The sequence below is a fragment of the Saccharopolyspora sp. NPDC045839 genome (genome assembly GCF_056431645.1).
The window spans coordinates 1-55,587 of record NZ_JBWKKH010000043.1; the positions used below are offsets into that span (position 1 = coordinate 1).

A 55,587-nucleotide genomic window follows, 5' to 3' on the forward strand; every position below is an offset into this window, starting at 1 on the left:
CGGCACCCTCGCCCAAGCCATCCTCACCCTCGAACACGAAGCAGGATGAAAAAGGCTCATTGAAATCGAAGGTTCGATTTCAATGGAAATTGCGGGCGACGAACGGCCCCTCCTCGGGATGGAGGGGCCGTTCGCGCTGGTGGGGTCAGTTGTTGTCGAGGTCCGAGGCGACCAGCTGGGCGAGGTGCTCCAGCGCAGCTTCCGCGCCGTCGCCCTCGGCCGCGAGCACGACCTCGTCGCCGTGGCCCGCGCCCAGCGTCATCAGGCCCAGGATGCTGCCCGCCTCCACCGGCTCCGTGTCGTCCTTGCGGATCGTGATCTTCACGGGCTGCGCTGCGGCGGCCTTGGCCACTAGTGCCGCCGGCCGCGCGTGCAGCCCCACCTTGCTTGCCACGGTGACCCGTCGCTCGAACATGGCTCTCCGTTCGTCGGGGAAATGGGGAAGCGTTGGCCGGGGATCAGCTCTTGTCGGGGCCCGACTTGGCTTCCTCACCAGCATTATCCGTGCTCGCCTCGGTGGTTTCCGTGTCGTCCTCCTCACGGCCCGGGGTGCGCAGGTTCCACTTCGTGATCACGAACCGGAACACGAAGTAGTAGATGACCGCGTAGCCCAGGCCGATCGGGATCAGCCACAGCGAGTTCTGCGAGATGCCGAAGTTGAGCAGGTAGTCGATGGCGCCTGCGGAGAACCCGAACCCGGAGTGGATGTCCAGGGCGTTGACCAGCGCCATCGAGGTGCCGGTGAGCACCGCGTGGACCAGCAGCAGCGGCCAGGCCACGAAGATGAACGCGAACTCCAGCGGCTCGGTGATGCCGGTGAGGAACGAGGTCAGCGCGACCGAGATCATGATGCCGCCGACGACCTTGCGCTGCGACGGCTTCGCGGTCTGCCAGATGGCCAGCGCCGCGGCGGGCAGGGCGAACATGAAGATCGGGAAGAAGCCGGTCATGAAGGTGCCCGCGGTCGGGTCACCGGCGAAGAAGCGGGCGATGTCGCCCTTCTCACCGTGGTAGTCGCCGAAGAGGAACCAGACCACGTTGTTCGGGATGTGGTGCAGGCCGAACGGCAGCAGCAGCCGGTTGATCACGCCGTAGATGCCGCCGCCGATCACCGCGTTCTGGGTGACCGCGTCGCTGAAAGCGGTCAGCGCGGTGTCGAAGATCGGGAACAGCAGGCCCATGATCACGCCGGCGATCACCATGGCGAACGCCGTGATGATGGGCACGAACCGCCGCCCGCCGAAGAAGCCAAGGTAAGCGGGCAGCTTGATGCGGTGGTAGCGCTGCCACAGCCAGGCCGCGGTCAACCCGGCGACGATGCCGCCGAGCACCCCGTACGGGCCCTTGTTGAAGGCCTTGTCCGCCTCGGTGCCGGTGATCTCCCAGAGCACGCCCGAGAGCACCAGGTAGCCGACCGCGCCCGCCAGCGCCGTGGAGCCGTCGGCCTTCTTCGCGAAGCCGATCGCCACACCGATCGCGAACAGCAGCGGCAGGTAGTTGAACAGCGAGTTGCCCGCCGCGCCGATCACGCCGGCCACGGGCTGCATCCAGGGCAGCAGAGCCCCGAGGCCCTCCTTGCCGAGCAGGTCGTCCTGGCCGAGGCGGTTCAGCAGAGCGGCGGCGGGCAGGACCGCGATCGGCAGCATCAGGCTCCGGCCGAGCCGTTGCAGCAGGGCGAAACCCTTTCTGTCGCCCTTCGCCGCGGTGGCGTTGGCACTCATCGGTTACCTCCTGTGTCGTGGACACCGGGTCGTCTGGCGGGATGTTCGCGTCCGGTCGGCCCGGTCGGCCGCCTGGACGGGCGGTGGTGGCCGGAGCCGCTCGGGATGCGGTTCAGCTGCATCGTCACCTGGTACAGGTCGCCGCGGTACCAGGAAGTCATGTCCTCGACCGGGCGGCCCTGGGCCGTGGAGATCCGGCGGAACACCAGGACCGGGCTGCCGGTGCGGACGCCGAGCAGCCGCGCGGTCTCGGCGTCGGCGCCCTCGGCGAGCACGGTCTGCGTGCCGCTTTCCAGCTGCACCTCGTAGTTGCGGGCCAGCAGGGTGTAGAGCGAGTCGGACAGGTCGTGGTCGAGCAGGCCGGGCAGCAGCCCGGCGTGGTACCAGCCGCGTTCCACCGCCATCGGCGCACCGTCGGCCTTGCGCAGCCGGTACAGCCAGTACGCGGGCTGGTCGGGCCGGAGTCCGAGCGCTTCGGCGGTGGTCGGCGGCGGGATCGCCTCGGTCGCGTCGAGCAGCACCGTCTCCGGCTGCATGCCGCGGCGGCGCATGTCCTCGGTGAACGAGGCGAGGTGCAGTTGGGAATCCACCCGGGGCCGGGTGGTGAAGGTGCCCTTGCCTCGGACCCGTACCAGCAGACCCTCGGCGACCAGCTGCCCGACCGCCTCGCGGACGGTGAGCCGGGAGACGCCGTAGCGCACCGCGAGGTCGCGTTCCGACGGCACCGGCGAACCGGGCAGCAGTTCTTCGCTCGCCAGCTCGCGCAGGATTTCCCGCAGCTGGGCGTGCTTCGGCGTCGGGCCGTCGCGCAGCACGTCAGTCACGCCCTCGGGGCGGGGACTGCCGTCCGCGGTTCGCCGTGCGGCCACGCTGCCTCCATCGGACTTGCTTCCGGTGCCCGGGGGCACCGGCGCCGGTCGATCTCGAACGGATCGGATCCGGTGCTGTTCACCGGTCCCGCCGAGTTGGTACTGTCCGGTCTAAACCAGTCGGTTGCGAACAATGCGCTTTCATCCGATCGAGTGTCAAGACGGCTCGCGATTCGTTGCCGCATCGACACCGAGTGGCGCAAGATCGTCGCGACGCGGTGCGCAACGCCCGCGTCGTCGGAGGACGAAGGGAGCACGGGGTGGCTCAGGACAAGGCCGCGGCAATCCTCGCCGCACTTGGTGGCGGGGGCAACGTGGTGGAGATCGAGCCGTGCATCACGCGGCTCCGCTGCGAGGTCGAAGACGGTTCGAAGATCGACGAGGCGGCGCTGAGGGCCGCCGGGGCGCACGGCGTGATGGTGCAGGGCTCCGTCGTGCAGGTCGTCGTCGGCCCGGAGGCGGACACGCTGGCCGAGGACATCGAGGACCTGCGGTGAGCACGGAGGTCGGCAGCCCGGTGGCGGGCCTGGCCACCGCCCTCAGCGAGGTGCCCGACCCGGTCTTCTCGCAGGCCATGGTGGGCCCCGGGGTGGCGGTGCAGCCGTCCGGCGGGCGGGCCGACGCGGTCGCGCCGGTGGCCGGCACGATCGCGACGCTGCACCCGCACGCCTTCGTGGTCGCCTCGCCCGGTGGCACCGCGGTGCTGGTGCACCTGGGCATCGACACGGTGAAGCTGAAGGGCGAGGGCTTCGAGTTGCACGTCGCCAAGGGCGACGTCGTCGAGGCCGGCCAGCGCATCGTCACCTGGGACCCGTCCGAGGTGGAGTCGCACGGCTACTCGTCGATCTGCCCGGTCATCGCGCTGGACATCGCGCCGGAGGCCCTGGTCGACGTCCGCGAGGACGGCCAGGTCGTCACGGGCGACACCCTGTTCACGGTGGACGCCTGAGCCTCGCGCGGGGCGCGTCAGGTTTTTGAAGCGAACGGACTGTTCGCCTCGCTAGGTGAGGTGAACAGGCCGTTCGCTCGTTCCCAGCGGGGTTCCCGACACGCGGGGTTTCGCCGATCGGGTGCGCGGAGTTCCGGGGCGGCGCGTCGATGCTGGTGCGATGGTCTTGTTGATCGGGATCGCCGGTGGTGCAGCGGGTTTCGGCGCGGGCCGGCTCGGGCGGCTCTTGTTGTGCTCGGCGCGCAGGGGTGTCCGGCCGCCTCGGATGTGGTGCGAGGTGGCGGTGGGTCTGCTGTGGACGGTGGTGGCCGTGCGCGCGGCGACCGGGATGCCGTTGTGGTGGGTGGCGGTGCCGCTGTTGCTCGGCTGGCTCGCGGTGCTGCTGACGGCGTGCGATGTGCTCGCCTCGCGGCTGCCCGATGTGCTGACCCTGCCCGCGTATCCGGTCGCCGCGGTGCTGCTGGCCGTCGTGGCGGTGTTCCGGCCGGATGTGCTGCTCGGCGGCGCCGCCGGTGCGGTGGTGTTCGCCGGGACGTACCTGCTGGTGCGCGTGGTGTCGCCGGGGGCGATGGGCCCGGGCGACGTGAAGCTGGCGGGCAGCCTCGGCGCCGTGGTGGGCGCGGTCTCGTTGCCGGCGGTGCTGTTCGTGATGGCGGCCGCGGCGGCGTTGACGCTGGTGGCGGCGCTCTGGGCGAGGATCGGCGGCGTCCCCCACAGCCCAGCGATGCTCGCCCCGGCCTGGCTCGTCACCACCTTCGCCCCGTGGCCGTGAGCAGGCGGAATGCATGCACCGGTTGCGGCTGGTCGCGCCAGCCCGAACGCCGGTCCCGAGGTTGCCGTGGCCGTGTGTTCGGGCGAAAGCGCAGTGCAGGACCCCGGGCGGGTTCAAGCTGGACTGAACGTGGCAGGATCTATGTGTGCTGCGTTGGATGACCGCTGGAGAATCGCATGGCCCCGCCCTGGTTGCGGTGCTGGAAGGCATGGTGGCCGGAGTCGAGGTGACTTCCGCCGACATCGCGACCCAGTTGGAGCGGCGCAAACTCGGTTTCGGCCGCAGCCCCCGGATGAACTTCGAGGCCGATGAGCTGGAGCTGATCGGCGGCATCCGGCACGGGCGGACCCAGGGCGGCCCGGTCGCGATCCGCATCGGCAACACCGAGTGGCCCAAGTGGGAGCAGGTGATGGCCGCCGACCCGGTCGACGAGGACGTGCTGTCGTCGCTGGCCCGCAACGCGCCGCTGACCCGCCCCCGGCCCGGGCACGCCGACATCGCCGGGATGCAGAAGTACGGCTTCGAAGAGGCCCGGCCGGTGCTGGAGCGCGCGAGCGCCCGCGAGACCGCCGCCCGCGTCGCCGTCGGTACCGTCGCCCGGCAGTTCCTGCGGCAGCTGCTCGGCGTGGAGATCGTCAGCCACGTCATCAGCCTCGGCGGCGTCGACGCCACGCACGACGTGCTGCCCGGCCCGGACGACCTGGACGCCATCGACCACAACCCGGTGCGCGCCTTCGGCGACGCCGCCACCGAGAAGATGATGGCCGAGGTCGACGCGGCGAAGAAGGACGGCGACACCCTCGGCGGCGTCGTCGAGGTCATCGCCTACGGGCTGCCCCCGGGCATCGGTTCCCACGTGCACTGGGACCGCAAGCTCGACGCGCGGCTGGCCGGTGCGCTGATGAGCATCCAGGCGATCAAGGGCGTCGAGATCGGCGAGGGCTTCGCCAACGCGCACCGGCGCGGCAGCGCGGCGCACGACGAGATCTACCCGGACCAGGGCGCGAAGTGGGTCCGGCGGGACAGCAACCGGGCCGGCGGCCTGGAGGGCGGCATCACCAACGGCGAGCCGCTGATCGTCCGCGCCGCCAAGAAGCCGATCTCCAGCCTGCCGCGGGCACTGGCCACTGTGGACATGGTGACCGGCGAGCCGGCGCAGGCGATGCACCAGCGCTCCGACATCACGGCGGTGCCGCGCGCCGCGGTCGTCGCCGAGACCATGGTCGCGCTGGTCCTCGCGGAGGCCGTGCTGGAGAAGTTCGGCGGCGACTCCCTGCCGGAGACCCGCCGCAACGTCGAGGGCTACCTGGCCTCGCTGCGCGAGCGCGCCGAGAAGCGGCAGGTGCGGTGATGGCCCCGCGCGCCGTCGTGATCGGCCCGCCGGGCGCGGGCAAGACGACGATCGGTCGGCTGCTGGCGCAGCGCCTGGACGTGCCGTTCCGGGACACCGACGACGACATCGTGCGGACCGCGGGCCGGCCCATCTCCGACATCTTCGCCAACGACGGCGAGCCCGCTTTCCGGGCCATGGAAGAGGAAGCGGTCGCCGCGGCGCTGCGCGAGCACGACGGCGTGCTGGCGCTCGGCGGCGGCTCTGTGCTGTCCGAGCTCACCCGCGAGCGGCTGGCCGGGCACCCGGTCGTCTTCCTGTCCGTGGGCCTGGCCGAGGGCGCCAAGCGCGTCGGGCTGTCCACCGCGCGGCCGCTGCTGGCCGGGGTGAACCCGCGCGCCACCTTCAAGGCGCTGCTGGACGCGCGGCTGCCCATCTACCGCTCGGTGGCGTCCGTCGAGGTCGCCACCGACCACGTGACGACCGGCGAGGTCGTGGAGCAGGTCGTCGCCGCGCTCGCCGCGAGCAGCACACCGTCCAACTGATCAGAACTGAAGCCCGAAGGGACGATGATGACCGAGCCGGTGCGGATCAGGGTGGCCAGCCAGCAGCCCTACGACGTCGTGGTCGGCCGGGGACTGCTCGACGAGCTCGTCGACTTCCTGCGCGACGCATCGGTGGTGGCGCTGGTGCACCAGCCCACCATCACCACCACTGTGGAAGCCGTGCGCGACGAGCTGGCCGCGGCCGGTGTGGACGCGCACCGGGTGGAGATCCCGGACGCCGAGGACGGCAAGAGCCTGCAGGTGGCCGGGTTCTGCTGGGAGGTCCTCGGCAAGGTCGGCATGGACCGCAACGGCGTCGTCGTGTCCTTCGGCGGCGGTGCGGTGACCGACCTCGCCGGGTTCGTCGCCGGGACCTGGATGCGCGGCGTGCGCGTGGTGCACGTGCCGACGACGTTGCTGGGCATGGTGGACGCCGCGGTGGGCGGCAAGGCCGGCATCAACACCGACGCGGGCAAGAACCTCGTTGGGCTGTTCCACGAGCCGAGCCTGGTGCTGGCCGATCTGGCGACGCTGGAGGGGCTGCCGCGCAACGAGCTCGTCGCCGGCATGGCCGAGATCGTCAAGGCGGGTTTCATCGCCGACCCGGAGATCCTGCGCCTCATCGAGGCCGACCCGGCGGCGGCGACCGACCCGGCCGGTGACGTGCTGGGCGAGCTGGTGCGCCGGTCGGTCCAGGTCAAGGCCGACGTGGTCGCCGCGGATCTGCGGGAATCGCACCTGCGCGAGGTGCTCAACTACGGCCACACCCTGGCCCACGCCATCGAGCGCCGGGAGCGCTACCGCTGGCGGCACGGCGCGGCGGTCAGCGTCGGGCTGGTGTTCGCCGCGGAGCTGGCCCGGCTCGCCGGGCGGCTGGACGACGAGACCGCCGACCGGCACAAGCGGGTCCTCGACCTGCTCGGCCTGCCCACCAGCTACGACCCGGACGCGCTCGGCCAGCTGCTGGAGGCGATGCGGGTGGACAAGAAGACCCGGTCCGGGGTGCTGCGGTTCGTCGTCCTGGACGGCCTCGCCAAGCCCGGCCGCCTGGAGGGCCCGGACCCGTCGCTGATCGCCGCCGCGTACTCGGCGGTCACCGGTGGCGAGGCCAAGTCGGGCTCGGAGGTGCTGCTGTGAAGGTGCTCGTCCTCAACGGGCCGAACCTCGGCCGGCTGGGCAGGCGGGAGCCGTCGGTCTACGGCAGCACGACCTACGCCGACCTGGTCGGGATGTGCGAGCGCGCGGGCGCGGAGCTGGGCGTCGAGGTGGAGGTCCGGCAGACCGACCACGAGGGCGAGATGGTCCAGTGGCTGCACGAGGCCGCCGACGAGCAGTGGCCGGTGGTGCTCAACGCGGGCGCGTGGACGCACTACTCGATCGCGGTGCGCGACGCGGCGGCGCAGCTCGCCGCCGACCTGATCGAGCTGCACATCTCCAACGTGCACAAGCGCGAGGAGTTCCGGCACGTCAGCTACCTGTCGGCGGTGTCCACCGCCGTCATCGCCGGGCTCGGCGTCGAGGGCTACCCGCTGGCCATCCGCTGGCTGGCCGACAAGGCCCGCAGCTAGTTCACCCGGTCCGGGGTCGTGAGTGTTTGGGTTGCTATAGAGGCTGTTTTGGATGTCGGGGTGCGAGGTGTGGTAGGGCGGGGTTTGTCTTTGAAGCGGCGCAGCCGCTTAGCCCACCTACGGAGCTTGCACCGCTGCGGGTTCTCAGGTGTTTTCTCGCGAGGACAGCCCCGACATCATGAATTGGTCATTCATGATGTCGGGGATCCCACAGCGAGAAGGCGCCTGAGGTCCCGCTACCTGCACCGCCACGCAGGATGAGTTTGGAAACAGGGCTCTATAGCGACCCAAAACACTCACGAACCGGACGTGCCTTGGTCCGTTCGGGATCTAAGTTGGGTGCAGGTGCCCTTCACCTCGGTGTTGGCGCGGGTCTGGGGGGAGCATCGGTGCGGGATCGGATCGGGCTGCGCTGGTCGGCCGCGCTGGCCGCCGTCGCGTTGCTGTCGGGTTGTACGCAGGTCGAGGGCGCGCCCGGCCCGCCGCCGCAGGCGGAGAAGCGGGTCGAGCCGCCGAAGGACCCGGTCGAGTTGGATGTCGGCGGCGAGCGCGGCAGCGCCGAGGTGGTGGCGGCGGGCGGGATGCCCGCGCCGTACAACTACGGACCGACCGTGCTCGTGGAGGGCGGGAAGTACCGCACCTGGTGGTGCAGCCAGCTGCCCGGGGTCGGCCCGCCGGGTGACGACATCCTGACGGCCGAGTCGGGCAGCCCCGGCGGCCCGTTCCTCGCCGCCGGTGGCGCGCCCGCGGTGCCGGTCTTCACCGGCCAGCCCGGCGCATTCGACGGCATGCACACCTGCGATCCGTCGGTGCTGCGGGTCGACGGCCGCTACTACCTCTACTACACCGGCGCGGCGGGGGATCACGCGCACGGCAACGCCATAGGGGTGGCCAGCAGCGAGGACGGCCTGGCCTGGCGGCGGGAGGCCGGCGGCAGGCCGATCGTCCTGGCTTCCCGCGAGGTGAACCGGGAGAACGTCTACGGCGCGGGCCAGCCGTCCGCGCTGTACCTGGACGGCTGGTTCTACCTGATGTTCACCGACACCACGGCGTCCGGCGCGGGCTGGAACGGGGCGGGCCAGTTCGTGCTCCGCGCGCGCAATCCCGAGTTCACCGACCAGTTGCAGTCGTTGACGGAGCGGGGTTTCCAGCCGGCGGGCGCGCAGCGTTCGCGTTCGGTGGTGGACGCCTTCAGCGCGGACTGGATGTGGGTTCCGGCGCTGGACGCGTTCGCGATCGCCCACCAGACCTCGGCGGGCACCACGATCACCTTCTGGGACCGGGACTTCACCCGCCACCCCTACGAGCCGGTGGTCGTGCCCGGCCCCTGGCGGGAGGGCCCGGGCCTGGTCCGCGGCCCCGACGGGCACGCCCCGGAGTCCACATCGGACCCGTGTGGCACGGTTCCGGTGGACGTTCTCCGCGCCACTGCGGCGTTTCCGTCGCCGACCGAGATCCGCCACTTCGGCATCGACGTCGCCGGCGCCGACGGGTGCCGGACGACCGCGCAGGCAGCGGCGGTCCTCGACGGGTTCGCGGTGCCGTCCCCGGCCCGCACCGTGGACGTGGTGCGGGACGGCCGGCGGGTCCGCGTCGAGCGCCGCTCCGTCGCCGAGCAGCTGGTCACGAGGGTTCTCGACGAGCGGGTGCCCGCGCTGGACGAGCTCCCGGTCGCCGGCACGATCCGCTCCGCCGCGCCCGCCCTGCGGTCCCCGCAGGGCGCGGTCGGCCTGCTCGACGACAAGGGTCGGCTGTGGACGGTGACCGCGGAGGTGGCGGCCGCGAACGGTTCGCCGGTCACCGACGTCTCCCAGCCGGAGTGGGACGCGCACGCCCCGGCCGGCGATCTTCGCCGCTGATCAGCGCCCGGCGACCAGGTCCGCGACCCGCAGGTCGGTCAGGAACATGTAGCCGGGCGCGTGCGTGATCGCCAGTTCCGGGCGCACCTCGGCGAGCACCGCCTGCGGGGTGACGCCGCACGCCCAGAACACCGGAACCTCGTCGGCTTCGAGCGGCATCGGGTCGCCCCAGTCCGGTGTGGACGGATCGGCGATGCCGATCTCCGCCGGGTCGCCGACGTGCAGCGGCGCGCCGTGCGCGAACGGCAGCTCGGCCGTCACGGCGACGGCCCGCTCCACCTCGGATCGCCTGATCGCCCGCATGGACACCACGACACTGTTGTCCAGTCCCTCAAGGTGGAGAAGAAGCGCGTCAAATCCGCACTCGACGCCACCGCTCAAACGCTGGGATGCCTGCTGCTCAATGCATTGGCGCTAGAATTGGTGTATCCCAAACGCAGCCGACGAAATACGAATCCGATCACAACCGGGTTTCCTTTCCAGCGCGGTGAACCGACGATTCTAGTTCTTCTTTCGAAGTCGCCTGGGCCTGGAAGTAGGCGATGGCGGGGGTCAGCGCCACCACGGGCAGGTAGATGTCGAAGTAGTCGACGAAGAATCCGAAGCAGGCGCCCTTCACGGCGCGCTTCGCCGGTGGCTCCGCCGCTGCTGCTCGGGGTCGTTCGTGCGGTCGGAGAGGTCAGTGGGCATGGGGGAGCGCTCCTTGGCTCGGGCGAGCGAGGCGTGGCGCTTGCGCCGGTGTCGCGGACCGCACTGGACTGGTCCGATGTGGACAGTCGACGCTCCGGTGTGCTCGCGGCGGCCGCGAGTGGCCCGACCTTAAGAGTTCGTCAGACGATAATCAAGGCGTGCCGCGTCATCGGCTCGCCGTTCGTCAGTCGACGAAGTGTTTCTGCAGCGCCTCTTCGGCGTCGACGAGGTAGGCGTCCAGCAGGGTCGCCGCGCCCTCCACGTCGCCGGAGCGCAGCGCGTCGGCGATCTCCTCGTCGCGCTCGAGGAACGCCGAGTGGAACACCTGGGTGTCCTTCATGTGCGCGTAGGCCAGCCGGAACTCGGCGAGGACCTCGCCGACCACCGCGTCCAGCCGCGCGCTGCCGGCCAGCGCGACGAGCGCTTCGTGGAACCTGATGCTGGCCGCCGCTACGTCGTCCCAGCGGCCCTTCTCGGCGGCCTCGCGGCCGTCGGAGATCGCGGCGGAAAGCCGGCGCAGCCCGGCCGGTTCGAGGCTGCTGATGTGCCGCAGGGCAGCGCATTCGATGACCCGGCGCACCTCGTAGAGGTCGGTGACGTCCTGCCGGGAGAGCTGCCGGACGAAGACGCCGCGGCTGAGCTCGTGGACCAGCAGCCGCTCCCGGATCAGCAGCCGGAACGCCTCGCGCAGCGTGCTGCGGGAGACGCCGTGCGCCTGCTTGACGCGTTCTTCGGACAGCCGCATGCCGGGCACGAGCTCGCCGGCGGCGATCTCGGCGCGCAGCGCGTCGGCCACCCGGCTCGCGGCGCCGCTCGTGTCGGTCACGTGGGTCCCCTTCGTCCGGCCGCGGCGGGCGCGCGCGGTTCATGCAGTTTACCCGGCGGGCTCCGTGGTTCCCGGGCAGATCGTCTGACGATCCGTTGCGAGATCGTCTGACGATCCGTACTGTCCCGGGTTGCGCGCTCCCCGTCGAACCGGAGGGTTCCCATGGCAGATTCACGTGCGCTGCGGGTCGGGGTGGACATCGGCGGCACCTTCACCGACCTGGCGGTCCTCGACGACAGCGGGATCGTCGCCGTGGGCAAGGCGCTGACCACCCACCACGAGCCCGCCGCGGCGGTCGAAGCGGTGCTGCGGCAGGCAATAGCGGATCACGGGCTCGACCCGGCCGGCATCGCGACCGTCGTGCACGGCACGACCCTGGTGACCAACGCGCTGATCGAGCGCCGCGGCGCCCGCACCGCGCTGCTCACCACCGAAGGCTTCCGCGACGTGGTCGAGATGGGCCGCGAACACCGGTACGAGCTCTACGACCTCGGGCTCGAACTGCCGCGCCCGCTCGTGCCCCGGCACCTGCGGTTCGGCGTGCGGGAACGGGTTCGCGCCGACGGCGCGGTGGTGACGCCGCTGGACGCGGCCGCCGTCAAGCAGCTCGGCGTCGAACTCGCCGCCGCCGGGGTCGAAGCCGTCGCCGTCTGCTTCCTGCACAGCCACACCAACGGCGAGCACGAGCGGCAGGCCAGGGAGATCCTCGAAGCCGCCGCGCCGGAGCTGCGGGTGGCGCTGTCCAGCGAGGTGAACCCGGAGATCCGGGAGTACGAGCGGAGTTCCACCACCCTCGCGAACGTCTACGTGCAGCAGCTCGTCGAGGACTACCTCGCGGACCTGCGCGCCCGGCTCGGCGGGCTCGGGGTGCGCACCGATCCGCTGATCATGCTGTCCAACGGCGGCGTCGCGGCGATCGAGGTGGCGCGGCGGTTCCCCATCCGGATGCTGGAGTCGGGGCCGGCGGGCGGTGCGCTGGGCGCCGTCGCGTTCGGCCGGACCGCGCGGCGGCCGGACCAGCTGGCCTTCGACATGGGCGGCACCACCGCGAAGCTCTGCATGATCGAGCAGGACCGCCCGCTGATCACCCACACCTTCGAGGTGGACCGGGTGTACCGGCTGCGCGCCGGTTCCGGGCTGCCGGTGCGGGCGCCGGTGATCGACATGATCGAGATCGGCACCGGCGGCGGCTCGATCGCCCGCGTCGACCCGCTCGGCCTGATCACCGTCGGCCCCGATTCGGCGGGCTCGGAGCCCGGTCCGGTGAGCTACGGGCGCGGCGGCACGCGGTGCACCGTCACCGATGCGGACGTCGTGCTCGGCTACCTCGACCCGGCCCGGTTCCTGGGCGGCGACATGCCGCTGGACGCGGCGGCCGCCGCGGCGGCGATCCGGGAGCAGGTGGCGGACCGGCTGGGCGTGTCCGTCCCGGAGGCGGCGTGGGGAATCCACACCACGGCGAACGAGAGCATGGCCAACGCCGCCCGGGTGCACGCCATCGAGCGCGGCCAGGATCCGGGCCGGCTGCCGCTGTTCGTCTCGGGCGGCAACGGGCCGCTGCACGGCCCGGGCGTGGCGCGGGCGCTCGGGTCGCCGTCGATGGTCGCGCCGCCGGCCGCCGGGGTGCTCAGCGCGCTGGGCTTCCTGTCGGCGCCGATGTCGATCGACGTCGTCCGCTCCCGGCACGCGCTGCTCGGTGAGATCGGGCTCGACGACGCGCGGGCGCTGTTCGCGGAGATGGAAGGCGAGGGCGCCGAGGTGCTGACCGCGTCCGGTGTCGCGGCCGCCGACGTCGTCCACGAGCGGACGCTGGAGATGCGGTTCGTGGGGCAGGGCAGCGAGATCGAGGTGCCCGTCCCGCCGGTCGGCGACGGCTGGCGCGACGAGGTGCTGGAGAGCTTCCGGCGGCAGTACGCGCAGCGCTTCGGCACGGTCGCCCCCACCGGCGTCGAGCCGGAACTGCTCACCTGGCGGGTCACCGCGCGCGGCCCGGAACCGCCCGCCCGGCTCGGCTTCGAGTCCACTTCGGACGGACAGGACGCGCTGACCGGGCACCGCGACGCCTACTTCGCGCCGGAGGGCTACGCGCCGACGCCGGTCTACGACCGGTACCGGCTGCGCGCCGGCACGGTGCTGACCGGGCCCGCGCTGGTGGAGGAGCGGGAAGCGACGCTGCTCGTCCCGCCCGGTGCGCGCTGCACCGTCGAGGCCGACAGCAGCATCTTCGTCGAGTTCGCCGTGGGAGGTTCCCGATGAGCCGCGTCGATCCGGTGCTGGTCGGCCTGGTCGCCAACCGGCTGCACTCGCTGCTGGACGAGCAGCAGGCCGCCTTGGTGCACACCGCGTTCAGCCCGGTGGTGCGCGAATCCCTCGACCTGGCCTGCGCCGTGTTCAACTCGGCGGGGGAGATGGTGGGGCAGTCCAGCGGCGGCACTCCCGGGCACATCAACGCGATGGCCACCGGGATGCGGCACATCGTCGCCGAGTACCCGCCCGAGGTCCTGGCCGACGGCGACGTGCTGATCACCAACGACCCGTGGATGACCTCGGGGCAGATCAACGACATCACCATCGCCACCCCGGTGTTCCGGGGCGGGGTGCTGATCGCGTGGTTCGCGAGTTGCTGCCACTCGCCGGACATCGGCGGCCGGATCCTGTCCGCGGCGGCCACCGAGGTCTTCGAGGAAGGGCTGCGGTTGCCGATCCTGAAGCTGCGGACCGCAGACGGTCCTAATAGGACGCTGGAGCGGTTGGTCCGGGCGAACGTGCGGACGCCGAACGAGACGATGGGCGACATCTACGCGCAGGTGTCGGCCAACCAGGTCGGCATCCGCAGCCTCGACCGGATGCTGGACGAATTCGGCCTCGACGGCATCGACGAGGTCGCCGCCGAGATCATGTTGCGCTCCGAGGAGGCGCTGCGCGCGGCGCTGCGGGAGATCCCGGACGGCACGTACTCGGCGAGCATGGACTCGGACGGCTTCGACGGCGACGCGATCCACCTGGCGGTCGCGGTGACCGTCGACGGCGACGCCGTCCGAGTCGACTACGCGGGATCGTCGCCGCAGTCCCCGCACGGCGTCAACGTGGTGCTCAACTACACCCGGGCGTACACGTCGTTCGCGATCAAGGCGGCGCTGGCGCCGGAGGTGCCGCACAACGCCGGGTCGTTCCGGCCGGTCGAGGTGGCCGCGCCGCGCGGTTCGGTGCTCAACTGCGTCGAACCCGCGCCCGTCGCCTCCCGCCACCTCGTCGGGCACTTCCTGCCCAGCCTGCTCTTCGAGGCGCTCCGCCCGGCCGTGACCGGCGGTCTGCCGGCGGTGAGCGCGGACGCCCTGTGGATGACGGTGTGGCGCGGCGCCGGCATCGACGAGCCGCAGCCGTTCACGCTGACGGTCTTCGGCGCGGGCGGGACCGGTGCGCGGCCGGACAAGGACGGGCTGAACACCACCGGTTTCCCGACCGGGGTGCGCGCCGCGCCGACCGAGGTGCTGGAAACCCTGACGCCGCTGGTGCAGTGGTGCCGGGAGCTGCGGCCGGATTCCGGTGGCGCGGGGCGGTTCCGCGGCGGGCTGGGCCAATCGGTGGAGGTGTCGCGGCACGGGCCGCACGGCTGGACCGTGAACGCGAACATCGACCGCGTCGAGTTCCCGGCCGTGGGTGCGGAGGCCGGATCCGCCGGTGCGGCAGGGGAATTCGTCGACGCGAGCACCGGCCGGGAGCTGCCGCGCAAGCAGCTCGTCCGGCTCGGCGCCGACTCCCGGGTGCGGCTGCGCTTCCCGGGCGGGGGCGGCTACGGCCATCCGGAGGCCCGGCCGGTCGACCGCGTTCTCGACGACGTCGTCAACGGCTACGTGAGCATCGACGCCGCGCGCGAGCTCTACGGCGTGGAGATCGAGTACACCGGCGACCCGGACGCGCTGGTGCGGCCGCCCGATTCCTACCGCGTCCGGAGCGCGACGCCGCGCCGCTGACGGTGCGGCGCCTTCGGATGGCGCCTCACGCCAAGGATCATCGCTCGCCGGTGCCCGCCTCGATGCTCCGCACGGTGAGCTGGTTGCCGGGCAGCTTGTCGTTCGCGCAGCCGGTTTCGGGGTTGTCGAACGCGATGTACATCGACGCCGTTTCCTGCGGCGGGTAGATCCGCAGGCCCTTGGCCGTTTCCGGCCGGCAGGCGGCGGTCTCGTAGTTCTCGACGGTCGCGAACCCGATCACGGCGGCGGCCTTCTCACCGGGCTGGAGGGTGATCGCCGGCCCCTTCTCGTCGACCCGGGCGGCGGCCGCGCCGACCTGGTGCCCGTCTTCGCCGCCGACGTAGGACACGCCCGGGAAGCCCTGGATCACGCACTCGTCGCCGCTGGTGTTGGTGAAGATCAGCGGGCGGTAGTGGGTGCCGGCCGCCGCGCCGCCCCTGCCGAACGACAGCTGGAGGTCCGTGGCCTTGCAGAGCCCGTTGTCCGGCTTCTGCTCCGGTTTGGCGGTCGTCGAGCCGGCGGCGGTGGTCTCCGGGGTCGAGCCGGCACCGGTCGACTCGGCGGGGGCCGAGTTCGCGGGCGGGTCCTGGATGACCGATCCCGGTCCGTCCGCGTTCGATCCGCCGGGGCTGCAGGCCGCCAGCCCGACCGTCAGCGCAGCCGCCGCGACCGCGAGAATCCTGGCTCGAATCATCGATTCCGCCTCTCCGTGCACCAATGTCGGCCGTAGGACGCGCGGTCGCCGGTGAGGTTGCCGGAGTTGTTCGATCTGTGATCAGCGGTCGCCGAGGAGCCCGGCCACCAGCCCGCGGGCGTACGCGGTGCCGAGACCGCTGGGGCGGAACAGGATGCGGTACATCATGGGGGCGACGACGTGGTCGACGACCGCCTCCGTGCCGGGTGCGCTCTCGCCGCGTCCGGCCGCGCGGGCGAGGATGACGTCGATCTGCTCGGCCGCGTAGGCCGAGCACTGACCGGCGTTGCTGCCGTCCGGGTCGCCGAGCAGCGCGTCGCGGATGTAGGCGCGGCCCGGGGGAGAGGACATCTCCTCCAGGAACTGCTCGGCCCAGCCCGTCAGGTCGGCGGCCAGGGCGCCCCGGTCCTCCGGCGGAGTCTCGGGGCGCAGCCGCTCGACCGCCACGTCCGACAGCAACTCCTGCAGGTCGCCCCAGCGGCGGTAGATCGTCGACGGCGTGACCCCGGCGCGGGATGCCACCAGCGGAACCGTCAGCGCGTCCCGGCCCACCTCGGTCTCGAGCTCGCGCACGGCGTTGTGCACCGCTTCCTGGACCCGGGCACTGCGTCCGCCCGGACGCGCCATCGGCTTCCTACCCATGGCCCAACCTTAAAGCAAAGGCATTGCTTCTAGGGGCGTCTAGGTCACCGGCGCGAGCTCGCGGGCGGGCTCGGTCTGCTCGTACGCGTGCCCGACCCGGAGCAGCAGGCCCTCCGCGAAGGGCTTCCCGAGCAGCTGCATGCCGATCGGCATGCCCGCCTGGTCGCGGCCGACCGGTACGGACAGCGAGGGCACCCCGGTGACGTTGGCGGGAGCGGACAGGCGCACGTAGGCGTCGGAGGCGCTCTCGCTCGTGCCGTCGGGCCAGGCGATCGATTCCGCCCCGGCCCGCACGGCGGTCACCGGCACCGTCGGCGCGGCGATCACGTCGATCTCCGCCAGCATGCGCGCCCATTCCTGGCGCATCAGCGTCTGCGCGCGTTGGGCACGCAGGTAGTCCGCGGCGGACATCAGGGCGCCGGCTTCGAGGAGGATGCGGACATCGGGCCCGTAGGCGTCGGGCGCCGTTCGCAGGGTCTGCTCGTGGTACGCGGTGGCCTCGGGCACCATCAGGCCCCAGTGCGTCGCCTTGATGTAGCGCGTCATCGGGATCTCGACCTCGACCGGCCGGGCACCGAGGCTCGCGAGGCGGTCGACGGCCTGCCGGACCGCGGCCTCGACCTCCGGGGCGACCCGGTCGAAGTAGTAGTTGCGCGGCACTCCGACGCGCAGGCCCGTCAGGTCGGTTGCGGCGGGCGGCCGCTGGTCCTGGTCGCGCCCGGCGAGGACGGCCAGGACCAGGGCCGCGTCCTCGACGGTGCGGGTGATGGGACCGACGTGGTCCAGGGACCAGGACAGCGATGTGACGCCCTGCCGCGGAACGAGGCCGTACGTCGGCTTGAGGCCGACCACCCCGTTCAGCGCGGCCGGCACCCGGATCGATCCGCCGGTGTCGGTGCCCAGGGCGAACGTCGCCGCTCCCGCCGCGACCGCAACGGCGGACCCGCCGCTGGAGCCCCCGGCGATCCGCTCCTGGTCCCAGGCGTTGTTCGTCTGCGGCGTGATCAGCCCGTAGGCGAACTCGTGGGTGTGGGTCTTGCCGAGCAGGACGGCGCCGGCCCCCGCCAGGCGCGCGGCGACGGTGCTGTCGGCGTCCGCGAGGTGGCCGGCCCGCGCCCGGGAACTCGCGGTGGTCGCCGTGCCGGCGACGTCGATGAGGTCCTTGAGCCCCATGGGAATTCCGCGCAGCGGGCCCTGGGACTGGTCGGCCGCGCGCGCCTCCTGGTGCGCTCGTTCCGCCATCACCGAGACGTAGGCCTGCAGGCGCGGTTCGACCTGCTCGATGCGGCCGAGCACCGAGTCCACCAGTTCGACGGGCGATAGTCGTCCGGCCCGCATCTCCGCGGCGGCGGCCGCGACGGTCAGCTCATACGGCTGCATCGGGCCGCTCCTCGTCTGCGTGGTGGGCGGGCGCGGTGTCCCCGAAGTCCAGCTCCCGGAGCAGCGAGACGACGGAGTGGATGTATTCGGCCGTGGCCGCGACCTCGGCGTGGCGGTCGGCCGCCAGCGGGAGCCCGGAGCGGGCGGCCCATCGGGCGGCCTCCGGCGGCGTGAGTCCAGCGGACATGAGCGCGCCCTCCTGTCGAATAAAAGCTAATGGTTTGCTTTAGTCGACTGTAGGGCCTATCGTGCCTTAAAGCAAACGGATAGCTTTTAGTCGGCGCGATCGGGCAGACGGAGGAAACGAAGGAACATGAACGAATCCGCCGCGACGTGGACCGTGGGTGACACGACCGTCCACCGCATCGACGAGGTCCTCCTGCCACCGGCGACCGGGCCGTGGCTGCTGCCCGACGCCACCCCGGACGTGGTCGCGCGGCAGGGCTGGCTGCGCCCTGACTTCGCGGATCCCGAGGGCGTTCTACGCCTCGACAGCCACAGCTTCGCGCTGGTCGTGGGCGGGCTGCGCGTCCTCGTCGACACCGGCATCGGCAACGGCAAGACCCGGGCGAACCCGGCGTGGCACGACCTGCGGACGGACTACCCGGAGCGCCTCGCCGCCGCCGGATTCGCCCCTGACTCCGTCGATCTGGTCGTCCTCACCCACCTGCACACCGACCACGTCGGCTGGAACACGCGCGACGAGCAGGGTGAATGGGTTCCCGCCTTCCCCTGCGCCCGCTACGTCGTCTCCCGTGCCGAGCGGGAGTTCTGGGCCGGGTACGACATGGACGAGCCTCGGCGGCAGATGTTCCGCGACTCCGTGCACCCGGTCGAGGACGCGGGACTGCTCGACCTGGTCGACGTCCCGGCAGCGGGCACCGAAATCGCACCCGGCCTGCGCCTGCTGCCGACTCCCGGTCATACGCCCGGCCACATCGCCGTCCAGCTGAGCAGCGGCGGAGAGACGGCGCTGATCACCGGCGACTGCGTCCACCACCCCGTCCAGCTCGCCGAGCCGGACATCGGCAGCTGCGTCGACATCGACCCCGAACAGGCCGAAGCCACGCGCCGATCCGTGCTCGCATCGCTCGCCGGCACCGGAACCCTGTTGCTGGGCACCCATTTCCCGCCGCCGACCGCGGGCCGGGTGATCACCGACGGCGACGCCTACCGCCTCGTGCCAGGAAGCCTCTGAGAACCTGCGGCGGTGCGGGTGTCGTAGGTGGGTCCTGCGCCTGCGGCACATGCGGTACCCATCGACGTGCGGCCTTGCGGCCCCGCGGCTGCGGGCCGGTCAGGGTGAAAGACGCTCCACGGAAGTTGCGGATCGTCGGCGTGTCGGGACACGACACGCCGACGGCTGTGGACAACTTCCGCAATTTCAATGGAAATCGGACCTTCGATTTCCATTGAAATTGCGGTCCGCCTTCGGTGCCGCTGACGCCCCGTGCGGCTGTGCGCGGAGCAGGCGCTCAGGCGCTGCGGCGGAAGGTGCGGCGGTAGGCCGCGGGGCTGGTGCCGAGGCGCAGCCGCAGGTGCTTGCGCAGCGATGCCGCGGTGTTCAGGCCGGACTGCTCGGCCACCGCCTCGATCGGCAGGTCCGTGACCTCCAGCAGGTGGCGGGCGTGCTCGATGCGCTGCTGCAGCAGCCAGTCCAGCGGGCTGGTGCCGGTCTCCTCCCGGAACCGGCGGGTGAAGGTCCGCACGCTCATCCCGGCGTGCGCCGCCGCGTCGTCCAGGGTGAGCGGCTCGGCGAGCCGTTCCAGCAGCCACGCCCGGGTCGGCGCGGTGCCGGAGCCGCTGGTCTCCGGCAGCGGCCGCTCGATGAACTGGGACTGGCCGCCGTCCCGCCACGGCGGCACGACGCAGGACCGGGCCGCGCGGTTGGCCACCTCGCTGCCGTGGTCGCGGCGGAGCACGTGCAGGCACAGGTCGATCCCGGCGGCCACGCCGGCCGAGGTCAGCACGTCGCCGTCGTCCACGAAGAGCACGTCCGGGTGCAGCTCCACCTGCGGGTACAGCCGCCGGAAGCGCGCCGCGTGCGCCCAGTGCGTGGTGGCCGGGCGGCCGTCGAGCAGGCCCGCCGCCGCGAGTACGAACGCGCCGGTGCAGATCGACATGATCCGCGTGGTGCCGGGCAATCCGGCCAGGTAGCCGGCGAGTTCGGGGGACAAGCTGCCGTCCGTGCACGGCCCTTCGACGTAGGTGCCCGGGATGATCAGCGTGTCCGGCGCGGCCAGGAAGTCCGGGCTGGCCCCGGGCAGGATCGAGAAGCCCTTGGTGGTGCTGATCGGGCCGCCGTCGAGGCTGCAGACCTGGATGTCGTAGAGCGGCTCGCCGTCATCGTCGCGGGCTCCGGAGAAGATCTGCGGGGCGATCGCCAGGTCGAAGCCGACGACGTCGGAGAGGCCCAGGACGGCTATTCGGTGCGGGATGGCCATGGCCGGATCTTCTCACATATTGTCTGTCCGGCCACTGGTTCCGCCCCGCCGTTTCGGCGAGGCTCTTCGATGTGATCAGTACTGGGACCGCGCGACGCGTCCACCCCGCCTGGTGGGTGGCGGCCGTCGCCTTCATCGCCCTGCTCGGGTCCGCCGCCTTCCGGTCGATGCCCGGCGTGTTCATGAATCCGCTGCACGACGAGTTCGGCTGGCCGCACAGCGTCATCTCGGCCGCCGTGTCGCTGAACCTGCTCCTCTACGGCCTGACCGCGCCGTTCGCCGCGGCGCTGATGGCGCGCTTCGGCATCCGCCGGGTCACCGTCGCCGCGCTGCTGCTCATCGCGGCCGGCAGCGGGCTGACCGTGTTCATGACCGCCAGCTGGCAGCTGATCGTGTGCTGGGGCCTCCTCGTGGGCCTGGGCACCGGGTCCATGGCGCTGGCCTTCGTGTCCACAGTGGTCGACCGGTGGTTCGTGCAGCGGCGCGGCCTCGTCAGCGGCGTGCTGACCGCGGGCAGCGCGACCGGTCAGCTGATCTTCCTGCCGCTGGCGGCCGTGCTAGTCGAGAGCGACGGCTGGCGCTTCACCTCGCTGGTCATCGCGGGCACCGCGCTGCTGGTCGGCCTGCTGGTGTGGCTGGTGATGCGCGATCACCCCCGCGACGCCGGCGTCACCGCCTACGGCGCGACGGGCGACGAGCCGGAGCCGGAGCGCGACCGCGGCAACCCGGCCGCGGTCGCGCTGCGCGCCCTTCGCGACGCGGCCCGCAAGCCCGCTTTCTGGCTGCTGGCGGGCGGATTCGCGATCTGCGGGGCGAGCACCAACGGGTTGGTGAACACGCACTTCGTGCCCGCCGCGCACGACCACGGCATGCCGACCACGACCGCCGCCGGGCTGCTCGCGGTGATCGGCGTGTTCGACGTGCTCGGCACGGTGCTCTCCGGCTGGCTGACCGACAAGGTCAACCCGCGCCTGCTGCTCGCCGCCTACTACACGCTGCGCGGCCTGTCGCTGTTCGTGCTGCCGCAGCTGCTCGGCCCCTCGGTGGAGGCGAGCATGGTGCTGTTCGTGGTGTTCTACGGGCTGGACTGGGTGGCCACCGTGCCGCCGACCATGGCGCTGTGCCGGGAGCACTTCGGGCCCCGCGCCTCGGTGGTGTTCGGCTGGGTGTTCGCCTCGCACCAGATCGGCGCGGCGGCCATCGCCAGCATCGCGGGCGTGGTGCGCGACCAGTTCGGCGACTACGCCGCCGCCTGGTACGGCGCGGGCCTGCTCTGCCTGCTGGCGACGGCGTTCTCGGTGTCGATCCGGGTCGCCGGGCCGCGGTCGAAGCCGGAACCGGTCACCACGGGGTCAGCGTCACGGTGATCGACTTCGGCGCCCCGTCCTGGATGTAGGAGGCGAAACCGGCCACGTCGTCGAAGGCGAACCCGTAGGCCTTGCCGTCCTCGGTGTTGGCGTGCATCACCTTGGCGAAGTGGTTGGTGACCTGGTGCTGGTAGAAGGCGCCCGGATCGGTGCCGGGCTGGTCGGCCAGGTCCAGCAGGATGGAGCGGTTGAAACCGGCGCCCAGGATGGCCGCCACCGGACCGGTGATGCCGTCGTTCGGGGCGGCCAGCGCGCCGTCGCAGAACAGCACGTCCCTTGTGGACGGTCGTCCGATCGGCTGCACGCCGCCGTCGAAGTTGAAGGTGTCGCCGGAGATCTGGCCCGTGAAGATGCGGCCGTCGCCGGTGTTCACCTTCAGCCGGCTGCCCTGGTACTTGGCCCAGACCTCGTCGATGTAGGAGTCGTAGTAGCTGCCGGAGAACGCGCCGAGGTCGAGCCCGTGGCCCGGCGCGATCACCCGCAGGTCCTGCTGCCGCAGCCCGGCGAAGTCCGCGTTCTCCGCGACACCGCTGAGGATCTTCTCGCGGCCCCCGGCGGGCACCGTGCCCGTGGTCTGGTCCTGCGCGCCCTGCAGCCGGATCGACAGCGGCACGCTGAACATGTCGACCATCGTCGTGTTGCAGTACATCCCGTCGGGCTTGAGGGTGAATTCGACGGTGTCGTGCAGGATCGAGTGGTTCGGGTCGGTGTCGACCCAGCCCGCCGGGTACTGCAGCGCGGGCTTGCCGTCGCCGCCCGAGACGACCTTGAACTTCAGCTTCTCGCCGAGCGCGAAGTAGATCCGGCCGGACATGCTCGGCAGGTTCAGCGTCGTGTCGCCGCCGCCCTGCAGCGGGATGGCGTAGTCGGCGAAGCCGTCGGAGCCGTTGTCGGACGGCGAAACCGGCACCAGCTGCCCGTCGGGCGAGACCCGGCACTGCTCGCCGGAGTCGAGGTTCACGCCGACGACGTAGACCCAGATGGAGGCGTTGTCGAACTGGCCGCTGCGGTTGACGATCGTCAGCGGTAGCGGGACGTCGGGAGCACGGCGGCCGGCGAAGGCCGGGGCGTTGGCGAGGCCGCCGATGGCGGGCACGGCGAGGGCGGCGGCGGAGACGCCGCCGAGGAAGGATCGTCTGCTGAGCACGGCAATTCCCTTCGGCGTGGGGAATAAGTTTTGAGTCACAACAATTGTGGGAGCGGCCGCATCGGCCGCCAATACCCCGAAGCGCCGCCGCCGACTACCCGAACCGGCTCATCCGACCGGTCAAAACCGGACAACGGCGGTGGTTCGCCCGCCCACCGCCGGGTTGGCTAACTTTGGTGGCGATGACGGAACAGGTCGCGCGCAACCACTCCGAGCGTGGCGAACTCGTGCTGCTCCGCCGGGGCGGAGCGCTGGAGCTCCGGGTCAACGGCGTTTTCGTGATGGACACGGTGCACACCGAGACCGAACGGCTGCTCGCCGGCGCCACCCTGCGGGCCGCCGCCCGGACCGACCGGGTGCTGGTCGGCGGCCTGGGACTGGGGTTCACGCTGCGGGAAGTGCTGGCCGATCCGCGGGTCCGCGAAGCGCACGTCGTCGAGATCGAGCCGGACCTGATCGACTGGCACCGCCGCGGGCTCGTCCCCGAAACCGCCGATGCGATCCGGGACGACCGGGTGGTGTTCCGCGTCGGCGACGTCGCCGAGGTGCTCGACGCGCAACCGCCCGGCAGCTTCGACGTCCTGCTGCTCGATGTGGACAACGGCCCGGACTTCCTCGTCTACGACGGCAATTCCGCTCTCTACCGAGCCGATTTCCTGGTCCGCTGCAGGGCGAAGCTCACCCCGGAAGGCATCGTGGCGATCTGGTCGGCCGACGCCTCCCCGGACCTCGGCGCCGCGATGCGGGAGGTCTTCGGGAACTGCGAGGAGATCCCGATCCCGGTGACGCTGGGGCAGCAGGAGACGACCTACCACCTGTTCCTGGGCCGCCGGGCTCGTGAGTGAAGGTTCCCTTTCTTACCGGAACGAACGCTCACGAGAGCAGGTCGAGCTCCAGCAGACTGGGCTCCAGGACGCCCTCCAGCACCAGCAGCCGCCGCTTGGCCTCCAGGCCCGGGCCGAACCCGCCGAGGCCGCCGCCGCTGGCCAGCACCCGGTGGCACGGCACCAGCAGCGGCACCGGATTGCTGCCCATGATCGTGCCGACCGCCCGCGAGGCCTCCGGCCGCCCGGACAGCTCCGCCAGCCCCTTGTAGCTCACCGTCTCGCCGAAGGGCACCAGCTCGTGCAGCGTGCGCAACACGTGCAGCCGCAATCCCTCCAGCGGCGCCCACGCGATCGGCACGTCGAATTCCCGGCGCCCGCGCGAGAAGTACTCGCCGAGTTGCCGCGCGGCCTCAGCCGCCACGCCGGTGCCCCGGCTCGGCTCGACGCCGTCGAACTCGCCGAGCACCCGGTCCGGCGCGGCGAAGGCGACCCGGCACACCTCGCCGGCGGCCGCGACGACCGTCAGCTCCCCGACAGGGCTGTCCAACGCGCTCCACGTCAGCGACATGCCGGGAGGGTAGCGCCCTGCACCGACGAGCCGGGCCGCGCAAGCTCGTGGCGGCTTCCCGCCGACGTTGGCGTGACCAGGCCCGTTCGCCCCGGCGCGAGCTAGGCTCCGAAACATGCCCGAAACGCACGCCCACCGGCGCCACGCCCTCCGCGACCAGCTGCGCGAACGGGACCTGGACGCGATGTTGGTGACCGATCTGCTCAACATCCGCTACCTGACCGGCTTCACCGGATCCAACGCGGCGCTGGTGGTGCACGCCGCCGACGAGCCGGGGACCGAGTCGCGGACGGTGTTCTGCACCGACGGCCGGTACCTGATCCAGGCCGGGGCGCAGGTGCCGGACCTGGAGCGGGTCATCGAGCGGCCGAGCGATCTGGCGCTGGCCGAGCGGTTCGGGGCCGACGCCGCCGGGCACCGCCGCGTCGGCTTCGAAAGCCAGCACGTCACCGTCGACGGCCGCGACGTGCTGGCCGCCGCGGCGGGGGAGGCGGAACTGGTGCGCGCGCCCGGCCTCGTCGAGCAGCTGCGGCTGATCAAGGACGAGACCGAGATCGACGCGCTGCGGATGGCGTGCGCGGCCGCCGACCGGGCGCTGGCCGACCTCATCGCGCACGGCGGGCTGCGCCCCGGCCGCACCGAGCTGGAGGTCGCCCGCGAGCTGGAGACCCGGATGCTCGACCACGGCGCGGCCGGCCCGTCGTTCGAGACGATCGTCGCCGCCGGGGCGAACTCCGCGGTGCCGCACCACCGGCCCACCGACGCGGTGCTGGCGGCCGGCGACTTCGTGAAGATGGACTTCGGTGCCCTCGTCGACGGCTACCACTCGGACATGACCCGGACCGTGGTGCTCGGCAAGGCGGCGGACTGGCAGCGCGAGATCTACGAGCTGGTGCGCGCCTCGCAGGCCGCCGGCCGGGCCGCCCTCGCCGTCGACACCGATGTGAAGGCGGTGGACACCGCGGCCCGCAAGGTGATCGAGGACGCGGGCTACGGCGAGCAGTTCCTGCACGGCCTCGGACACGGCGTCGGCCTGGAGATCCACGAGGCACCGGCGTTGTCGCAGCGGGGGGACGGTAGAATCGGCGCCGGGATGGCGGTCACCGTCGAGCCTGGTGTCTACCTGGCAGGGCAGGGCGGGGTCCGCATCGAGGACACGCTGGTCGTGCGTCCCAGCACGCCGGAGCTCCTCACCTTGACGACGAAGGAGCTCGTCGAAGTCTGACGCGCCGAGGTGCGCCGGTTACGCCGGAATCCGGTTCGCGTCGGCAACACGCCCAAGCCATCACCACAGGAGAGACCCCCACCGTGGCATCCACGAACGACCTGAAGAACGGACTGGTGCTCAACATCGACGGCCAGTTGTGGACCGTCGTGAACTTCCAGCACGTCAAGCCCGGCAAGGGCGGCGCCTTCGTTCGCACCACCCTGAAGAACGTCCTCTCCGGCAAGGTCGTGGACAAGACCTTCAACGCCGGCGTCAAGGTGGACACCGCGAACGTCGACCGCCGCGAGATGACCTACCTCTACAACGACGGCACCGACTACGTGTTCATGGACCCCGACACCTACGACCAGGTCAACATCTCGGCCGACGTCGTCGGGGACGCCGCGAACTACATGCTGGAGAACAGCGCCGTCGTCGTGGCCCGCCACGACGAGGCCCCGCTGTACGTCGAGCTGCCCGCGTCGGTCGAGCTCGTCGTCTCGCACACCGACCCGGGCCTGCAGGGCGACCGCTCCACCGGCGGCACCAAGCCCGCCACCCTGGAGACCGGTGCGGAGATCCAGGTCCCGCTGTTCCTCAACATCGGTGACAAGGTGAAGGTCGACCCGCGCGACGGCCGGTACCTCAGCCGCGTCAGCAGCAAATGATCGCCTGCCCGTCGGCCGCGGCATTCGGTCCGGCCGGAAAGAGGGTGTGAGGTGGGTTCTCGGAGCAAGGCACGCAAGCGTGCCGTGGACTTCCTCTACGAGGCCGATCAGCGCGGCATCGACGCGGTGACCCTGCTCGCCGAGCGCGTCGGCTCGCCGGAGGTTCCGCCGGTCGGCGACTACACGATCGCCCTGGTCGAGGGCGTGACGGCGAACCGCGAGCGGATCGACGAGGTGCTCACGCAGCACGCCGAGGGCTGGTCGCTGGGGCGGATGCCCGCGGTCGACCGCTCGGTGCTGCGGCTGGGCCTGTACGAGCTGCTGTGGAGCGACGACGTGCCGCCGGCGGTGGCCATCGACGAGGCCGTGGAGCTGGTCAAGGCGCTGTCCACGGACGACTCGCCGCGCTTCGTCAACGGCGTGCTGGGCCGCATCGCGGGCATCGGCGACCGGCTCCGCAAGTCGGTCCGCCCGGAGCAGACCGCGGCGGAGTAGCCCGAACGAGTTACAGATGAGGGGCACCCCCGGCCGGGAGACCGGCCAGGGGTGCCCCTCATCGCTTCGTACTCCCCCGAACGGGTGACAGGGGTTCCGCAATTTCAATGGAAATCAGAGCTCTGATTTCCATTGAAATTGCGGACCTCTGCGGGACGGGGGTGGGGTGTGGCCGGTTGACCGGGGAAAACGAAGGGGCACCCGTTGCGGCCGTTGGTCGCGGTGGGTGCCCCGTCACGTGCCCGGCCCACTCGAACAGGTGGGCCGGGTGTCGTGTCACTCCTCCCGGGCTGGGCGGGCCTCCGGGGGAAGCACGCCCCAGTCGATGAGCTGCTCGGTGAGCTCGCCTGGCGTCATGTCGTAGATGATGGCCAGGGATCGCAGGTCCTCGGTGCGGATGGACAGCACCTTGCCGTTGTAGTCACCGCGCTGGCTCTGGATGGTGGCCGCGTAGCGGGCCAGCGGGCCCACCTTCTCCGCAGGCAGCTGCTGCAGCCGCTCCAGGTTGATCACAACTTTGGTGGCAGGTTCGGCGCCGGAAGGCACCCGACCTTCGGGAAGCAGTTCCGCGACCGGAACACCGTAGAAGTCGGCCAGTTCGGCCAGCTTCTGCACGGTCACCGCACGGTCGCCTCGCTCATAGGACCCGACGACCACGGCCTTCCACCGCCCGCCAGACTTCTGCTCGACGCCGTGCAGCGACAGACCCTGCTGCTGGCGGATAGCGCGGAGCTTGCTGCCCAGCGCCTTGGCGTAGTCGCCCATGTGGCGTTTCTCCGTTCGTTCGCCCCGTTAGCCGATAACGGCGACCGGGGAGCAAAGCTCAGATCGATACGGAGAGTAATGTTCGCTCGCCAGCGTCACCAGGTCAAGTTGGTCTTTGCTGGCAATGCGGCGAACACCACCACACCACCCGGACGATTGACCTCGCAGCGCTGATAGCGTACAAGGCAGCCCGGCGGTCGGCAGTGGTTTCCGACCCGGAGACTGCGGGGCAGCTCACACACCATCCTTTAAGGACCCGTCCCGTGAGGCGGGGAAGGAGGTCGCACCGTGGCGTCACGCCAACCGGCGGACGCGACGGATCCGGTCGGGCAGCGGGAGCTGCTTTCGGCCGGTGACGTTGCGCGCACGATAGCCCGGATCGCCCACCAGATCATCGAGAAGACCGCGCTGGACACCGGAAGCAGCGACGTGGTGCTGCTGGGCATCCCGACGAGGGGAACCTCACTGGCCCAGCGGCTGGCCGCGAAGATCAGCGAGTTCAGCGGCGTGACGGTGCCCACCGGCATCCTCGACATCACGCTCTACCGCGACGACCTGCGGCACCGCCCGAACCGTCCGCTGGAGCCCACCAGCCTGCCCGCGCAGGGCATCGACAACGCGCTGATCGTGCTCGTCGACGACGTGCTGTTCTCCGGCCGGACCGTGCGGGCCGCCCTCGACGCCCTGCGCGACCAGGGCCGGCCGCGGGCGGTGCAGCTGGCGGTGCTGGTCGACCGCGGGCACCGCGAGCTGCCGATCCGCGCCGACTACGTCGGCAAGAACGTCCCCACCTCGCGCTCCGAGGGCGTCGCGGTCCAGCTCGCCGAGACCGACGGCACCGACCGAGTCGTGCTGCGCCGCCCGGACGCCACGCAGGACGAGGAGGTCAGGTGATGCGCCACCTGCTGTCCACCGAAGGTCTGGACGCCGCCACCGCGACGAGCGTGCTCGACACCGCCGACACCCTGAAGCAGACGCTGCTGGGGCGCGAGATCAAGAAGCTGCCGACGCTGCGCGGCCGGACCGTGGTGACCCTGTTCTACGAGAACTCCACGCGCACCCGGGTGTCCTTCGAGGTCGCCGGGAAGTGGATGAGCGCCGACGTGATCAACGTCTCGGCCAGCAGTTCTTCGGTGAACAAGGGCGAATCGCTGCGCGACACCGCGCTGACGCTGGCCGCCGCCGGGGCGGACTGCGTGATCGTCCGGCACCCCGCCTCGGGCGCGGCGCAACGGCTGGCCGGCTGGCTGGACGAGGTCGGTACCCAGGTCGTCAACGCCGGCGACGGCATGCACGAGCACCCCACCCAGGCGCTGCTGGACGCCGCGACGCTGCGGGAGCGGCTGGGCGAGCTGGCCGGGCGCCGCATCGCCATCGTCGGCGACCTGCTGCACAGCCGGGTGGCGCGCTCGAACGTGCACCTGCTGCGCACCCTCGGCGCCGAGGTGGTGCTGGTCGCGCCGCCGACGCTGGTGCCCGCCGGAGCGCAGCAGTGGGGCGCGGAGGTGCGCCACGAGCTGGACCCGGAGCTGCCGAAGCTGGACGCGGTGATGATGCTGCGGGTCCAGGCCGAGCGGATGCACGGCGGTTTCTTCCCGTCGGCGCGCGAGTACTCGATCACCTACGGCCTCAACGAGGCGCGGCTGGGCAGGCTGCCCGAGCACGCGGTGGTCCTGCACCCCGGCCCGATGCTGCGCGGCATGGAGATCGCGCCGGCCGTGGCCGATTCGCCGCGCGCCGCCATCACCCAGCAGGTCAGCAATGGCGTGCACGTGCGGATGGCGGTGCTCTACCACCTGCTCGCCGGAGAGGAGCTCGCGGCATGAGCAACGCTGTGTCAACTCGAGTCCTCCTCAACCGCACCTCAGGGGAACGTGAAGCAAACCAGCCACAAGAAACCGCGAAACGCGAGATTGAGCGGAACGCAACCACCACTGAAAATCGCGGAGAGGCGGAACTGTGAGCGGTACTTCCATGAGCCGGGTGTTGTTGAAGGAAGTCCGCCCTTACGGCGAGGGTGAGCCGGTGGACGTGCTGATCGACGGCGAGGTCATCGCCGAGATCGGCGCGGATCTCGACACCGATGCTGACGAGATCATTCAGGCCGGCGGGGCCGTGGCGCTGCCGGGCTTCGTGGACCTGCACACGCACCTGCGGGAGCCGGGCCGGGAGGACGCCGAAACCGTCGAGACCGGTTCGATGGCCGCCGCGCTCGGCGGCTACACCGCGGTCTTCGCGATGGCCAACACCGATCCGGTCGCCGACAACGCGGTGATCGTCGAGCACGTGTGGCGGCGCGGCCGCGAGGTCGGCCTGGTCGACGTGCACCCGGTGGGCGCGGTGACGGTGGGGCTCAAGGGCGAGAAGCTCGCCGAGCTGGGCACCATGCGCCGCAGCGTCGCCGAGGTCCGGGTGTTCTCGGACGACGGCCACTGCGTGCACGACCCGCTGATCATGCGCCGTGCGCTGGAGTACACGAAGTCCTTCGGCGGCGTTGTCGCGCAGCACGCCGAGGAGCCGCGGCTGACCGCGGGCGCGCAGGCGCACGAGGGTGCGAACGCCGCCCGGCTGGGCCTGGCCGGCTGGCCCGCGCCGGCGGAGGAAGCGATCGTGGCGCGCGACTGCCTGCTCGCCGGGCACACCGGCGGCACGCTGCACATCTGCCACGTCTCCACCGAAGGCACCGCCGAGATCCTGCGCTGGTGGAAGTCCCGCGAGGTGAACGGGCGCGTGTCGGCCGAGGTCACGCCGCACCACCTGCTGCTGACCGACGACCGGCTGGAGACCTACGACCCGATCAACAAGGTCAACCCGCCACTGCGCACCGATGCCGACGTGCTGGCGCTGCGCCAGGCGCTGGCCGACGGCACCGTGGACTGCGTGGCCACCGACCACGCCCCGCACGCCGCGCAGGACAAGGACTGCGAGTGGTCCGCGGCGAAGCCGGGCATGCTCGGCCTGCAGACCGCGCTCGGCATCGTCGTGCAGACGATGGTGCGCTCCGGGCTGCTGGACTGGCGCGGCGTGGCGCGGGTGATGAGCGAGCGGCCCGCCGAGATCGCCGGGCTGACGAACCAGGGCCGCCCGGTCGCCGCGGGCGAACCGGCGAACCTGGTGCTGGTCGACCCCGACACCGAGTGGACGGTGCGCGCCGCGGAGCTCGCCAGCCTCGGCGAGAACTCGCCGTTCGAGGGCATGCGGCTGCCCGGCCGCGTGGTCGCGACGCTGCTGCGCGGCCGGATCACCGCGCACGAGGGCAAGGTGACGCGCTGATGGAACGCTTCCTGTGGGTGCTGGGGATGGCCGCGGTGGTCGCCCTGCTGTTCTTCGGCATGTGGCGGGGCTGGGCCGGCCGGGCGCGCCGCCAGGCCGCCGAGCTGCCGGACTTCCCGGCGCCGCCTGCCGAGCCGGGCGAGGAGCTGCTGCCCGCCGCGACCGGCATGTACGTCGGCACCACGAAGGCGACCGACTGGCAGGACCGCATCGCGGTCGGCGACATCGGGCACCGCGCCAACGGCACCGCGCACCTGCACGCCGCGGGCCTGCTGCTGCGACGAACCGGGGCCAGCGACGTGTGGATCCCCGCGGAGTCCATCGTGGACAGCCGCCTGGACCACAAGCTGGCCAACAAGGTGGTGCCCGGTGCCGGCCTGGTCGTGGTGACCTGGCGGCTGGGCGAGCAGCTGCTGGACACCGGGTTCCGCGGCGACGACAAGACAACGCAGACCGAGTGGGTCGAGGCGGTCCGGGCACTGGCGCCCGCTGACGAGGTCGCGAGTGAGCAGTCGGGCTCCAGCCCGGTTGCGCACACACGACGTGAACGCGACCACCTACCCGAATCGACCCGCGGCTCCGCTGAGCCGCGGCAGGAGGAGAAATGACCGCGCACACCCCGGCCGCACTGGTGTTGGAGGACGGCCGGATCTTCCGCGGGGAGGCCTACGGCAAGGTGGGCCGCACCCTGGGTGAGGTCGTGTTCACCACCGGCATGACCGGCTACCAGGAGACCCTGACCGATCCCTCGTACCACCGCCAGATCGTGGTGCAGACCGCGCCGCAGATCGGCAACACCGGCTGGAACGACGAGGACGACGAGTCGAAGCAGATCTGGGTCGCCGGCTACGCCGTCCGCGATCCCGCCCGCATCCCGTCGAACTGGCGCTCCCGCCGGTCGCTGGTCGAGGAGCTGGCGCGGCAGGACATCGTCGGCATCGCAGGCATCGACACCCGCACCCTGACCCGCCACGTCCGCGAGCTGGGCGCGATGCGCGGCGGCATCTTCTCCGGGCCGGAACTCGGCTCCGACGACGAGATGGTCGCCGCGGTCAAGGCGAGCGCCGAGATGGTCGGCGCCTCGCTGGCGGGCGACGTGACCACCGCCGAGCCCTACGTCGTGCCCGCCATCGGCGAGAAGCGGTTCACCGTGGCCGCGCTCGACCTGGGCATCAAGTCCAACACGCCGCGGATGATGGCCGAGCGCGGCATCGAGGTCCACGTGCTGCCGCTGGCGTCCACGCTGGACGAGGTGCTGTCGGTCAAGCCGGACGGGCTGTTCCTGTCCAACGGCCCCGGCGACCCGGCCACCACCGACCAGCAGGTCGAGCTGACCCGCCAGGCCCTGGACCGCAAGCTGCCGCTGTTCGGCATCTGCTTCGGCAACCAGATCCTCGGCCGCGCGCTCGGCCGCGGCACCTACAAGCTGCGCTACGGGCACCGGGGCATCAACATCCCGGTGATCGACGTCGAGACCGGCCAGGTCGCGATCACCGCGCAGAACCACGGCTTCGCCGTCGAGGGCGAGCCGGGCGAGCGGTTCGACACCGACTTCGGCCGCGCGATGGTCAGCCACCACTGCGCGAACGACGGTGCGGTCGAGGGGCTCCGGCTGCTCGACGGCCCGGCGTTCAGCGTCCAGTACCACCCCGAAGCGGCGGCGGGCCCGCACGACGCCGCGCCGCTGTTCGACAAGTTCGTTGATCTGATGACGGAGACTCGCTGATGCCCAAGCGAACTGATATCAAGCACGTACTCGTCATCGGTTCCGGGCCGATCGTGATCGGCCAGGCGTGCGAGTTCGACTACTCCGGTACGCAGGCGTGCCGGGTGCTGCGCGAAGAGGGCATCCGCGTCTCGCTGGTGAACTCGAACCCGGCGACGATCATGACGGACCCGGAGTTCGCCGATGCGACCTACATCGAGCCGATCACCCCGGAGTTCGTGGAGAAGGTGATCGAGGCCGAGCGGCCGGACGCGATCCTGGCCACCCTCGGCGGGCAGACCGCGCTGAACACGGCGGTCGCGCTGCACGAGCGCGGGACGCTGGAGAAGTACGGCGTGGAGCTGATCGGCGCCGACTTCGAGGCGATCCAGCGCGGCGAGGACCGGCAGCGGTTCAAGGACATCGTGCGCGCCATCGGCGGCGAGGTGCCGGAGTCGGCGGTGTGCAAGTCGATGGAGGACGTGCGGGCGTTCGTCGCCGAGCGCGGCCTGCCGGTGGTGATCCGGCCCAGCTTCACCATGGGCGGCCTGGGTTCGGGCATGGCGCACACCGAGGAAGACCTGGAGCGGATGGCCTCCTTCGGGCTGGCCGAGTCGCCGGTGCACGAGGTGCTGATCGAGGAGAGCGTCCTCGGTTGGAAGGAGTACGAGCTCGAGCTGATGCGCGACCACGCCGACAACGTGGTGGTCATCTGCTCGATCGAGAACATCGACGCGATGGGCGTGCACACCGGTGACTCGGTGACCGTGGCGCCGTCGATGACGCTGACCGACCGCGAGTACCAGCACATGCGCAACGTGGGCATCGCGGTGCTGCGCGAGGTCGGGGTGGACACCGGCGGCTGCAACATCCAGTTCGCCATCCACCCGGACACCGGCCGGATGGTCGTCATCGAGATGAACCCGCGGGTGTCGCGCTCCTCGGCGCTGGCGTCGAAGGCGACGGGCTTCCCGATCGCCAAGATCGCCGCGAAGCTGGCCGTGGGCTACACGCTGGACGAGATCCAGAACGACATCACCGGCGAGACCCCGGCGAGCTTCGAGCCGACGCTGGACTACGTGGTGGTGAAGGTGCCGCGGTTCGCCTTCGAGAAGTTCCCGGGCGCGGACCAGGAGCTGACCACGACGATGAAGAGCGTCGGCGAGGCGATGGCCGTGGGCCGCAGCTTCTCCGAGGCGCTGGGCAAGGCGCTGCGCTCGATGGAGACGAAGGCGGCCGGTTTCTGGACCAAGCCGGACCCGGAGGGCGTGACCGTCGAGTCCACTCTGGACGAACTGCGCACGCCGCACGACGGGCGGCTGTACACGGTGGAGCGCGCGCTGCGGCTGGGCGCTTCGGTGGAGCAGGTGCACGAGGCCTCGGGCATCGACCCGTGGTTCGTCGACCAGATCGCGGCATGGGTCGAACTGCGCGGCGAGCTGGTCGGGGCGCCGGTGCTGGACGCGGCGCTGCTGCGGCGCGCCAAGCGGGCCGGGCTGTCGGACCGGCAGATCGCCGCGCTGCGGCCGGAACTGGCCGGTGAGGACGGCGTTCGCACGCTGCGGCACCGGTTGGGCGTGCGGCCGGTGTACAAGACGGTCGACACCTGCGCGGCGGAGTTCGCGGCCCGGACGCCGTACCACTACTCGGCCTACGAGTCCGACCCGGCGGCCGAGTCGGAGGTCACCGAGCAGCGCGAGCGGCCGAAGGTGATCATCCTCGGCTCGGGTCCGAACCGCATCGGCCAGGGCATCGAGTTCGACTACTCCTGCGTGCACGCCGCGATGGCGCTGCGCGAGGCCGGGTACGAGACCGTGATGGTCAACTGCAACCCGGAGACGGTCTCCACCGACTACGACACCTCGGACCGGCTGTACTTCGAGCCGCTGACCTTCGAGGACGTCCTGGAGGTCGTGCACTCCGAACAGCAGTCCGGCACCGTGGCGGGCGTGATCGTGCAGCTCGGCGGCCAGACCCCGCTGGGCCTGGCGAAGCGGCTGGCCGACGCCGGGGTGCCGATCGTGGGCACGCCGCCGGAGGCGATCCACCTGGCCGAGGACCGCGGCGCGTTCGGCGACGTGCTCGCCGGGGCGGGCCTGCCCGCGCCGAAGTACGGCACCGCGACGTCGTTCGAGGGCGCCAAGCGGATCGCCGACGAGATCGGCTACCCGGTGCTGGTGCGGCCGTCCTACGTGCTCGGCGGCCGGGGCATGGAGATCGTCTACGACGAGGCTTCGCTGGAGAACTACATCGCCCGCGCCACCGAGGTCACCCCGGAACACCCGGTGCTGGTGGACAACTTCCTCGACGACGCGATCGAGATCGACGTGGACGCGCTCTGCGACGGCACCGACGTCTACCTCGCCGGCGTGATGGAGCACATCGAGGAGGCCGGCATCCACTCCGGCGACTCGGCGTGCGCGCTGCCGCCGATCACGTTGGGGCGCCAGGACATCGAGCAGGTGCGGAGGTCCACTGAGGCCATTGCGCAGGGCATCGGCGTGCACGGCCTGCTGAACGTGCAGTACGCGCTCAAGGACGACGTGCTGTACGTGCTGGAGGCCAACCCGCGCGCCTCGCGGACGGTGCCGTTCGTGTCGAAGGCGACCGCCGCGCCGCTGGCCAAGGCGGCGGCCCGGATCATGCTCGGCGCCAAGATCGCGGACCTGCGCGCGGAGGGCATCCTGCCCGCGGAGGGCGACGGCGCGGACCTGCCGGCCGACGCGCCGGTCGCGGTGAAGGAAGCCGTGCTGCCGTTCCACCGGTTCCGCACCCGCGAGGGCGTCGGCGTGGATTCGCTGCTCGGGCCGGAGATGAAGTCCACCGGCGAGGTGATGGGCATCGACGTCTCCTTCGGGCAGGCCTTCGCCAAGTCGCAGGCCGGCGCGTACGGCTCGCTGCCCACCTCGGGCCGGGTGTTCGTGTCGGTGGCGAACAAGGACAAGCGGTCCCTGGTGTTCCCGGTCAAGCGGCTGGCGGACCTGGGCTTCGAGATCCTGGCCACCAGCGGCACCGCGGAGGTGTTGCGCCGTAACGGAATCCCGTCCACGGTGGTGCGCAAGCACATTGAGAAGAACGGCGATGGGCGCGACATCGTCGAGCTGGTCAAGGCCGGCGAGGTCGACATGGTGATCAACACCCCGTACGGCAACCCGGGCCCGCGCGTGGACGGCTACGAGATCCGCACCGCGGCGGTCTCCCGCGACATCCCGTGCATCACGACGGTGCAGGGCGCGGCGGCGGCGGTGCAGGGCATCGAGGCCGCCATCCAGGGCAACATCGGAGTCCGGCCCCTGCAGGCACTGCAGGCGGCCCTGCGGCAAGGCGGTGAGCAGCGATGACCGATCCGCTGCGGGCGAGCTTCGGGCAGCGGCTGACGGATTCGGTGCGGGCGCGCGGCGCGCTGTGCGTCGGCATCGACCCGCACCCGTCGCTGCTGCACGCCTGGGACCTCGACGAGAACCCGCAGTCGCTGGAGCGGTTCGCGATGACCGCGGTGGAGGCGCTGGCCGGTGAGGTCGCGGTGCTCAAGCCGCAGTCGGCGTTCTTCGAGGTGTACGGCTCGGCCGGGATCGCGGTGCTGGAGAAGACGATCCGGGAGGCGCAGCAGGCCGGTGCGCTGGTGCTGCTGGACATCAAGCGCGGCGACATCGGTTCCACGATGACGGCGTACGCGATGGCCTACCTGGACGAGCACGCGCCGCTGGCGGCCGATGCGATCACGGTGTCGCCGTACCTCGGCTACGGCTCGCTGGCCCCGGCCATCGGCATCGCGGAGCAGACGGGACGCGGGGTGTTCGTGCTGGCGCGGACCTCCAACCCGGAAGGCGCGGGCCTGCAGCAGTCGATCCACGGCAGCGGCGACTCGGTCGCCCAGTACATCGTGGACTCGGCGGCGGAGACCAACGCGGGGGCGGAGCCGATGGGGCACGTGGGGGTGGTGGCGGGAGCCACGATCCGCCCGGAGGAGCTGGACTTCTCCCGCCTCAACGGCCCCATCCTGGCCCCGGGCCTGGGCGCCCAGGGCGCGACGGTGCAGGGCCTGCGGGCGGTGTTCGGGAAGGCGTTGCCGAACGTCCTCCCGGCGACGGCCCGCGACGTCCTCCGCCACGGCCCGACGGTCGACGGCCTCCGCTCGACGGCCCGCAGGATCCGCGACGAGGTGACCGAACTCCTCCAGGGCTGATTCGCCGAGCGAGGGGTGTCCCGGGCAGGGGACACCCCTCGCTTTCTTTGGTTCTGGTACGAAGTCCGCGTGCATCCGAATGGCGCTGTTGCGCAGAAGAAGCCGCCTCGCGTGCTGCGGTGGATCGTCGTCCTGGTGCTGGTCTGGCTGGTCACCGGCGGCTACTTCCTGGTTTCCACCACCGCCGCGATCTGGTCCGGGACGGTCGGCCAGGGCCAGGCCACGGCCGATCCGGTCGCGCGCGTGGAACTCGATCGGGGGCAGCCGTTCGGGCTCGCCGCCCACCGGGACGAGCACGTGAAGTGCCAGGTGGTCCCGGAGGCAGGCGAGGCGCGCGAGTTCGTCCCCGACCGCCCCGCGAACAGCCTCCGCAGCGCGCGGCTGCCGGGGCCGGAACCGGCGTGGTTCTCCGGCGCCGCCGAGGTCCGCTGCACGGGGCCGACGTCGGTGGTCCTGCCGGAGCGCTACGACGAGACCGGGCAGTACGTCCTGATGGGGCTGATGGCCGCGTCCAGCCTGATGATCGTGGTGGTCCTCGTGCAAATCGCGCGGCGTGTCCGCTTCGGCAACAGGCTGCACGCCCGCGGCTGATTTGCTCGCGGGAACGGATCTTCGAACGACACGAGGGGCCGTGGCCGGTCGGATAGTCTCGGCCCCAACGGATCGGAAGTTAAAGGGGACAGACGGTGAGCAGCGCGTCTGAGCGCATCCAGGAAATGATGCGCAAGTTCGAGGAGCAGGCGCAGAAGGCGTCGGAGCTGCAGTCCAAGATGCAGGACATGCAGGGCACGGCGAGCAGCCAGGACCGGTCGGTGACGGTGACCGTGGCGCCGTCGGGAGCGGTGCTGGACCTGCGCCTGGCGCCGAACGCGGTGCGCCAGTCCGCCACCGAACTGCAGCAGCAGATCATGGCCACCATCCGCCAGGCGACGGCGATGGCGGCGGAGCAGATGAACGAAGCGGTGGCGCCGATCCTCGGCGACCAGTTCGACAAGTTCCAGGAGGCGTTCAACGTCGAAGGCGTGGCGATCAAGCCGACCGCCGTGGACGAGACGCCCGAGCAGGGCAGCCCCACGCCCACGCCGCCGCCCGCCCCGAACCGCCCGCCGTCGGCGGGTCCGGCAACGCCGCAGCAGCCGCCGCGGCGGAGCGCCGACTACGACGATGACGACTTCTCCTCGGGCTCCTTCCTGCGCTGACGAGGTGCCGCCTCGACGCTGGGCACGCCGACCGGTTGCGGTTGGCGTCCTTGCTTTGTTCTGCGCGCGTTGAGGTTTCGCGGTTTCGCTCGGCCGGGCCTCTGTTCCTCTTGCCGGGCGGGCGCGGGTTCCGGAGTTCGGCCTCGGCGAAATGGTGAGCGACGCCACGTGGGCGGTGTCAATGCGAGCGCCGCGGACAATGGCCGGCCGCTCTGGGAGCGAAACCGGGAGGAAGGCGGAATTCGTCGCAATCCCGGCGTTTTCGGCTGTTTCTCCGGGGACTTCGTCGTCAAGGGTGGGAGTCGGGTTCGCCCGGAATGACTTGGTGGACGGTTTCGCCTCTGAACTGGGGATGATGTGGTGCGGCCCGGTCTTGCCGGTGGGCGACGGGCTTAGAATGCGAGGCGTGATCGCGGGTTGCAGATGGCCGGTTTTTGTCCGTTTTGCGCTGCCGCTTCCCGTCTCGCGGGGATCAAAAAGAACATCGAAGACGAAACGACCACAACTGCGGGAATGGCGGAACTGTTCGCCTTTCATCGGGAACCATCTGCTGGTGCCGCAACGTCCGAGTGATCACCGCAGCGGAATTCCGATGATGACTCCTCTGCGGGCTCGTTTCTTCGCTGAGGGGGTGCTGTCTTGACTGATTTGAAGATGACGCCGGGCACGTTGACCGGCCACGGCCAGGGGTGCGAGAGCCTGGCCGACAAGTTCGGCCAGCTCGCCGACCTGCTCCACCAGGCCAAGGTCGACGACGAGTGCTTCGGTCCCATCGGCGACGCCGTGGGCCTGAGCAGCAAGTACTTCGAAAGCCTGGACTCCTGCAAGGACCTGGCGTCCAAGGCGCAGGAATTCCTGCAGCACATGAAGGAATCGCTGGACGAGACGGTCAAGGACTACGCGGAGACCGAGCAGCAGATCTCGGAGATGCTGAAGAAGGCCGGAGAGGGGCTGGGCGGATGAGCGCGCCGCAGGGACCGGGGGACCTCCAGAGCCTCAACAAGGGCGACGGAGACTCGAAGAACTGGTTCGAGCAGGCCGCGGGCCGCGGCTCGTCGTTGGTGTCAGCCGGCCAGGACCTCGCCGACGCGTCTTCGCCGCCGGAGTGGGGCGTGGCCACCGTGTCCGCGCGGGCGGAGGTGCTGCAGAGCCTGGCGAGCCCCGGCCAAGCGCTGATGGACAACGGCCTGGGCTTCCTCGTCTCGATCGTGCTCAGCCCGTTGATCGAGCTGGCCGAGTTCGCCATCGGTGACCCCGAGCAGATGCGCGCCACAGGCGAGGGCTGGGAGAACGTCGCGAAGTGGCTCGACCAGGTCGCCGAGCAGGAGCCGCAGCGGGCGCAGGGCACGGCGGAGACCTGGGTCGGCAAGGACGGCGACGCCTTCCGCAAGCAGATGACGGAATTCGGCGACGGCACGAAGGCCCTGGCCGCGGACGTCCGCGACCTCAAGGGCACGCTGGACATGATCGCGGACATCTTCGACATGTTCGTCGAATTCTTCATCTCCGTCGTCACCGAGCTGATCATCGGCCTGATCGTGCAGTGGCTGGCGGCGTTGGCGGCTTCCTGGATCACCGCCGGTGCCTCGGTCGGCGCGGCCAGCGCCGGAACGGCTGCGCAGGTCGCCGGCCAGGGCGCTCGGGTCGGTGGCCGGATCGCCCAGATCCAGGGCAAGCTCTACAAGCTCTTCCAGAAGCTGGAAGAGCTGCTGCAGAAGGTGCGAGAGGTCGGCAAGCTCCGCAAGGTCATCGACAAGATGAACGAGCTGCGCAACGGTGGGAAGGTTTCCCAGTTCGTGGCGCGGAAGCTTGACTCGAACCCCTTGTTCAACACCCTCACGAGGGCTGACGGGAGCACGTTCGCCACTACCACGGGCAACCGGTTCATGCAGGGTGTGACCGGATCCGAGGCGCTGGCGGGCAACCTTTCCCAGCGGTTCCTGACCAGTACGCTCGGCGGGTCGACGCGGTTGACCGGAGCGATCTTCAAGGAAGGTGCCGCGACGGCAACGGACGCGGCGATCGAGCAGGGCGCCGAGTACGCCTACGGCAAGGGTGAGGATCAGGTCACCGGGCAGATGAACGAACAAGAGCGGAAATCGGCGCAGGAGAAGGGCTTCTCGTGATCGAAGTTCTGGCGGCTCGCCAGCAGTGGTGCCGGCCGGGGGAGCCCATCCTGTGGTGCCTCCGGTCGCAGCACAGCTACCTCTTCGACGTCGAGGGGCTCGACGAGAAGGGGAAGCCGAAGAAGGGGTGGGGCGCGCGCGCCGCCCTCGGCATCGGCGACGCCGCCGGAGGCGTCCTGGGCGGGGTCTTCGATGCGGTCACCGGTGGGGACACCGACTCCGACTTGAAGACCTGGCCTGCAGGCGTCGTGTTCGGTCCGGCCCCGAACTGCATGGCGGTCGCGGAGCTGTCCCGCATTCCCGCCGAGGCGGTGCACGGCTTCTGGGTGTTGACCTCGCACCGGTTGTCCTGGCTGACCTTCCAGGAAGTCGCTGAGGAGGCCGCGGAAGCCGAGGAGTCGAGAGGTGTCCTCGGCGGTGCGCTCAAGTTCGGGAAGGGCGCGATGAAGCTCGCCCGCGACGTCCGGGACATCGTCGCGTCGAAGCCCGAGTACGAGCCCGGGGTCGCCGTCCCGGTGCCGGCGGCCGGCGCGCACTTGGAGATCCAACGGCCTGCGATCGCCGACGTCAGCGCGTACCAGCGCAAACTCGGCCGCGGTTACACCTCGAACAAGGCCTGGTACCTGCGCGTGCAGTTCACGGACGGCTCGGGGATCGAGATCAGCCCGTCGCGCGATGAGAAGCCCGCGCAGCGGCTGGCGGCGATGTCCCACGGAAGAATCTGACGAGGGCCAGCGATGAGGGATCGGTCCAAAGTTCTAAGCCTGCTCACCGACGGCTGGTGCGCGCCCGGCGAGCAGCTCATCTTCCTCGTGGGAGGCGAGCACAAGCCGGGTTGGTTCGGCGCCACGCTCGGCAACACCCGGCAGGTTCCGTACCTTCCGCAGCAGGACGACGGCTTGCAGCCGCCGTGGCCGCTGGTGAACGCCCGTCTGTCGGCGGGGGAGTTCATGGCGGACGAGTGGGTGCACGACCCGGCCGTGTGGGGCTGGTTCCACACCGACAACCCAGGGCGAGCGGCCGCGCAATGCGGGGACGCGCTGAGCCGCGGGAAGCACTTCTCCTGGTTGGCGTGCAGCAACCGCCGGCTTGCGGTGATCGTGGAGGCGGATGCGCGCGCCGATGCGCTGAAGGCCGCTGAAAAGCAGAAACCATCGGAGGGCGAGGAGTCTTCCGGGCTGCTGGGTGGCTTGTTCGGCAAGGGCAAGGCGAAGGGCGAGGATGATCAGCCGCGGGCGCCGCAGCAGCCGGCCGGCCCGATCGAAACCTGGTGGGAGATCCCGATCCCGCACGTCGGCCGGTTCACCTCTGCCGAGCGCGGTCGGGGCGGCGAGCCTGTGGAGTTCTTCGGAATCCAGTTCGCGGACAACTCGGTCCTCGAGTTCCGCCTGATCAACGCCCCAGATCTGGTCGAGACCGTGTACCTGAACCTTCGTTGAGGCGTGCCGTGCGCATCGTCAGCTACCTGTTGTCGCTGTTCTTCGCCTTCACCGCGGTGGTCTTCCTGTTCACCTGATCCTGATCGGCCGGGCACTCCAGCCCGAACGGGCGCGGACCGTCGGTCCGTTAGGGTTTTCCCGGTGACCGGCTGTTCGGAGGGTTGATGGGCGACGCACCTCTGCTGGGCGGGCGTTACCGGCTGGGCGCCCGCCTGGGTACCGGCGGGATGGCCGACGTGCACCGGGCCATGGACACCCGGCTGCAGCGCGTCGTCGCCGCCAAGGTCTTCCGCTCCGGTGCCGATGCCACCGGACGGGAGCGGTTCGCCGAGGAGGCGCGGATCCTCGCCGGGCTGAGCCATCCCGGCCTGGTCACCGTGCACGACTTCAGCGCCAGCGAGGACGAGCTCTACCTGATCATGGAGCTGGTCGAGGGCCGGACGCTGGCCGACGCGATCGCCGCGGGCCCGCTGCCGCCGGAGCACGTAGCCGACTTCGGCGGCCAGCTGGCCGACGTGCTGGCGCACGTGCACGACAACGGGATCGTGCACCGCGACGTGAAGCCGTCGAACGTGCTGATCGCAGGCGACGGCAAGGCTTTCCTGGCCGACTTCGGCATTTCCCGGCTGGCCGCCGCGGCCGCGCGGATGACCAGTTCCGGGATCATCGTCGGCACCGCCACCTACATGGCGCCGGAGCAGGTCAGCGGCGGCGAGGTCAGCTACCCGGCCGACGTCTACGCGCTCGGCCTGGTGCTGCTGGAATGCATCACCGGCCGGGTCGAATATCCCGGTGCGGGCGCGGAAAGCGCCGTGGCGAGGCTGGTGCGCGCGCCCGAGGTGCCGGTCGGGATTCCCGCGCACCTGCACCGGGCGCTGATCGCGATGACCGCCGCCGCGCCGGAGCGGCGGCCGACCGCCGAGCAGAGCGCGGACCTGCTCAGCGGCCGGTCGACCGAGGTGATCCCGCGGATTCCGGCCGCCCCGCAACGCCCGCCCGGACCGCCGAACCGGCCGATGACCCAGCATCTCCCGGTCGCCGAGCTGCCGAAGCGGCGGAACCGCCGGCCGCTGCTGGCCGGCGGCGGACTGCTGGTGCTGCTGGTGCTGCTGATCGGGTTCCTCTCGCTGCCGGAAGCGCCCGTCGCGCCGACGCTGCCGCCGGAATCGGGGCCGGCGGGGGTCGCTCGCCTGCCCGATGATCTCGCCAACCTGGAAAGGCTGGTCCGGGAATGAAACGCGCCCTCCTCGCCGCGCTAGCGCTGCTGCTCGCCGGGTGCGGTAGCGCGCCGGAACCGGTCGATCCGCAGGTTCGCCGGCAGCTCGTCGCGCAGGTCGAGGCGGTGAAGACCGCGGCACTGGCCAACGACCGCGCCGCCGCCGAGGCGGCCCTCGGCGAGCTGAACCGCGAAATCGCCACCGCGCAGGCGCAGGGCAAGCTCAACCCGGACAACGCCCGCGTCATCCTCGCCGCGGCGGACCGCGTCGCCGAGGACGTGCGCACCATCCCGCTTCCCGAGCCACCGCCTCCGGTGATCGTGACGGTCACCCCGCAGCCGCCCCCGCCCGCGCCCGACACCGGGCGCGAAGGCGGCAACGAGCGTCGGGAAGAGCGGCAGAAGCGCTGGGAAGAACGGCAGAAGAACTGGGAAAAGCGGCTGGAGAACAACGGTAAGAACGACGACTGACGAGGAAATTCCCGGTTTCCGGCAGGCGGCGAACCGGATGGCGCAGCAATGGTTGTGCCAATTTCGGCTCCTGTGGCAGTGTTCCGCTCGCAGTGCAATCTCGGACTGGAGGCGGACCGTGCGCAAGGGAATCGCGGCCGGCGCGATCGCGACCGGACTTCTGCTGGCGGGCTGCAGCTCCGGCGCGACTCCCGCCGAGCAGCCGCCGAACGGCTCCACCCGCGCCGCGACGGCGAAGTCGCTCGAAGTCGGCGACCCGTGCTCGTTGCTCACCTCGGACCAGGCGAAAACCCTTGGCCTGGACCAAGAACCGAAGCCGGGGGAGAACGCGGGCAAGCCGGGCTGCCAGTACGAGTCGGGCACCTCGGGCGGCCCGGGCTGGGGCGTCTTCGTGGCGGCGGACCGGGAGCGCACGTTCCAGCAGTTCACCGAGGCCCAGCCGCGCGCCCAGAAGCTCGACGTCGGCGGCTACCCGGCGGCGAAGGTCAACGACGCCACGGGCTGCACGTTCGTGGTGGACGTGGCCGACGCGGGATCGCTTCTGGTCAGCGCCCTCGTGCGATCGGGAGCGCCGATCGAGGTCGGCACCAGCTGCGACGCGGCGAAGCGAACGACCGAAGCCGCCCTGCGGACCCTCCCCGCCGCATAGCGCCCGCGCGTCCGGCCGGTGTGCGATTGGTCACTCACCGTCATCCCAGGTCCGGGGCGCTGCCGCCGTCGCCGCCGGGCCTGATCGGTGTCCGGCTGTCGCCCGGGGTGTCGACGCCGTCGCGGCGGCGGCCGGCCGGCCGGAACCTTTGCGGAACTTCCGCGTAGCGGAAGCCGGTGGGAGTTCTTGATCACTTCGCGGATGAGGGGTACTTCACCCCGGTGTGACCTGCGAGGACGCCATCGGAGTGGCTCAACTGTGCGGAAATCGGACACATTCGAAGAGTTTTGGCCGAGATTAGTGCACTTCAGCGGCTTTGTTGGTAGTACTTGCAACGGCCCCGTGCTCGTGCGCGCCTCGTACGAGCGGAACCAGGCGGGTCTGGGCGGCGAACCTGATGAATCCTGCTCACAAAATCGGGGACCCAAGTGGAACCCGGTGGAGCGGACTCGGTACCGTCGCCCGCACCGATCAAGAGAAACCCCACATCACGGAGGACATGGTGGCCCTTCCCCAGCTGACCGAGGAGCAGCGGGCAGCAGCTCTGGAAAAGGCGGCTGCCGCCCGTCGCGCCCGAGCTGAGCTCAAGGAGCGCCTCAAGCGAGGTGGAACCACGCTGGCGGAGGTCCTGGAGACCGCCGACAACGACGAGGTCTTGGGCAAGATGAAGGTCTCCGCCCTGCTCGAAGCCCTTCCCGGCGTTGGCAAGGTCCGCGCTTCGCAGATCATGGAGCGGCTGGAGATCGCCAACAGCCGTCGACTGCGCGGGCTGGGTGAGCGGCAGCGCAAGGCGCTGCTCTCCGAGTTCAGCGGCGAGTGATCGACGCACAAACCGGCGCTGAGCCGAGGACCGTCCGTCAGGGCGAGCCTCGGCTCACCGTCGTTTCCGGGCCCTCCGGCGTCGGCAAGTCCAGCGTGCTCAGCGAGGTGCGCAGGCAGGCCCCGGAGATCTACTTCAGCGTGTCCGCGACCACCCGCGCGCCCCGCGCAGGGGAGGTCGACGGCGAGCACTACCACTTCGTCTCGACCGCGGAGTTCGAGCGGATGATCGCCGCCGGCGAGATGCTCGAACACGCCCGCTACGCGGGAAACCTCTACGGCACCCCGCGCAAACCGGTCGAGGAGGCCCTGGCGGCCGGCCGGGCGGCCGTGCTGGAGATCGAGCTCCAGGGTGCCCGTCAGGTGCGGGTGGCCATGCCGGAGGCGCAGCTGGTGATGCTGCTGCCGCCGTCCTGGGAGGTGCTGGTGGACCGGCTCACCGGTCGCGGCACCGAGCCCGCGGAGGTCGTGGAGCGGCGCTTGGCGACCGCGCGCGAGGAGCTGGCGGCCGAATCGGAGTTCGACGCGTCGGTCGTCAACGCCGATGTGCAGGCCGCTACCAGCGAATTGCTACGATTGATTCTTGGCCGCGAGCAGTGACCTCGCGCGATCCGCGCCGACCCGGCTTCGAGCGGGTTCCCGGCCGGGTCGCCCGCCACGTCACTGCCGCCCCAGCAGACATCCACGAGGAGCAGGAGCCACTCACGTGAGCACCCCCAGCGCGCTGGCTGCGCTCAACAGCAGCCCGTCGACCAACACCGTCGAGGGCATCACCTACCCGCCGATCGACGACCTGCTCGAGCAGGTCAGCTCCAAGTACGCCCTGGTGATCTACTCCGCGAAGCGGGCGCGGCAGATCAACGACTACTACGCGCAGCTCGGCGAGGGCCTGCTGGAGTACGTCGGGCCGCTGGTCGAGCCGGGCCCGCGGGAGAAGCCGCTGTCGATCGCGCTCCGCGAGATCCACGCGGGCGTGCTCGAGCACACCGAAGGCGAGTGACGACGGTCAACAGCGGTGCGGCCGCGCCGCAGGACCGCCCGAGGGTGGTCCTCGGCGTCAGCGGTGGCATCGCCGCGTACAAGGCGTGCGAGGTCCTGCGGCGGCTGACCGAGTCCGGCCACCGCGTCCGGGTCATCCCGACCGAGGCCGCGCTGCGCTTCGTCGGCGCGGCGACCTTCGAGGCGCTGTCCGGGCAGCCGGTCGAGACCGGCGTGTTCGCCGACGTCGAAGAGGTCCCGCACGTGCGGCTCGGCCAGGAGGCCGACCTCGTCGTCGTCGCGCCCGCCACCGCTGACCTGCTGGCCCGTGCGGCGCACGGGCAGGCGAACGACCTGCTGACCTCGACGCTGCTGACCGCGCGGTGCCCGGTGCTGATGGTCCCGGCGATGCACACCGAGATGTGGGAGCACCCGGCGACGCAGGACAACGTGGCGCTGCTGCGCAGCCGCGGCGTGGTGGTCGCCGAGCCCGACAGCGGCCGGCTGACCGGCGCGGACACCGGCAAGGGCCGGTTGCCCGACCCCGCCGAGATCGTCGACCTGGCCCGGCTGCTGCTGGCCGAGCCGCGTGCGCTGCCGCGCGACCTCGAAGGCCGCCGCGTGGTGATCTCCGCCGGTGGCACGCGCGAGCCGCTGGATCCCGTCCGCTACCTCGGCAACCGCTCGTCCGGCCGGCAGGGCTACGCGCTGGCGCGCGTCGCCGCGCACCGCGGCGCGGACGTCACGCTGGTCGCCGCGCACACCGCCGACCTGCCCGATCCGGCCGGGGTCCGGGTGATCCGGGTGGGTACCGCGGAAGAGCTGCGGGCGGTGATGCTGGCCGAATCCGACGGCGCGGACGCCGTCGTGATGGCCGCCGCGGTCGCGGACTTCCGCCCGGTGTCGCAGATCGGGCACAAGATCAAGAAGACCGATCAGGACCCGGAGCCGCTGGCGCTGACCCGCAACCCGGACATCCTGGCCGAGCTCGTCGAGGCGCGGAACGCGGACAAGCTGGCGGCGTCGCTGATCGTCGGCTTCGCCGCCGAGACGGGCGATCCGACCACCAGCGCGCTGGAGCACGGCCGCGCCAAGCTCGCCCGCAAGGGCTGCGACCTGCTGGTGGTCAACACCGTCGGCGACGGGCAGGCCTTCGAGGTCGAGGACAACTCGGGCTGGCTGCTGGGCGGCGACGGCACCGAGCAGCCGATCCCCTTCGGCGCGAAGTCCCGGCTGGCGGCCACATTGTGGGACGCTGTGAACCGGCAGCTGTCCCGGCAGTAGGCTGACCTCGCACGTCAGGCCACTGCGGTGAGTCTTTTCAAGGAATTTCAGGGAGAGTCGTGAGTCAGCAGTCGGACCTGCGCACCGGTCGCAGGTTGTTCACCAGTGAGTCCGTGACCGAAGGCCACCCGGACAAGATCTGCGACGCGATCAGCGACTCGATCCTGGACGCGTTGCTCACCCAGGACCCGCGGTCGCGCGTCGCGGTCGAGACGCTGGTGACCACCGGCCAGGTGCACGTCGCGGGCGAGGTGACCACCGACGCGTACGCGGACATCCCGACCATCGTGCGGGAGAAGATCCTGGAGATCGGCTACGACTCCTCCGCGAAGGGCTTCGACGGCAACTCCTGCGGCGTGAACGTCGCCATCGGCTCGCAGTCGCCGGACATCGCGCAGGGCGTCGACGTCGCGCACGAGTCGCGCGTCGAGGGCGTGATCGACGAGATCGCCAAGCAGGGCGCCGGCGACCAGGGCCTGATGTTCGGCTACGCCTGCGACGACACGCCGGAGTTCATGCCGCTGCCGATCGCGCTGGCGCACCGGCTGTCGCGGCGGCTGACCCGGGTCCGCAAGGACGGGGTGCTGCCGTACCTGCGGCCGGACGGCAAGACGCAGGTGACCATCGAGTACGCCGGTGACCAGCCGGTTCGCCTGGACACCGTGGTGCTGTCCACGCAGCACGCCGCCGACATCGACCTGGACTCGATGCTGGCCGTCGACATCAAGGAGAAGGTGGTCGGCCCGGAGATCGAGGCCCTCGGCATCGACACCTCCGACACGCGCCTGCTGGTGAACCCCACCGGCCGGTTCGTGGTGGGTGGCCCGATGGGCGACGCGGGCCTGACCGGCCGGAAGATCATCGTCGACACCTACGGCGGCATGGCCCGCCACGGCGGCGGCGCCTTCTCCGGCAAGGACCCGTCGAAGGTGGACCGCTCCGCGGCGTACGCGACGCGGTGGGTGGCCAAGAACGCGATCGCCGCGGGCCTGGCCAGCCGCATCGAGGTGCAGGTCGCTTACGCGATCGGCAAGGCCGCGCCGGTGGGCCTGTTCGTCGAGACGTTCGGCACCGAGAACGTCGACCCGGCGCGCATCCAGTCGGCGATCAACGAGGTCTTCGACCTCCGCCCGGCGGCGATCATCCGCGACCTCGACCTGTTGCGGCCGATCTACGCCCAGACGGCGGCCTACGGTCACTTCGGGCGCACCGACATCGACCTGCCCTGGGAGCGCACCGACCGCGCCGAGGCCCTCAAGGCCCTCGCCAACGCCTGATCCCTGGTGGGTGTGCAGTTTCAATTGAAACTGCACACCACGAACGGGTGCCCGTGACGGACCGCAGTTTCCCTTGAAACTGCGGTCCGTCGGCGTGTCGGGGCCCGACACGCCGGTGGCTGTGGACAACTTCCGCAATTTCAATGGAAATCAGAGGTTCGATTTCCATTGAAATTGCGTGCCTGCTCTGGAAACCGCGTGCTTACTCTGGGGGAGTGGGGCCGTTTCCGGTGGATCGCTTCGTTCCCTACGGGCCGTCGCACTGGGTGCTCATGGCGCTGATCGTCGTCGGGTCCGTGGCGGTCGCCGCCGTCGGGCACCGGCAGCGCGGTTCGCAATCCGCCGTGGTCTTCACGCGCGGCTTCGCCCTGGTGGTCCTGGCGTTCGGCGCGGCGACGCTGACCTATCGCTTGTTGCCGGGGCAGTGGGACATCGTCGAATCGCTGCCGCTGCACCTTTGCGATCTCGCTTGGATCGTCGCCGCCTTCGCGTTGTGGACGCACCGGCCGCAGGCCTGCGCGCTGCTCTACTACTGGGGGCTGACGCTGACCCCGCAGGCGATGATCACTCCCGCGCTGGACGCGCCGGACTTCCCGTCGCCCGACTTCGTCGAGTTCTGGGGCCAGCACCTGCTGGTCATCTGGGCTGCCGCCTACCTGACCTGGGGCGCCGGGGTGCGGCCGACCTGGCGGGGCTACTGGTTCGCGGCCGCGGTGACGGTCTCCTGGGGCGCGGCGATGCTGGTGTTCAACGCCTGGGCGGGCACCAACTACGGCTTCGTCAGCGCGAAGCCGGACAACCCGTCGCTGCTCGACGTGATGGGCGGCTGGCCGTGGTACCTGGGCGTCGAGGTGGTCGTCGGCCTGGCCGCCTGGGCGTTGCTGACCTGGCCGTGGACCCGCGCGCCGCGCCGTGCTGTGCTCGCCTGAGCGGGGCTCACGAGGGCATCGCGAAGCCCTGCTGGCGCCACGCCTCGTAGACCGCGACGGCCGCCGAGTTGGCCAGGTTCATCGAGCGGATGCCGGGCAGCATCGGGATCCGGACCCGCAGCGTCACGTCGGCGAGCACGTCCTCGGGCAACCCGGTGGACTCGGGCCCGAACAGCAGCACGTCGCCCGGCCGGTAAGCCACCGCCTCGTAGGAGTGCTCGGCCTTCGCGGTGAACGCGATGACCCGCTGCGGGTTCAGCACCCGCCAGGCCGATTCGAGGTCCGGGTGGACGTGCAGGGCGGCCCGGTCGTGGTAGTCCAGCCCGGCTCGGCGCAGCTTCGCGTCCTCCACGGAGAAGCCGAGGGGCTCGATCAGGTGCAGTGCGCAGCCGGAACCGGCCGCCATCCGGATCGCGTTGCCGGCGTTGCCCGGGATCTCGGGCTGGTAGAAGACCACGTGAAACACCCGAAATCGTTTCACACCGGGCTCCGGATCGGCAGTGCGGGGAGGCCCCCGACCGGGCGATCACACCAACCCACCGGTGGCGCGGAGGTTCTGCCCGGTGATCCAGCGCGCGTCCGGGCCGACCAGGAAAGCCACGACGTCGGCCACGTCCGCCGGCCGCCCCAGCCTGCCCAGCGGGATCATCTGCGCGGTGGCGGCCAGGGCGTCGCCGCCGATGGCGCCGCGCAGCAGGTCGGTGTCGGTCGGGCCGGGAGAGACGGCGTTGACGGTGATGCCGCGCGGCCCGAGTTCCTTCGCCGCGACCCGGGTGAGCTGCTCGACGGCCGCTTTGCTCGCCGCATAGGCGGATTCGCCGGGGCTGGCCCACACCGTGCTCATCGTCGAGATGCTGACGATCCGCCCGCCGTCGCCCATCCGCCGCGCCGCGTGCTGCATCGCCAGGAAGGTTCCCTTCGCGTTGACCGCCATGACGCGGTCGTAGTCGGCCTCGGACATGTCGAGGAGTGGCGTGGTGGAGGGGATTCCGGCGTTGTTGACCAAGATGTCCAGCGCGCCGGCGGCGTCGAAGAGCCGCTGGAGGTCTTCGGCCGCGCCCATGTCGGCCCGCACCGCACGGGCGCCGGTTGCGGCGGCGACCGCCCTCGCCGCGTCCTCGTCCGTCGCGTAGCTGAACAGGACTTCCGCGCCGTCCGCCGTCAACCGCCGCACGATCGCCCGGCCGATGCCGCGCGAGCCACCGGTGACGACTGCCGTCTTGCCTCGGAGATTCATGGCCGCACCATCCCGCCGATTGCGGAAGACCTCCTTCCGCGATTGCGACGACACTGGAGGAATGCTGGAAACCTCGGCTCGCTTGCTCCGCCTCCTGTCGCTGCTGCAGGCGCGGCGCGACTGGCCGGGCGGAGATCTCGCCGAACGCCTCGGCGTGACCACCCGGACGGTCCGCGCGGACGTGGATCGCCTGCGCAGCCTCGGCTATCCCGTGCATTCGACGCCGGGCGTGGCGGGCGGCTACCGGCTCGGCGCGGGAGCGGCGCTGCCGCCGCTGTTGCTGGACGACGACGAAGCCGTCGCGGTGGCGATCGGGCTGCGCACGGCTGCGAGCGGCACTGTGTCGGGAATGGCCGAGACGTCGGTTCGCGCGCTGGCAAAGCTGGAGCAGGTGCTGCCGGCGCGGCTGCGTCAGCGCGTCAACGCGCTGCAGACCTACACCGTGCCGGTGCCCGGCGGCGGGCCGGTGGTCGACGCCGACGTGCTGACGGCGATCGCGCGGGCGTGCCGGGACCGCGAGCAGTTGCGGTTCGACTACCGCGCGCACGATGACGTCGCGAGCCTGCGCACCGTCGAGCCGCATCGGCTCGTCAGCACCGGTCGTCGCTGGTACCTGGTCGGTTGGGACCGCGACCGCGAGGACTGGCGGAGCTTCCGCGTCGATCGCCTGTCGCCCCGCATACCGGCAGGTCCTCGCTTCACGCCGCGTGAGCCGCCGGAGGGCGGTTTCGCCGCGTACGTCGCGCGCGGTGTCACGGCGGTGTTGTGGGCGTATCGCGCCCAGGTGCGCGTGCATGCGCCCGCGGAGGTCGTCGTGCAGCGGGTGCCGCCGACGACGTGGATCGTCGCGCCGATCGATGACCGGACCTGCCTGCTGGATGCGGGCGCGGACACGCCGCAACTGCTCGCGGTCTACCTGGGCGCCCTCGATCTCGACTTCGACGTGCTCGACGCCCCCGAACTCGCCGCGGCGACCAGCCGCCTCGCCGACCGCTACGCCCGCGCAGTCCCGGGGCCGTGAGCACTTTTCGTTGCTATGGCGACAAGAAATGCGCACGGGTCCTTGATCAGCCGGAACACGTCTCCTTGAGCAGCTGGAACGTGTCTTGTCGTGATCAGTTGTGCAGCGGGTGGTCTTGACAGCGCCGGAGGTGTCGCAAATACTCTCCCGCATCGATTGGCCAAATCGGTTTGGCCCTGGTGGTGGGCATGGCGTTCACAGCGCCGAAAGCCTCCGGGGCAGTCCCGCGCCGACCGCCGCAGCGGTCGGCGAGCGCCCGGACTCAGCGCGAGGAGGCTCCGCAGTGTCCACACCGCATCCCGTCGATCAACGCCTACCGCTGGCCAAGCTGCTCCCGTTCGGCCTGCAGCACGTGCTCGTGATGGCCGCGACCCCCATCTCCAGCGTGTTCCTCGTCAGCAAGACGCTCGGCATGACGCCCGAGCTGACGATCAAGCTGCTGTCCGCGACGTTCGTGCTCGCCGGGCTGGGCACGCTCCTGCAGTCGTTCGGCCCGTGGCGCTTCGGCGTCCGGCTGCCGTTCGTGATGCTGCCCGGCGGCGCACCGGTCGTGCTCTTCCTGGCGATCGCCCAGGATCACGGCCTGCCCACGGCTTCCGGCGCCGTGATCCTCACCGGCGTCTTCTACTTCGTCGCGCTGCCGCTGTTCACCCGGCTGCTGCGGTTCTTCCCGACCGTCGTCATCGGCACCATGATCGTGATCGTCGGGGTGAACCTGGTGAAGGTCGGTGGCCTGCTGGTCACCGGCAAGCCCGGCAGCCCGGACTTCGGCAACCCCCGCGACCTGCTGCTCGGCTTCGCCACCGTGGCGTTCACGGTGCTGTTCCTGCGTTTCCTGACCGGGATGCTGCGGCAGCTGGCGGTCGTGCTCGGGCTCGCGGCCGGTACCGGCATGGCGGTGCTTCTCGGCGCCACCAGCTTCGGCGAGGTGGGCGCGGGCGGCGTGTTCAACCTGCCCGACCCCCTTCCGTTCGGTGCGCCGGAGTTCAGCCTGTTCGCCGCCCTGCCGCTGATGGTCTTCGCGCTGGTGTCGATGGCCGAGGCGACCGGTCAGACCGTGCTCAACGGCGAGATCGTCGGCAAGGAGATCGACCCCCGCCGCGACGTGCCCAGGACTATCCGCGGCGACGCGCTGATCTCGCTGCTGGGCGGCTTCTTCGGCACCTCGCTGATGGTGACCAGCGGCGAGAACATCGGCATCGTCCGGATGACCGGGGTGCGCAGCCGCTACGTGACGGCGGTCGCCGGGGTGGTGCTGGTGGTCATCGGCGTGGTCACCCCGATCGCCGAGGTGATCAACGGGATTCCGGCCGCCGTGGTCGGCGGCACCGCGCTCGTCGTGTTCGCGGTCATCACCGTGCTCGGGATCCAGCTGCTGCGCCAGGTCGACCTCGCCGATCACGCGAACTCGGTGATCTGCGCGGTGGCGCTCGCCTTCGGGCTGCTGCCGATCCTCGTGCCGGGCGTGTACGACCGGCTGCCGTCGAGCCTGAGCACCTTCCTCGACAGCGGCGTCGCCGTCGGCGCCTTCGTGGCGGTGGGGCTGAACATCGCGTTCCACTACCTCCGCCGCTCGACCACGTCCACCACAACGGAAAAGTGAGATCGTGAACCGAGAACTGCTCGATGCCGCCGAAGTCCTGCTGCTGCCGGAGGCCCTGCTGCTGCCTGACGGGCCGGTCCGCGACCACGCCGTGGTCGTCGCCGACGGCGTGTTCCGCGCGGTCGGACCCGCGGCGGAAGTCGTTGCGGCGCACCGGGAACTCGACCCGGTCCGGCTGGACGGCCGGTTGCTGATGCCGGGGTTCGTCGACGCCCACCACCACCTGACGCAGAGCTTCGGCAAGTCGCTGGCCTTCGGCGAACCGTCGGAGATCTTCCGCCGGATCTGGGTGCCGCTGGAGGGCGCGCTGACCGAGGAGAACGCCTACGTGGCGGCGAAACTCGCTGCGCTGGAGGCACTTCGCGGCGGGTTCACCACCGTCGCCGAGGCAGGCACCCGAGCGCCGGTCGACGTCGGGGCGGTCGCCGCGGCGACCCAGGACGCCGGGATCCGCTGCGTGCTCGGGCGGGTGTGCGACGGTCCGGACGAGGAGCACCTCGCGCGCTGGGCGGATTCGCCGCTGGTCCACCCGTCGCTGGCGATCCCGATCCCGGAGGCCGCGCCCGACGGCGTGCTGCGGGACGTGTCGCGGCTGTGCGCCGAGGCGGGGGCGGTGTTCCAGATCCACGTCAACGAGCACCTGGCTTCCGTCGAGCGGTCGCTCGAGGCGCACGGACGCCGACCGCTGGAGCACCTGCACGAGATCGGAGCGCTGGGGCCGCAGGTCCTCGCGGCGCACGCCACGCTGCTGACCCCGACCGAGGTGCGGCTGCTCGCCGACACCGGCGCGGCGATCAGCTACAACCCGGTTGCGAGCGGGTGGAAGGGGAACGCGGTCGCGCCCGCCGAGCTGCTGTCGGTGTTCGGGGTGCGCTTCGGGCTCGGCACCGACGGCACCCGCGGCGATGCCTTCCGGCTGGTGGACGCCGCCGAGCTGGCGCAGCGGCTGGGATTCGGCCTGGCCAGCGGTGATTCCTCGTGCGGTGGCGGCTGGACCTGGCTGGAGCACGCGACGTCGCTCGGTGCCGACGCGGTGGGTCTGGGCGGGTTCACCGGCGAGATCGCCGCCGGCCGGGCCGCGGACTTCCTCGTGGTGGACCTGCAGGTCCCGGAGCTGTGCCCGTCCTGGGACCTGAGCTGGGAGCTGGTCCGGCTGGCCAACCGCGATCAGATCGCCGCCGTGTTCGTCGGCGGCAGGCTGCGGTTGTGGCGCGGCTGGCCGGTCGACTGGGACGGCCCGGAACTCGTCGCGCAGGCTGCGAAGATGGCGCGCGAGGTGGTGGAGCGGGCGCCGCTGCGCCGGATCCACCCGGTGTCGGTCGAGCACCGCCGGAGCGGTCATGAGCGACAATTTTCCGCTTCGCGCTCAGGTAAGCCGTCCAGGTGCGGGTGCCCCGCAGGACACGGACCAGCCATGAGTAGCCCTGGGGCAACCTCGGTCCTCCTCAACCGCACCCCAGGGGACCGTGACGAAAATCAGCCACAAGAAACGACGCAACGGGAGATTGGGCTGGACGCAACCACCACTGAGAATCGCGGAGAGGCGGGACTGGAGGCGGAACTGCCATGAGCGTCGCGGTGCTGGCGCTGATGGCGCTCGCCGTAGCCGTGGCGGCGTTCGTGCAAGGCGCCACCGGGGTCGGGTTCGCGCTCATCGTCGCGCCGGTGGTCGGGCTGGTGGAGCCGTCGCTGCTGCCGGTCTTCCTGCTGGTGCTGATGATCCCGCTCAACCTCTACATCGCCGGGCGCGAACGCGGCAGCCTGGACAAGACCGGGGCCGGGTGGATCACCGCCGGGCGGTTCGCCGGGACCTTCGGCGGGCTGTGGGTGCTGGTGGCGGTCCCGGTGGGCCAGCTGAACCTGCTCATCGGCGGCTCGACCGTGCTGGCGGCGGTGGTGACCCTGGTCGCGCCGAAGTTCACGCCCGGCCGGGGCGCGTTCCTCGCCGCCGGGGCGATCACCGGCATCACCGAGACGGCCACCGGCGTGGGCGGTCCGCCGCTGGCGCTCGTCTACCAGCACCGGCCGGCCGCGGTGCTGCGTTCGACGGTCGCGGTCTGCTTCATCGCAGGCGAGGTCATTTCCCTGGTGGTGCTGCTGGCCACCGGCAAGGTCGCGCCCGGCCAGCTGTGGCCTGCGCTGCTGTTGCTGCCGGCGCTGGCGCTCGGCGCGGTGCTGAGCCGGTTCGTGCACCACCGCCTCGACGGCCCGCTGATGCGGCTACTGGTGCAGCTGTTCGCGATCGTCTCCGGCGTCGTGCTGCTGTTCGCCGGGTGACCGCAACGTCGAACGGCGCGCGATCAGGACGGGCTCCGGGTTGGTGATCACCTGCGGAGTGGTCTCCTGCTTGAGATTGGCCAGCAGGAGTTCGACGGCGCCGGCCGCGGCCTGCCCGAGGTGCAGGTCGATGGCGGTGAGCGCGGGCGTGCAGGTGCGGGCGCGCAGACCGTCGTAGCGGGTCGCCACCATGACGTCCGCCGGGACGCGAAGCCCGCGGTCGGTCAGGGCCCGCACCACGCCCACCGCGAAAGCGTCGACGGTCGCGCAGATCGCGTCGACCTCCGGGTGCTCGTCCAGAAGCGCCGAGGCGGCAGCGCACCCGGCCTCCTCGCCGCCGGATTCGTCGGCCGTGATGATCAGCGGCGCCATCCCGTGGTGGTCGGTGAACTCGCGGTAGGCGTCGATCGCGTCCACGTACGAATTGCGGTGGCTGCTGCCGACGAGCAGGGCGATTTGGCGGGCGCCCTGCTCGCGCAGGTGGTCCAGCAGCAGCCGCCCCACCAGCCGAGCCCGCAGGTCGACGTGGGGGAGATCGGTGCCCGGCTGCCTGGCCAGCGTCACGATCGGCACGCCGCGGGCCTGCAGGCG

At 71.1% G+C, this 55,587-nt stretch carries 60 protein-coding genes (1 of these 60 only partly in view); 43 read left to right on the forward strand and 17 right to left on the reverse strand.

Annotated elements, in window-relative coordinates; all coding sequences use genetic code 11:
- Positions 1–145 precede the first annotated feature (145 nt).
- From AC07EQ_RS37890 to AC07EQ_RS37900, 3 genes are read right to left on the reverse strand one after another with little or no spacing between them, the layout of a single operon-like run.
- Positions 146–415, reverse strand: a complete 270-nt coding sequence (locus tag AC07EQ_RS37890) for an HPr family phosphocarrier protein (protein ID WP_132493845.1) — start codon at positions 413–415, stop codon at positions 146–148.
- 43 nt (positions 416–458) lie between these two features.
- Positions 459–1,721 (reverse strand): PTS transporter subunit EIIC, encoded by a 1,263-nt coding sequence (locus tag AC07EQ_RS37895; protein WP_478392638.1) that lies wholly within the window; start codon positions 1,719–1,721, stop codon positions 459–461.
- Complete coding sequence (locus AC07EQ_RS37900; protein WP_478392639.1) at positions 1,718–2,590, reverse strand: GntR family transcriptional regulator; 873 nt, start codon at positions 2,588–2,590, stop codon at positions 1,718–1,720. The genes AC07EQ_RS37895 and AC07EQ_RS37900 overlap by 4 nt, the downstream gene beginning before the upstream one ends.
- 260 nt (positions 2,591–2,850) lie before the next feature.
- On the opposite strand from AC07EQ_RS37900, the gene AC07EQ_RS37905 reads away from it, so the two are divergent.
- From AC07EQ_RS37905 to AC07EQ_RS37940, 8 genes are all read left to right on the forward strand, one after another.
- Complete coding sequence (locus AC07EQ_RS37905) at positions 2,851–3,087, forward strand: PTS sugar transporter subunit IIB (protein WP_478392695.1); 237 nt, start codon at positions 2,851–2,853, stop codon at positions 3,085–3,087.
- Positions 3,084–3,539 (forward strand): PTS sugar transporter subunit IIA, encoded by a 456-nt coding sequence (locus tag AC07EQ_RS37910; protein ID WP_478392640.1) that lies wholly within the window; start codon positions 3,084–3,086, stop codon positions 3,537–3,539. Before AC07EQ_RS37905 ends, AC07EQ_RS37910 begins: the two co-directional genes overlap by 4 nt.
- 160 nt (positions 3,540–3,699) lie before the next feature.
- On the forward strand, positions 3,700–4,311 hold the full coding sequence (locus AC07EQ_RS37915; protein ID WP_478392641.1) for a prepilin peptidase: 612 nt from the start codon (positions 3,700–3,702) through the stop codon (positions 4,309–4,311).
- Positions 4,312–4,456: 145 nt separating this feature from the next.
- The gene (gene aroC, locus AC07EQ_RS37920; RefSeq protein WP_132493850.1) at positions 4,457–5,662 is read left to right on the forward strand and encodes a chorismate synthase; all 1,206 of its coding nucleotides are present in this window, start codon (positions 4,457–4,459) and stop codon (positions 5,660–5,662) included.
- Positions 5,662–6,186, forward strand: coding sequence for a shikimate kinase (locus AC07EQ_RS37925; RefSeq protein ID WP_478392642.1), 525 nt, complete (start codon positions 5,662–5,664; stop codon positions 6,184–6,186). Before aroC ends, AC07EQ_RS37925 begins: the two co-directional genes overlap by 1 nt.
- 27 nt (positions 6,187–6,213) lie before the next feature.
- Positions 6,214–7,323, forward strand: coding sequence for a 3-dehydroquinate synthase (aroB, locus tag AC07EQ_RS37930; protein WP_478392696.1), 1,110 nt, complete (start codon positions 6,214–6,216; stop codon positions 7,321–7,323).
- Positions 7,320–7,754: a type II 3-dehydroquinate dehydratase gene (gene aroQ / locus AC07EQ_RS37935; protein WP_478392643.1), complete on the forward strand. Its 435-nt coding sequence runs from the start codon at positions 7,320–7,322 to the stop codon at positions 7,752–7,754. The genes aroB and aroQ overlap by 4 nt, the downstream gene beginning before the upstream one ends.
- A 581-nt stretch (positions 7,755–8,335) precedes the next feature.
- A complete protein-coding gene (locus tag AC07EQ_RS37940; RefSeq protein WP_478392697.1) occupies positions 8,336–9,613 on the forward strand; it encodes a glycoside hydrolase family protein in 1,278 nt (425 codons plus the stop codon).
- Here AC07EQ_RS37940 and AC07EQ_RS37945 read toward each other — a convergent pair whose 3' ends face one another.
- From AC07EQ_RS37945 to AC07EQ_RS37955, 3 genes are all read right to left on the reverse strand, one after another.
- A complete protein-coding gene (locus AC07EQ_RS37945) occupies positions 9,614–9,994 on the reverse strand; it encodes a D-glutamate cyclase family protein (RefSeq protein ID WP_478392644.1) in 381 nt (126 codons plus the stop codon).
- 79 nt (positions 9,995–10,073) lie between these two features.
- A complete protein-coding gene (locus AC07EQ_RS37950) occupies positions 10,074–10,232 on the reverse strand; it encodes a hypothetical protein (RefSeq protein WP_478392645.1) in 159 nt (52 codons plus the stop codon).
- Positions 10,233–10,487: 255 nt separating this feature from the next.
- A complete protein-coding gene (locus AC07EQ_RS37955; protein WP_478392646.1) occupies positions 10,488–11,129 on the reverse strand; it encodes a GntR family transcriptional regulator in 642 nt (213 codons plus the stop codon).
- 162 nt (positions 11,130–11,291) lie between these two features.
- Between AC07EQ_RS37955 and AC07EQ_RS37960 the strand changes: the two genes are divergently transcribed.
- Together AC07EQ_RS37960 and AC07EQ_RS37965 are read left to right on the forward strand one after the other, a co-directional pair.
- Positions 11,292–13,385 carry a hydantoinase/oxoprolinase family protein gene (locus AC07EQ_RS37960; RefSeq protein ID WP_478392647.1) on the forward strand — a complete coding sequence of 698 codons (2,094 nt, stop codon included), beginning with the start codon at positions 11,292–11,294 and terminating at the stop codon, positions 13,383–13,385.
- Positions 13,382–15,103, forward strand: a complete 1,722-nt coding sequence (locus AC07EQ_RS37965) for a hydantoinase B/oxoprolinase family protein (protein WP_478392648.1) — start codon at positions 13,382–13,384, stop codon at positions 15,101–15,103. Before AC07EQ_RS37960 ends, AC07EQ_RS37965 begins: the two co-directional genes overlap by 4 nt.
- Before the next feature lie 37 nt (positions 15,104–15,140).
- Here the strand turns inward: AC07EQ_RS37965 and AC07EQ_RS37970 are convergent, their stop codons facing one another.
- The 4 genes from AC07EQ_RS37970 to AC07EQ_RS37985 all read right to left on the reverse strand — a co-directional run bounded on the left by AC07EQ_RS37970 (position 15,141) and on the right by AC07EQ_RS37985 (position 18,006).
- Positions 15,141–15,797 (reverse strand): DUF4232 domain-containing protein, encoded by a 657-nt coding sequence (locus AC07EQ_RS37970; protein WP_478392649.1) that lies wholly within the window; start codon positions 15,795–15,797, stop codon positions 15,141–15,143.
- 81 nt (positions 15,798–15,878) lie between these two features.
- Positions 15,879–16,439 (reverse strand): TetR/AcrR family transcriptional regulator, encoded by a 561-nt coding sequence (locus AC07EQ_RS37975; protein WP_478392650.1) that lies wholly within the window; start codon positions 16,437–16,439, stop codon positions 15,879–15,881.
- Between the two features lie 39 nt (positions 16,440–16,478).
- Positions 16,479–17,819 carry an amidase gene (locus AC07EQ_RS37980; RefSeq protein ID WP_478392651.1) on the reverse strand — a complete coding sequence of 447 codons (1,341 nt, stop codon included), beginning with the start codon at positions 17,817–17,819 and terminating at the stop codon, positions 16,479–16,481.
- The gene (locus AC07EQ_RS37985) at positions 17,806–18,006 is read right to left on the reverse strand and encodes a hypothetical protein (protein ID WP_478392652.1); all 201 of its coding nucleotides are present in this window, start codon (positions 18,004–18,006) and stop codon (positions 17,806–17,808) included. Before AC07EQ_RS37985 ends, AC07EQ_RS37980 begins: the two co-directional genes overlap by 14 nt.
- Positions 18,007–18,132: 126 nt before the next feature.
- Here AC07EQ_RS37985 and AC07EQ_RS37990 point away from each other — a divergent pair, with 126 nt between their 5' ends.
- Positions 18,133–19,017 carry an MBL fold metallo-hydrolase gene (locus AC07EQ_RS37990; RefSeq protein ID WP_478392653.1) on the forward strand — a complete coding sequence of 295 codons (885 nt, stop codon included), beginning with the start codon at positions 18,133–18,135 and terminating at the stop codon, positions 19,015–19,017.
- 277 nt (positions 19,018–19,294) lie between these two features.
- Here the strand turns inward: AC07EQ_RS37990 and AC07EQ_RS37995 are convergent, their stop codons facing one another.
- Positions 19,295–20,263 carry a GlxA family transcriptional regulator gene (locus AC07EQ_RS37995; protein ID WP_478392654.1) on the reverse strand — a complete coding sequence of 323 codons (969 nt, stop codon included), beginning with the start codon at positions 20,261–20,263 and terminating at the stop codon, positions 19,295–19,297.
- A gap of 71 nt (positions 20,264–20,334) precedes the next feature.
- Here AC07EQ_RS37995 and AC07EQ_RS38000 point away from each other — a divergent pair, with 71 nt between their 5' ends.
- Positions 20,335–21,630 (forward strand): MFS transporter, encoded by a 1,296-nt coding sequence (locus tag AC07EQ_RS38000; protein ID WP_478392655.1) that lies wholly within the window; start codon positions 20,335–20,337, stop codon positions 21,628–21,630.
- On the opposite strand, the gene AC07EQ_RS38005 is transcribed toward AC07EQ_RS38000, so the two are convergent.
- Entirely contained in the window at positions 21,605–22,777 is a 1,173-nt protein-coding gene (locus AC07EQ_RS38005) for a glycoside hydrolase family 64 protein (RefSeq protein WP_478392656.1), read from the reverse strand. The two genes, AC07EQ_RS38000 and AC07EQ_RS38005, sit on opposite strands and share 26 nt — an antisense overlap.
- A 182-nt stretch (positions 22,778–22,959) precedes the next feature.
- Between AC07EQ_RS38005 and AC07EQ_RS38010 the strand changes: the two genes are divergently transcribed.
- A complete protein-coding gene (locus AC07EQ_RS38010; protein ID WP_478392657.1) occupies positions 22,960–23,622 on the forward strand; it encodes a spermidine synthase in 663 nt (220 codons plus the stop codon).
- Between the two features lie 28 nt (positions 23,623–23,650).
- On the opposite strand, the gene AC07EQ_RS38015 is transcribed toward AC07EQ_RS38010, so the two are convergent.
- Positions 23,651–24,172: a methylated-DNA--[protein]-cysteine S-methyltransferase gene (locus AC07EQ_RS38015; RefSeq protein WP_478392658.1), complete on the reverse strand. Its 522-nt coding sequence runs from the start codon at positions 24,170–24,172 to the stop codon at positions 23,651–23,653.
- A 115-nt stretch (positions 24,173–24,287) separates the two neighbouring features.
- Between AC07EQ_RS38015 and AC07EQ_RS38020 the strand changes: the two genes are divergently transcribed.
- The 3 genes from AC07EQ_RS38020 to nusB all read left to right on the forward strand — a co-directional run bounded on the left by AC07EQ_RS38020 (position 24,288) and on the right by nusB (position 26,542).
- Complete coding sequence (locus AC07EQ_RS38020; RefSeq protein ID WP_478392659.1) at positions 24,288–25,397, forward strand: M24 family metallopeptidase; 1,110 nt, start codon at positions 24,288–24,290, stop codon at positions 25,395–25,397.
- 83 nt (positions 25,398–25,480) lie between these two features.
- The gene (gene efp / locus AC07EQ_RS38025) at positions 25,481–26,047 is read left to right on the forward strand and encodes an elongation factor P (RefSeq protein ID WP_358301538.1); all 567 of its coding nucleotides are present in this window, start codon (positions 25,481–25,483) and stop codon (positions 26,045–26,047) included.
- 51 nt (positions 26,048–26,098) lie between these two features.
- A complete protein-coding gene (nusB, locus tag AC07EQ_RS38030) occupies positions 26,099–26,542 on the forward strand; it encodes a transcription antitermination factor NusB (RefSeq protein WP_132495523.1) in 444 nt (147 codons plus the stop codon).
- Between the two features lie 276 nt (positions 26,543–26,818).
- On the opposite strand, the gene bldD is transcribed toward nusB, so the two are convergent.
- The gene (gene bldD, locus AC07EQ_RS38035; RefSeq protein WP_010311046.1) at positions 26,819–27,307 is read right to left on the reverse strand and encodes a transcriptional regulator BldD; all 489 of its coding nucleotides are present in this window, start codon (positions 27,305–27,307) and stop codon (positions 26,819–26,821) included.
- 288 nt (positions 27,308–27,595) lie between these two features.
- On the opposite strand from bldD, the gene pyrR reads away from it, so the two are divergent.
- The 23 genes from pyrR (at position 27,596) to AC07EQ_RS38150 (ending at position 48,858) form a co-directional block, all read left to right on the forward strand.
- Positions 27,596–28,201, forward strand: a complete 606-nt coding sequence (gene pyrR / locus AC07EQ_RS38040; RefSeq protein ID WP_478392660.1) for a bifunctional pyr operon transcriptional regulator/uracil phosphoribosyltransferase PyrR — start codon at positions 27,596–27,598, stop codon at positions 28,199–28,201.
- Positions 28,201–29,133, forward strand: a complete 933-nt coding sequence (locus AC07EQ_RS38045) for an aspartate carbamoyltransferase catalytic subunit (protein ID WP_478392698.1) — start codon at positions 28,201–28,203, stop codon at positions 29,131–29,133. The genes pyrR and AC07EQ_RS38045 overlap by 1 nt, the downstream gene beginning before the upstream one ends.
- Positions 29,130–29,270: a hypothetical protein gene (locus AC07EQ_RS38050; protein ID WP_478392661.1), complete on the forward strand. Its 141-nt coding sequence runs from the start codon at positions 29,130–29,132 to the stop codon at positions 29,268–29,270. Before AC07EQ_RS38045 ends, AC07EQ_RS38050 begins: the two co-directional genes overlap by 4 nt.
- A gap of 11 nt (positions 29,271–29,281) precedes the next feature.
- Positions 29,282–30,580 carry a dihydroorotase gene (locus AC07EQ_RS38055; RefSeq protein WP_478392699.1) on the forward strand — a complete coding sequence of 433 codons (1,299 nt, stop codon included), beginning with the start codon at positions 29,282–29,284 and terminating at the stop codon, positions 30,578–30,580.
- The gene (locus AC07EQ_RS38060) at positions 30,580–31,188 is read left to right on the forward strand and encodes a PH-like domain-containing protein (RefSeq protein ID WP_478392662.1); all 609 of its coding nucleotides are present in this window, start codon (positions 30,580–30,582) and stop codon (positions 31,186–31,188) included. The genes AC07EQ_RS38055 and AC07EQ_RS38060 overlap by 1 nt, the downstream gene beginning before the upstream one ends.
- Positions 31,185–32,306 (forward strand): glutamine-hydrolyzing carbamoyl-phosphate synthase small subunit, encoded by a 1,122-nt coding sequence (gene carA / locus AC07EQ_RS38065; RefSeq protein WP_478392663.1) that lies wholly within the window; start codon positions 31,185–31,187, stop codon positions 32,304–32,306. Before AC07EQ_RS38060 ends, carA begins: the two co-directional genes overlap by 4 nt.
- On the forward strand, positions 32,306–35,626 hold the full coding sequence (gene carB, locus AC07EQ_RS38070) for a carbamoyl-phosphate synthase large subunit (protein ID WP_478392664.1): 3,321 nt from the start codon (positions 32,306–32,308) through the stop codon (positions 35,624–35,626). The genes carA and carB overlap by 1 nt, the downstream gene beginning before the upstream one ends.
- The gene (gene pyrF, locus AC07EQ_RS38075) at positions 35,623–36,471 is read left to right on the forward strand and encodes an orotidine-5'-phosphate decarboxylase (protein ID WP_478392665.1); all 849 of its coding nucleotides are present in this window, start codon (positions 35,623–35,625) and stop codon (positions 36,469–36,471) included. The genes carB and pyrF overlap by 4 nt, the downstream gene beginning before the upstream one ends.
- A gap of 69 nt (positions 36,472–36,540) precedes the next feature.
- Positions 36,541–37,062, forward strand: a complete 522-nt coding sequence (locus AC07EQ_RS38080) for a hypothetical protein (protein ID WP_478392666.1) — start codon at positions 36,541–36,543, stop codon at positions 37,060–37,062.
- Between the two features lie 95 nt (positions 37,063–37,157).
- Positions 37,158–37,670: a YbaB/EbfC family nucleoid-associated protein gene (locus AC07EQ_RS38085; protein ID WP_478392667.1), complete on the forward strand. Its 513-nt coding sequence runs from the start codon at positions 37,158–37,160 to the stop codon at positions 37,668–37,670.
- Positions 37,671–38,309: 639 nt separating this feature from the next.
- Positions 38,310–38,633: a hypothetical protein gene (locus AC07EQ_RS38090; RefSeq protein WP_235884119.1), complete on the forward strand. Its 324-nt coding sequence runs from the start codon at positions 38,310–38,312 to the stop codon at positions 38,631–38,633.
- A complete protein-coding gene (locus tag AC07EQ_RS38095) occupies positions 38,630–39,796 on the forward strand; it encodes a WXG100 family type VII secretion target (RefSeq protein ID WP_478392668.1) in 1,167 nt (388 codons plus the stop codon). Before AC07EQ_RS38090 ends, AC07EQ_RS38095 begins: the two co-directional genes overlap by 4 nt.
- Entirely contained in the window at positions 39,793–40,521 is a 729-nt protein-coding gene (locus AC07EQ_RS38100; protein WP_478392669.1) for a hypothetical protein, read from the forward strand. Before AC07EQ_RS38095 ends, AC07EQ_RS38100 begins: the two co-directional genes overlap by 4 nt.
- Before the next feature lie 12 nt (positions 40,522–40,533).
- Positions 40,534–41,235 (forward strand): hypothetical protein, encoded by a 702-nt coding sequence (locus AC07EQ_RS38105; protein WP_478392670.1) that lies wholly within the window; start codon positions 40,534–40,536, stop codon positions 41,233–41,235.
- Between the two features lie 164 nt (positions 41,236–41,399).
- Positions 41,400–42,470, forward strand: a complete 1,071-nt coding sequence (locus tag AC07EQ_RS38110; RefSeq protein ID WP_478392671.1) for a serine/threonine-protein kinase — start codon at positions 41,400–41,402, stop codon at positions 42,468–42,470.
- On the forward strand, positions 42,467–42,922 hold the full coding sequence (locus AC07EQ_RS38115) for a hypothetical protein (RefSeq protein WP_478392672.1): 456 nt from the start codon (positions 42,467–42,469) through the stop codon (positions 42,920–42,922). The genes AC07EQ_RS38110 and AC07EQ_RS38115 overlap by 4 nt, the downstream gene beginning before the upstream one ends.
- Before the next feature lie 118 nt (positions 42,923–43,040).
- Complete coding sequence (locus AC07EQ_RS38120; RefSeq protein ID WP_478392673.1) at positions 43,041–43,571, forward strand: DUF3558 domain-containing protein; 531 nt, start codon at positions 43,041–43,043, stop codon at positions 43,569–43,571.
- A 502-nt stretch (positions 43,572–44,073) separates the two neighbouring features.
- Positions 44,074–44,391 carry an integration host factor, actinobacterial type gene (mihF, locus tag AC07EQ_RS38125; protein ID WP_029535742.1) on the forward strand — a complete coding sequence of 106 codons (318 nt, stop codon included), beginning with the start codon at positions 44,074–44,076 and terminating at the stop codon, positions 44,389–44,391.
- Entirely contained in the window at positions 44,388–44,990 is a 603-nt protein-coding gene (gmk, locus tag AC07EQ_RS38130) for a guanylate kinase (protein ID WP_478392674.1), read from the forward strand. Before mihF ends, gmk begins: the two co-directional genes overlap by 4 nt.
- Positions 44,991–45,096: 106 nt before the next feature.
- Complete coding sequence (gene rpoZ, locus AC07EQ_RS38135) at positions 45,097–45,390, forward strand: DNA-directed RNA polymerase subunit omega (RefSeq protein WP_010310991.1); 294 nt, start codon at positions 45,097–45,099, stop codon at positions 45,388–45,390.
- Positions 45,387–46,652 carry a bifunctional phosphopantothenoylcysteine decarboxylase/phosphopantothenate--cysteine ligase CoaBC gene (gene coaBC, locus AC07EQ_RS38140; RefSeq protein ID WP_478392675.1) on the forward strand — a complete coding sequence of 422 codons (1,266 nt, stop codon included), beginning with the start codon at positions 45,387–45,389 and terminating at the stop codon, positions 46,650–46,652. The genes rpoZ and coaBC overlap by 4 nt, the downstream gene beginning before the upstream one ends.
- A 95-nt stretch (positions 46,653–46,747) precedes the next feature.
- Complete coding sequence (metK, locus tag AC07EQ_RS38145; RefSeq protein WP_478392700.1) at positions 46,748–47,929, forward strand: methionine adenosyltransferase; 1,182 nt, start codon at positions 46,748–46,750, stop codon at positions 47,927–47,929.
- A gap of 230 nt (positions 47,930–48,159) precedes the next feature.
- Entirely contained in the window at positions 48,160–48,858 is a 699-nt protein-coding gene (locus tag AC07EQ_RS38150) for a YwaF family protein (RefSeq protein ID WP_478392676.1), read from the forward strand.
- A 7-nt stretch (positions 48,859–48,865) separates the two neighbouring features.
- Here the strand turns inward: AC07EQ_RS38150 and AC07EQ_RS38155 are convergent, their stop codons facing one another.
- Both AC07EQ_RS38155 and AC07EQ_RS38160 read right to left on the reverse strand, forming a co-directional pair.
- On the reverse strand, positions 48,866–49,324 hold the full coding sequence (locus AC07EQ_RS38155; protein WP_478392701.1) for a tRNA (cytidine(34)-2'-O)-methyltransferase: 459 nt from the start codon (positions 49,322–49,324) through the stop codon (positions 48,866–48,868).
- 60 nt (positions 49,325–49,384) lie between these two features.
- A complete protein-coding gene (locus AC07EQ_RS38160) occupies positions 49,385–50,095 on the reverse strand; it encodes an SDR family oxidoreductase (protein ID WP_478392677.1) in 711 nt (236 codons plus the stop codon).
- A 61-nt stretch (positions 50,096–50,156) separates the two neighbouring features.
- On the opposite strand from AC07EQ_RS38160, the gene AC07EQ_RS38165 reads away from it, so the two are divergent.
- From AC07EQ_RS38165 to AC07EQ_RS38180, 4 genes are all read left to right on the forward strand, one after another.
- Positions 50,157–51,116 carry a helix-turn-helix transcriptional regulator gene (locus AC07EQ_RS38165; RefSeq protein ID WP_478392678.1) on the forward strand — a complete coding sequence of 320 codons (960 nt, stop codon included), beginning with the start codon at positions 50,157–50,159 and terminating at the stop codon, positions 51,114–51,116.
- A gap of 283 nt (positions 51,117–51,399) precedes the next feature.
- The gene (locus AC07EQ_RS38170) at positions 51,400–52,719 is read left to right on the forward strand and encodes a uracil-xanthine permease family protein (RefSeq protein WP_478392679.1); all 1,320 of its coding nucleotides are present in this window, start codon (positions 51,400–51,402) and stop codon (positions 52,717–52,719) included.
- Positions 52,720–52,723: 4 nt separating this feature from the next.
- Positions 52,724–54,289, forward strand: a complete 1,566-nt coding sequence (locus AC07EQ_RS38175; protein WP_478392680.1) for an amidohydrolase family protein — start codon at positions 52,724–52,726, stop codon at positions 54,287–54,289.
- The gene (locus AC07EQ_RS38180; protein ID WP_478392681.1) at positions 54,286–54,996 is read left to right on the forward strand and encodes a TSUP family transporter; all 711 of its coding nucleotides are present in this window, start codon (positions 54,286–54,288) and stop codon (positions 54,994–54,996) included. Before AC07EQ_RS38175 ends, AC07EQ_RS38180 begins: the two co-directional genes overlap by 4 nt.
- Here AC07EQ_RS38180 and AC07EQ_RS38185 read toward each other — a convergent pair.
- Positions 54,940–55,587, reverse strand: partial view of a LacI family DNA-binding transcriptional regulator gene (locus AC07EQ_RS38185; RefSeq protein ID WP_478392682.1) — the 3' portion only. Its footprint extends 414 nt past the window's final position; 648 of the gene's 1,062 nt are visible here — the last part of the coding sequence; the start codon falls outside the window, past its right edge; it ends in the stop codon at positions 54,940–54,942. The genes AC07EQ_RS38180 and AC07EQ_RS38185 overlap by 57 nt on opposite strands.

Bases quoted from the DNA above. Each gene is read 5' to 3' on its own strand.
- AC07EQ_RS38105 (WP_478392670.1), top strand. From the start codon at position 40,534: ATGAGGGATCGGTCCAAAGTTCTAAGCCTGCTCACCGACGGCTGGTGC.
- bldD (WP_010311046.1), bottom strand. From the start codon at position 27,307: ATGGGCGACTACGCCAAGGCGCTGGGCAGCAAGCTCCGCGCTATCCGC.
- carA (WP_478392663.1), top strand. From the start codon at position 31,185: ATGACCGCGCACACCCCGGCCGCACTGGTGTTGGAGGACGGCCGGATC.
- AC07EQ_RS38050 (WP_478392661.1), top strand. From the start codon at position 29,130: ATGAGCAACGCTGTGTCAACTCGAGTCCTCCTCAACCGCACCTCAGGG.
- AC07EQ_RS38060 (WP_478392662.1), top strand. From the start codon at position 30,580: ATGGAACGCTTCCTGTGGGTGCTGGGGATGGCCGCGGTGGTCGCCCTG.
- AC07EQ_RS37915 (WP_478392641.1), top strand. From the start codon at position 3,700: ATGGTCTTGTTGATCGGGATCGCCGGTGGTGCAGCGGGTTTCGGCGCG.
- AC07EQ_RS38020 (WP_478392659.1), top strand. From the start codon at position 24,288: ATGCCCGAAACGCACGCCCACCGGCGCCACGCCCTCCGCGACCAGCTG.
- AC07EQ_RS38015 (WP_478392658.1), bottom strand. From the start codon at position 24,172: ATGTCGCTGACGTGGAGCGCGTTGGACAGCCCTGTCGGGGAGCTGACG.
- AC07EQ_RS38115 (WP_478392672.1), top strand. From the start codon at position 42,467: ATGAAACGCGCCCTCCTCGCCGCGCTAGCGCTGCTGCTCGCCGGGTGC.
- AC07EQ_RS37925 (WP_478392642.1), top strand. From the start codon at position 5,662: ATGGCCCCGCGCGCCGTCGTGATCGGCCCGCCGGGCGCGGGCAAGACG.
- AC07EQ_RS37990 (WP_478392653.1), top strand. From the start codon at position 18,133: ATGAACGAATCCGCCGCGACGTGGACCGTGGGTGACACGACCGTCCAC.
- AC07EQ_RS38160 (WP_478392677.1), bottom strand. From the start codon at position 50,095: ATGAATCTCCGAGGCAAGACGGCAGTCGTCACCGGTGGCTCGCGCGGC.
- AC07EQ_RS38165 (WP_478392678.1), top strand. From the start codon at position 50,157: ATGCTGGAAACCTCGGCTCGCTTGCTCCGCCTCCTGTCGCTGCTGCAG.
- AC07EQ_RS37970 (WP_478392649.1), bottom strand. From the start codon at position 15,797: ATGATTCGAGCCAGGATTCTCGCGGTCGCGGCGGCTGCGCTGACGGTC.
- AC07EQ_RS37995 (WP_478392654.1), bottom strand. From the start codon at position 20,263: ATGGCCATCCCGCACCGAATAGCCGTCCTGGGCCTCTCCGACGTCGTC.
- AC07EQ_RS37895 (WP_478392638.1), bottom strand. From the start codon at position 1,721: ATGAGTGCCAACGCCACCGCGGCGAAGGGCGACAGAAAGGGTTTCGCC.
- pyrF (WP_478392665.1), top strand. From the start codon at position 35,623: ATGACCGATCCGCTGCGGGCGAGCTTCGGGCAGCGGCTGACGGATTCG.
- AC07EQ_RS37980 (WP_478392651.1), bottom strand. From the start codon at position 17,819: ATGCAGCCGTATGAGCTGACCGTCGCGGCCGCCGCCGCGGAGATGCGG.
- AC07EQ_RS37960 (WP_478392647.1), top strand. From the start codon at position 11,292: ATGGCAGATTCACGTGCGCTGCGGGTCGGGGTGGACATCGGCGGCACC.
- AC07EQ_RS38095 (WP_478392668.1), top strand. From the start codon at position 38,630: ATGAGCGCGCCGCAGGGACCGGGGGACCTCCAGAGCCTCAACAAGGGC.
- AC07EQ_RS38180 (WP_478392681.1), top strand. From the start codon at position 54,286: ATGAGCGTCGCGGTGCTGGCGCTGATGGCGCTCGCCGTAGCCGTGGCG.
- AC07EQ_RS37940 (WP_478392697.1), top strand. From the start codon at position 8,336: ATGCCCGCGCCGTACAACTACGGACCGACCGTGCTCGTGGAGGGCGGG.
- aroB (WP_478392696.1), top strand. From the start codon at position 6,214: ATGACCGAGCCGGTGCGGATCAGGGTGGCCAGCCAGCAGCCCTACGAC.
- AC07EQ_RS38110 (WP_478392671.1), top strand. From the start codon at position 41,400: ATGGGCGACGCACCTCTGCTGGGCGGGCGTTACCGGCTGGGCGCCCGC.
- AC07EQ_RS38055 (WP_478392699.1), top strand. From the start codon at position 29,282: ATGAGCCGGGTGTTGTTGAAGGAAGTCCGCCCTTACGGCGAGGGTGAG.
- AC07EQ_RS37890 (WP_132493845.1), bottom strand. From the start codon at position 415: ATGTTCGAGCGACGGGTCACCGTGGCAAGCAAGGTGGGGCTGCACGCG.
- AC07EQ_RS38010 (WP_478392657.1), top strand. From the start codon at position 22,960: ATGACGGAACAGGTCGCGCGCAACCACTCCGAGCGTGGCGAACTCGTG.
- AC07EQ_RS38045 (WP_478392698.1), top strand. From the start codon at position 28,201: ATGCGCCACCTGCTGTCCACCGAAGGTCTGGACGCCGCCACCGCGACG.
- AC07EQ_RS37985 (WP_478392652.1), bottom strand. From the start codon at position 18,006: ATGTCCGCTGGACTCACGCCGCCGGAGGCCGCCCGATGGGCCGCCCGC.
- carB (WP_478392664.1), top strand. From the start codon at position 32,306: ATGCCCAAGCGAACTGATATCAAGCACGTACTCGTCATCGGTTCCGGG.
- AC07EQ_RS37965 (WP_478392648.1), top strand. From the start codon at position 13,382: ATGAGCCGCGTCGATCCGGTGCTGGTCGGCCTGGTCGCCAACCGGCTG.
- AC07EQ_RS37975 (WP_478392650.1), bottom strand. From the start codon at position 16,439: ATGGGTAGGAAGCCGATGGCGCGTCCGGGCGGACGCAGTGCCCGGGTC.